Raw genomic sequence first — 50,932 nt, 5'->3', positions numbered from 1 at the left:
CGCACAGATGCACCATTTTCTTCTTGTTGTTTTTCATCGTTACTTCCTTGCAGTGAGGGAAAACCAGACTCAGGGGAGGAACCAGCGCATGGGCGTCATTACCAGTTCGGGGAAAATGACCAGCAGCGCCAGAACCCCCAGGTGAGCGAACAGGAAGGGCGTCACGCCACGCATCACACCGTCGAGCGGCACCTTGCCGACGCCGCTCATCACGCTGAGCACGTTGCCGATTGGCGGCGTGATCAGGCCGATGGAAGTGTTGAGGATGAACAGGATGCCGAAGTACACCGGGTCGATACCGGCCATCTTGATCACCGGCATGAACACCGGCGTGAGGATCAGCACGATCGGCATCAGGTCCATGGTGGTACCGACCAGCAGGACGATCACCATGATCACCACGAGCAGCAGTTGCGGACGATCGATCAGTGGCTCGAGCAGCCCACTGACCAGCATCGGCAGCTCGGCGATGGTCATCAGCCAGGACGAGACCAGCGCTGCGGCCACCAGGAACATCACCACCGCACTGGTACGCCCGGCGTCGAGGAACACCTTGAACAGGTCGCGAACCTTCAGCTCGCGGTACACGAACAGCGAGATGAACAGTGCATACACCGCCGCCACGGCAGCGGCCTCGGTCGGTGTGAAGATGCCCATCTTCAGACCACCGATGATCAGTACCGGCAGCAGCAAGGCCCAGATACCATCGAGGAAGGCCTTCCAGACTTCACTGAACGGCGCCTTCTCGCCACAAGGCAGATCGCTTTTGCGCGCCAGCCACCACCAGGTCATCCACAGCGCCAGGCCCATCATCAGCCCCGGTACGATGCCAGCCATGAACAGTTTGGTGATCGATACGCCACCGGCGACACCGAATACCACCAGGGGAATCGACGGCGGGATCACCGGCGCGATGATGCCACCTGCGGCGATCAGCCCGGCCGAACGGTTCGGGTCGTAGCCGGCCTTGCGCATCATCGGCATCAGCATCGCCGCCACGGCGGCGGTGTCCGCCACGGCCGAGCCGGACAGCGAGGCCATCACCATGGCAGCGATGATCGCCACGAATCCCAGGCCGCCACGCTTGTGGCCAACCAGCGCCATGGGCAGGGCGACGATGCGTCGCGACAGGCCGCCAGCGTTCATCAGTTCCCCCGCCAGCATGAAGAACGGGATGGCCAGCAGCGGGAAGCTGTCGGCGCCGCTGATCAGGTTCTGGGCGAGAATCTGCGCGTCGAAGGTGTCCAGCTGGATCATCAGTGCGACGCCGGCCACCAGCAGCGCGAACGCCACGGGAATGCGCATGGCCATGGCACCCAGCAGGGAGCCGAGGAATACCACGATGGTCATTTCGACACCTCGGAGATCAGTGCGTCTTCAGGGCTCAGCGGCATGACCTTGTCCGGGTCGATATGGCGGAACAGCAGCAGGTACAGGCGTTTGATCATGATTGCCGCCATGCCCAGGCTGCACACCACACCGGCGGCGTACATCAGCCCCAGCGGCAGGTTGGCCACGGGCGACAGGTTGTCCATGTTGATCACGGTCTGCTTGTAGCTACCGATCAGGAACAGGCTGACGCAGAACAGCATCATCAGCTCGGCGAGCACCGCGCAGACACGCTGGCCGAACGCGGGCAGGCGGCGATACAGCAAGTCGATGCCCAGGTGCGCGTTGTCACGCAGGGCGACCACCGCACCGATGAAGGTCAGCCACACGAACAGGTAGCGGGCGCCCTCGTCCGACAGGGCGATACCGGAGTTGAAGCCGTAGCGCAGCACCACGTTGAAGAACACCAGAATCACCATGGTGCCCATGCAGAACACCACGATGGTTTCGAACAGACGGGACATCAGCAGCGTCAGCAGGCGCATGGCAGATCCTCCCCCTGACCCTTTGCGCCGCGCACAGAGCGGCCCGCCGACGGCCACAGGGGCCGCCGATCATTGCGAAGTGAGCTAGCCATGAATGGCTCCTTGTTATTGTTGTTCTCGGAAACAGCGTTGGTACGATCAGCCCCGCTGGCGACTGCCCATGCGACAGGCGATCTCGAAGGCCTGACGGGTCGCCCCGACATTGGCCCTGCCCTGCCCGGCGATGTCGAAGGCAGTACCGTGAGCCGGCGTGGTGATCGGGATCGGCAGACCGCCCTGCACCGTCACGCCCCGGGAGAAGCCCATCAGCTTGATCGCGATCTGGCCCTGGTCGTGGTACATGGTCACCACCGCATCGAAGGCCTGGCTGTCGCCCTGCACCTTGAGAAAGATGGTGTCGCCCGGGTAAGGACCGATGGCCTCGATGCCTTGCTCGCGAGCGCGCTCCACCGCAGGGCCGATGATGTCCAGTTCTTCACGGCCGAAGCTGCCGTTGTCGCCGTTGTGCGGGTTCAGGCCGCAAACGCCGATGCGCGGTTTTGCCAGGCCATTGCGCTTGAGCGCGGTGTCGATCAGGCGGATCGCCTCGATCACCCGATCCTGACTGAGCAGCCCCGGCACCTCGGCCAGCGCCACGTGGGAAGTCACTCGTGAAGTCCACAGGTTGTCGAGCACGTTGAACTCGCAGAACGGCCCCTCGAAACCCAGGTATTCGGCGAACCAGTGCAGCTCGTCGCTGTGGCCCATGCCGGCCATGTGCAGCGAGGTCTTGTTCAGCGGACCGAACACAATGGCATCGGTGACTCCATCTGCGGTCAGGCGCAACGCCTGCTCCAGGGTATCGAGGCTATAGCGACCGCCGATCACGCTGGCCTCGCTGCGCGGGAAGTCGCCTTCGGCACCACCACGAAACGGCAGCAGCAGCGGCGTGTCGTCAGTGAACTGCAGCGCCTCGGTCGATTCGATGAGGCGATAAGGGAACGACAGCCCGGCGATATCCATGCCGCGGCGCACTTCGGCCTCGTCGGCGATCAACAGCACCTGGGCCTTGCGGCGTACCTCCGGCTCGGCCAGCAGGCGGGCGATCAGCTCCGGACCGATACCGGCGGGATCACCCAGAACCATGGCCAGACGGGGAAGGGTCGAGTTGCTCATGCGCTTGTCCTCAGGTCAGAAGATGCGTCCGGCATGCGGATGACATCGGGCACGGTGCGCCGTGCGTTACGGTAGAAAAGGGGTACCTGCTGTGCAGGCAATGGCCCGGCGGATATGGGTTGGCAGCCACCGTTGCTGAAAGAAGGAGAGAACTGCCACGACGCGGCAGCCAGAGGCAGGCTGCAGAGCATCAGCGCCTGCACGCTCGGCATGGCGCCAGCCCCTGTGCCAAGAGCGATCAGGACGATCGACGCGAAAACGATGAAGGCGAAGACGATACGCCAGTGTGCGCGGCACGGCCTGCCTGTCAGCGACTGATTCAGGGAAGCGTGCACCGGCAGGGCGACAGGTTGGACCTGAGCCATGGGGAACTACCTCTGCATTGTTGTTCTTGTAGTACCGAGCGACGAACGGTCAGCCGGGTTGAGCGAACTATCGGCCCGCTCAACGATAACCGTCTAATCAAAGCTTCTCATACGGACATAGCCTGGAGTTATCGCTCTACTGGGCCGGCGGCATAACCTGAGGCTATCGGAGTATCAGTTCTTTTGAGTAGACGCTTATCGACTCGCTTTGCAGACTCGGCGTAACCCATAACAACGACAACAATGAGGTAACCCCCATGCACATTGCCCGTACGCGTTATGTTCCCGCCCTGCTCGCGGCCTGCAGTCTGCTCTGCGCCGCCCCACTCACCGCCCTGGCAGACTGGAAGCCGCAGAAGAACGTGGAGATCATCGTCGCGGGTGGCCCCGGTGGCGGCACCGACCAGCTCGGCCGCGTGATCCAGTCGGCGATCAGCCAGCACAAGCTGCTCGACGTCAACACCGTGGTGTTCAACAAGGGTGGCGGCAACGGCGCCGAAGCCTTTCTCGAGATGAAGCTGGCCGATGGCGACGCCCACAAACTGGTGATCGGCACCAATAACGTCTACCTGCTGCCGCTGGTGGCCAAGCTGGGCTATCAGTGGACCGATCTGACCCCGGTCGCCGCCGTGGCCGAAGACGACTTCATTCTCTGGACGTATCAGGGCGCACCCTGGAAGGACGCCGCGGCATTCAAGGCGGACCTGGCCAAGAACGCGGCGAAGATGCGCATCGGCGGCAGCCAGTCCAAGGATGTCGACCAGACCCTGACCCTGCTGCTCGGCCAGCAGGCAGCCACCAAGATCACCTACATCCCCTTCAAGAGCGGCAGCGAAGCGTCCACCCAGCTGGCCGGCAAGCATATCGCTGCCAACTTCAACAACCCGGCCGAAAGCCTCAGCCAGTGGCGTGGCGGTCAGGTGGTACCACTGTGCGTGTTCAGCCAGCAGCGCATGATCTACACCCAGAAGGTCACAGAAACCCAGTCCTGGGCCGACGTTCCGACCTGCAAGGAGCAGGGCCTGGGCATCGGCCAGTACCGCTTTCCGAGAACGGTGTTCCTGCCCGGTGGCGTCAGCGACGAGCAGCGCGCCTTCTACGTCGAGCTGATGCGCAAGGTCAGCCAGACGCCGGAGTTCAAGACCTACGTCGAACGCTCCGCCCTGGCCCCGACCTTCCTTTCCGGGCAGGAACTGGTGAGCTACATCGAGAAGGATCGCGAGCGTGTCATTCCCGTGTTCAAGCAGGCCGGCTGGCTGCGCGATTAGTCCTGCCAGCAGGTCGCACGGCGGCGCTGGCCGCCGTAACGGGTATGCCCACAGCGAGGAAACACTCATGTCCAACACCACGGATACGCCGCTGGTAGCCACCCGCTGGGTGGAAATCGGCCTGGCGCTGTTCACCGCCGCCCTCGGCAGCATCGTCATGGTCGGCAGCATCGATATCGGCATCGGCTGGGGCGATAGCGGCCCCGAAGCCGGTTATTTTCCCTTCTACATCGGCCTGCTGATGACCGCAGCCAGTGTCGGCAACCTGATTCTGGCGCTGCTGCGCACGCCCGCGATGAGCGCCGCCTTCGTCAGCCGCAAGGCATTTCGCCAGGTGCTGGCGGTGTTCCTGCCGATCGTCCTGTATGTCGTCGTCATGCCCTTCAGCGGTATCTACCTGGCCTCGGCGGTTTTCATCGCCTGGTTCATGTGGAGCGATCGCCAGCGCAGCACCCCTTATGGAATACCCACCGTGGCAGCGATTTCCTGCGGCGCGGCGCTGGCCAGCTACCTGATCTTCGCCCTGTGGTTCAAGGTGCCTCTGGACAGCGGCGTGCTGGGTGACCTGGTGGCCATTGCCGGAGGGACGCCGCGATGAGCGAAATCGACTCTCTGATGCAGGGCATGGCGCTGATCCTCACCCCGCATCACATCGGCCTGATGGTGATCGGCGTGTTGCTCGGCATCCTCGTCGGCGTGCTGCCCGGTCTTGGTGCCCCCAATGGCGTGGCGCTGCTGCTGCCGCTGACCTTCACCATGGAACCGGTGTCGGCGATCATCCTGCTCTCGTGCATGTACTGGGGCGCGCTGTTCGGCGGCTCGATCACGTCGATCCTGTTCAACATCCCCGGCGAGCCCTCGTCGGTAGCGACCACGTTCGACGGTTACCCCATGGCCCGCAACGGCCAGGCCGGTGAAGCCCTGACCGCCGCCTTCACCTCGGCGCTGCTCGGTGCGCTGGTCGGCGTTCTGCTGCTGACCTTCCTGTCGACGCGCATCGCCGAATTCGCCATGGCGTTCAGCTCACCGGAGTTCTTCGCGGTGTACCTGCTGGCGTTCTGCACCTTCATCGGCATGAGCAAGAACCCGCCTCTGAAAACCGTGGTGGCGATGATGATCGGCTTCGCCATGGCCGCCGTTGGCATGGACACCGTATCCGGCGAACTGCGCCTGACCTACGACCAGCCCTGGCTACTCTCCGGCCTGAGCTTCGAGGTGGCGGTGATCGGCCTGTTCGGTATCGGCGAGATTCTCTGCACGGTCGAGGAAGGCCTGGTGTTTCGTGGCGAGCGTGCGCGCATCACGCCGATGACCATCCTGCGCACCTGGGCCAAGCTGCCACGCTACTGGCTGACCTGGCTACGCAGCGCTCTGGTCGGCTGCTGGATGGGCGTCACCCCCGGCGGGCCGACCGCCGCTTCGTTCATGAGTTACAGCCTGGCACGACGCTTCTCGAAGAACCGCGACAACTTCGGCAAGGGTGAGATGGAGGGCGTGATCGCCCCGGAAACCGCCGACCACAGCGCTGGCACCAGCGCCCTGCTGCCCATGCTGACCCTCGGCATTCCTGGCTCGGCCACCGCTGCGGTGATGCTCGGTGGGCTGATGATCTGGGGCCTGCACCCGGGGCCGACACTGTTCGTCGAACAGCACGACTTCGTCTGGGGCCTGATCGCCAGCATGTACCTGGGCAACGTGGTCAGTCTGATCGTGGTGCTGGCGACGGTGCCGCTGTTCGCGTCGATCCTGCGCATACCGTTCTCGATCATCGCGCCGATCATCATCATGATCTGCTCGATCGGTGCCTACTCGGTGCACAACTCGATGTTCGATGTCGGCCTGATGCTGATTTTCGGCGCCCTGGGTTATGTGTTCAAGAAGCTCGGCTACCCCATCGCGCCATTGATCCTCGCCGCGGTACTGGGCGACAAGGCCGAGGATGCCTTCCGCCAATCGATGCTGTTCTCCGACGGGCAATTGTCGATCTTCTGGTCCAACCCGCTGGTCGGCAGCCTGACCAGCGCCGCTCTGGTGATGCTGTTCTGGCCGCTGCTGGCCCGTGGCCTCAAGGCGATGTTCGGCTTGCGCCGGTCCGGGCAGGCTCGCCATGTCTCGTGATCGCCAGCAGGCCGGCTCGTTCCTGGCAACCGCAACGGGGCGCTCCTTGATGACTGGCGAGCGCCGCGATTTCTTGTCACCCTTGCCCATCGCCCCTGTCACGAGCCGCGCCATGTCCCGCATTCCAGACGCCAGCATCATCCACAGCCGCCTGCGCCTGCGGCAGTTGCGCCTGATGCTGGCCCTGCAGGAGTTCGGCTCGTTGCGCCGGGCCGCCGAAGAAATCGGCATGACCCAACCCGCGGCGACCAAGATGCTTCACGAGGCCGAGAGCCTGCTCGGCGTCGAGCTGTTCGAGCGACTGCCGCGGGGCATGCGCGCCACCGCCTTTGGCGAAACGGCGATTTACTACGCCAAGATGATCTTCGCCGAGCTCTCGGGCATGCGTGAGGAGTTCGTCGCGCTGGAGTCGGGCAACCTCGGCCGGGTCACCATCGGCGCCATTCCTGCACTGGCCTCGGGGCTGCTGACGCGCACCATCGCCACCCTCAAGCAAAGCCATCCAAGGTTGTCCATGAGCATCCAGGTCGACACCAGCGACGTGCTGGTGCAGGCCCTGCAACAGGATCAGCTCGACGTGGTGCTCGGCAGGATTCCCGATGGCGCGCGTACCGATGATCTGCTGTTCGACAGCCTTGGCGAGGAAACCCTGTGCGTGGTCGCAGGGGCCCAGCACCCCATGGCCGGCGCCACGCAACTGACCTGGGAAGAGTTGCAGGACCTGACCTGGGTGCTGCAACAGCACCCGAGCCCGATGCGCACCATCATCAACCAGGCGTTCCACAATGCACGGGTCGACATCCCCAGCAGCATCGTCGAAACCACCTCGATCATGACCCTGCTGTCGCTGCTGCAGCAAACCGACATGATCGGTGTGACCCCGGTCTCGGTGGTCAACGACTATCCAGGCAAGCACCTGCTCAAGGTGCTACCGATCACCTTCGTGCCCCGCCTGCCACCCTACGGCCTGATCACCCGCCGCCACCGCATCCAGTCTTCGGCGATGCAGGCGTTCATCGATGCGGTGAAGGAAGAACACGCCGCGGACTAGAACGTCCCCTTAGGGGAGCGGCCCACCGAGGCTACGCGGACCGAACCCTCCAAGCTACAACGCAGGCCGTACTTCCAGGCGATACAGCGAGGTGCTGGCGACGATGAACAGGTAGCGACCATTCACACCACCGAACGTCAGGTTGCCGACCTTCTCGGGAACGGGAATGTGCGCCAGCCGGGTTCCATCCGGATGGTAGACCTGCACCCCGTCGGCACTGCTGATGAACAGCCAACCGCGGGCATCGACACGAAAGCCGTCCGGCAGCCCAGGCTCGATCACCGCGAAGACTCTGGGGTTTGCCAGCACCCGCCCGCCCAGCACATCGAAGGCGATGACCTGATGATTGCCATCCGCACGCAGTGCCGCCGAGGTATCGGAAACGTAGAGCACCCGCTCATCCGGTGAGAATGCCAGGCCGTTGGGCTCTTCCAGCAGATCGCTGGCGATCTCCAGCGCACCGATGACCGGGTCGAAACGAAATACATGGTTGTGCCGCTGCTCGGGCTCGGCCCTGTACCCTTCTCGATCGGAGAGAATGCCGTACGGTGGATCGGTGAACCACAACGAACCGTCCCCCTTGACCACGATATCGTTGGGCGAATTCAGACGTCGCCCCTGATAGTGGCTGACCACCAGTTCGTCGTCGGCCAGTGGCTGCGAACGCCCCTCGCTGAGGCGAGTACGCAGAATCGCCCTGAGTCCGTGGGAACAGTGCAACAGCGAGCCATCCAGATCCAGCGTATGGCCATTGCAGAACTCGGCACCCGTTCGCCACACGCTGAGCCCCTGCTCCTCGTTCCAGCGCAGCATGCGGTCATTGGGTATGTCGCTCCACAGCAGAGCGGCCTGGTCCTCGATCCATACCGGCCCCTCGCCCCAGGTTGCACCACTGGCCAGTCGCTGCACGACAGCGCCCTGGGGAAACAGCTCGGCCGCTCGTGCGTCGAAAATTTCAGGTGTTGCCTGCAACTGTTGGTCACTCATGTTTCGAATCTCCTGAAAAAGATCGATCCCGCCAGGCTCAGACCCACGGCCACAGCAGCAGGATGAGTATCAGCGCAACGAAACCACCCACGGTGGTAAGCGGTGTCCAGGTGCGCAAGCCATCGGCCACGCTCAGCCCGAGCATGCGCGTGACGATCCAGAACCCCGGATCGTTGACGTGGGAGAGCGCCATGCCGCCGGCCCCCATGGCCAGGCCGAGAAGTGCCAGCTGGCTGGCGCTCAGGGATGCCTCCGCGACCAGCGGCGCGATGATGCCAGCGGTGGTCATCAGGGCTACCGTCGTGGGCCCCTGGGCGGCACGCAGCAACAGGGTGACGGAAAAGGCCATCAGCAGCAGCGGCAGGCCGGTGGATTGCAGCGCCTCGGCCAAAGCCCCGCCGATGCCCGTGGACACCAGAACCCTGGCGAAGGCGCCACCGGCACCGGTTACCAGAATCACCATGGCGACGCCGGGAATCGCCGAACCGAGCACTTCGCTTACCGTCGCCAGTGGCATGCCTCTGCGAATGCCCAGCAGATAGGCGCAGGCCAGCACACCCACCATCAGCGCGACGTAAGGAATACCCAGGAACATCAACAGGGAGCGCCCCATCGCGCTTTCCGGCATGAGCATCGAGGCCAGGGTACCGAGCATGATCAGTGCGATGGGCAGCGCGATCAGGCTGGCGACCAGCCCCGCCCGTGGCAGTGCCGGGCTTTCGTTGCTGACGGTACTCGTGGCATTCGTCAGGCTGGCGGCAACATCGTCGCTGATGGCCAGATGACGACGGGTCAGCACCTTGCTGGCGAGGAAGATCGCGACGCTGGTCAGCCCCGCAATCGGCAGGCCAAGCATCAGCATCCTGCCGATATCGATGCCCAGCTCCCCCGCCACCGCGACCATGCCAGGGTGTGGTGGCAGCAACGCATGCACCACCAGCAGCACCGCGCACATGGGCAGGGCCAGCGACACCAGGCGCAAGCCGCGCGAGCGTGCCAGGCCGTAGGCCAGCGGCATCAACATGATCACACCGACCTCGAAGAACACCGGAATCCCCACCCCGAAGGCCGTGAACATCATGGCTATCGGTACGCGTCGCTGGCCGAAGCGCCGCACCATGTAACCGGCGAGCGCTTCAGCACCACCGGACAGTTCGACCATGCGCCCGATCATCGCCCCCAGAGCAATGATCACCGCAATGTGCCCCAGGGTTTTCCCCAGCCCTCCTTCGATGGCTTCGGTCAGTTGCTCGACAGGCACGCCTGCAGCCAGGGCCAGGCCGGTAGCCACCAATAGCAGGGCCACGAACGGCGGCATGCGGACCACCAGAATCAATAGAAGAAGAATGCTCAGGGCACCCGCGCCCAGCATCAGCAGCGTCAACATTTCCATATAGGTAATCTCCTTGTTATAGGTCTGGCAGCGCCAGTCAGTCTCCAGGCAAGCGACGTACCCCCCAGCCGATAGGCCGGCGGCGATTGCCCGGGTGGGTAGGGGCAGGCCCCCAGATGGCCTGGTAGGTATCGATGCAGCGGCCTGCCCGCTGCAGCAACAGGCCGACCATGAACAACGCGGCCCACCAGGCGGCGATGGACAGTGCCATCCAGCGCGGCGCATCGACCATGGTGATGCCTATCAGGGTGGCGATCAGCGCCAGCAGCAACGCCAACCAGCCAATGCTCTTGTGCAGCCGTTCGAAACGCACCCGGTGCGAAGTCATCTGGTAGTGATCGCCCTGCCATTGCTCACAGGTCGGCCCGCCCTTGGAGCCGCGCAAGAACCCGCTGACCAGTTGGACGCACGCGCACAGCATCACCAGCCAGCCACACAGCGCATGCCACTGCGCCAACGCCGTCTGCCGGGTTGCCATACCCAGTACCAGCAGCACACCCAGCAACCCGGCCAGGCTGCCACCCACCTGCAGCCACAGATGCATCCGCCACCAGCGCTTGTTATCCAGCACCGCAGGCCAGCCCTGACCCGGCATGACCTTGAAATAGCGTGCCGCGAGCACGCCGAGGGGGAGCATCACGCTCCAGCTCACCACCATCACACGTCCATGCCAGGCGGCCCGCACATCGATTCGGTGCTCATCGCTGCCAGACAGCGGCAGGCGCAGCCAGTCCCAATGCTCGGCCACTGCCCATCCGGCCAGAGAGCAGAGAAACAGCGCCAAGCCCAGCCCGGCGATCCACCGCACGCCGCTCACGAGACGCCGCCACAAAGCGGTGTCAGACCGCGTACGGGAAACACGACGGGGCCTTTGATCGACGGGCGATCGACGCGTGCGCAGATGGGGTGGTAGAGCGTAGGTGCGGACAGTGGCTGGCACTGCGGGGCTGGGGCGTACGGCGAATCTACTGCAGGGGATGCACACAGGGTCCATGGCGGACCGGCGCTGCGCGGACAATCCGCGGCTTCAATTCGGACAAGGCGAGCGGCTGCCATGATCCTTCCTCTTTCTTGTTTTTATCAACGTTCAAGCGCGCTGATTCCATTCGCGTACCCCGATAGTCGGACAGAGGCGTGCTCATCGTCTAATAGAGGTTTCTTATCCGGATATTCATCACGGCTATAGCAGGGATCAAAAACACCACGCACCAGAACGCGTACACGGCAGCATGATTGTTAGCGCAACCAGGTTGCATGGGGTTGATGCGCGCAGATAATGAGCTGGAGCGGATCGCCGTCCGCGACGGGGACGCAGTTTCCATTGATGGATTGCAAGCTCCTGCGTCGGATCCTCGGCCTGGGCGCTCAGCGCCAGCCTGGGCTGGACATCGGGCGCAGAGCCCCCCTACAGGCATTCCCGCGCAACAGATATGATCAGAACTTACTCAGTATTTTGAGCAGAGAGTCTCCCTCTCGCCAAAGATTGGCGCTCCATCCTGAAGCCTGTGCAGCCGTGACGTTCGCAGGGGTGTCGTCGATCAGCAGCAACTTCTCAACCGAAAATCCAGACAGCAAGGCTGCCTGCTCGAAGAAAGCTCGATCGGGTTTGCGGTGACCTAATGCAGCGGAGTAGTAAATACCGTCAACGTCATGACCCAGGCCGAGCGTGTCGGATAGGTATGCCGCGCGAACATGCTCCTGATTGGTCGCCAGATAGACCTTTACCCCGCCAGCGCGCAGTTGGCGAAGCTCGGCCAGCAGGTCACCGTTCAGACGCGCATCGTTTTCGAACCAGTAGGCAATAAAGTCATCGCAGGACAGAGCTGGCGCTACCTTTGCCAAAGCAGTTTTCAAATGATCGACCAAGGCGCAACGACCTAGGACGATATCGTTCCAGTAAGGAGTGAAGAACTCTCGCTGAAGATCCACAGGTGAAACACCCAGGTCCTCTTCAAGGGAGAATGCCCAAGGTTTACCGTCAGCGGGACGACCGCAAATCAGAACGCCATCCACATCGACCATCAGAGCACTGAACACGCTGGCAACTCTCCTGATAACCCAAAACTGGTTTGCTGGTTCCTACGCCCCAGCGTGGGAAGCCTAGGCCGGGCCGCTCTGCGCCAGTCAGGGCTATACATCGGACGCAGAGCGTCCCGCAGCCATTCCCACACAGCGCCTGAGCAACGACCTGAAGGGTGGAATGCAGGATGGGCGTAGGGTGGGCTTCAGCCCACCAAAACCAACGGCGAACGCGTCAAGCCCGCTTGTTCAGGCCCCGCGCCAGCCGATCGCCCGCGAACTGGATCAGGCTGACCAGCACCACCAGAGCGACGATCACGGTCAACATCACCTGGCTGTCGAAGCGCTGATAACCGTAGCGGTAAGCCAGGTCGCCGAGGCCACCAGCACCGATGGCGCCCGCCATGGCCGAGGAGTTGATCATGGTCACCAGGGTGATGGTGAAGCCGCCGACGATGCCCGGTAGCGCCTCGGGCAACAGCACGTGCCAGACGATGTGCCAGCGGCGGCAGCCCATGGCCTGGGCCGCTTCGATCAGGCCATGATCGACCTCACGCAGACTGACCTCGGCGATCCGCGCGAAGAACGGGGTAGCCGCGATGGTCAGCGGTACCACGGCGGCCCATACGCCGTAACTGGTACCTACCACCCAGCGGGTGAACGGGATCAGTGCGACCATCAGGATCAGGAAGGGAATCGAGCGGAACAGGTTGACGAAACTGCCCAGCAACTGATTCAGCCGCGGTGCCTCGAAGATCCCGCCCTTGCTGCTGGTGACCAGAAATACCGCCAGCGGAATACCCGCGAGCAAGGCCAGCAGCGACGACACGCCGACCATCAGCAGGGTGTCGAGAAACGCCTGCCAGAGACGATCAAGCAGCAGCGACATACCCCAGTACCTCCACGTGATCCGCCAACTGGCGGGCATTGTTCAAGAGCGCTTCATGGCTGTGCGGTGAAGCACTCACTGCCAGTAGCAGGTAGCCCAGGGCATGGCCCTGGATGCGTTCGATTCCACCATCGAGCAATGCCAGACGCCCACCGAGCGCCCCGGCCACTGCGCCCAGATCCGGCTCGGGGTTGCTGCCGGAAAACTGCAGGCGCAGCACCAGGGCATCCTCCGGGTTTTGCTGGTGGGCGCGCAGGCGCGCCTGGACATCCGCCGGCAGGCCATGGCGCAACGGCGCCAGCAAGGTGCGGGTGACCGCATGCCGTGGCGAGCCGAACACGCGCCAGACCTCGCCCTGCTCGACCACTTCGCCCTGTTCGAGCACCACCACGCGGTCGCAGATATCGCGGATCACCGCCATCTCGTGAGTGATCAGCACGATGGTCAGCCCCAGGCGCTCGTTGATCTCGCGCAACAGGCCGAGGATCGCCTGGGTGGTTTCCGGATCGAGGGCCGACGTCGCCTCGTCGCAGAGCAGGATCTGCGGATCGTGCACCAGCGCGCGAGCGATCCCCACGCGCTGCTTCTGGCCGCCGGACAACTGCGCCGGGTAGACGCCATGCTTGTCCTGCAGGCCGACCAGCTCCAGCAACTCGCGCACCTTGCGTTGGCGCTGCTCGCGCGGCACGCCGGCGACCCGCAACGGCAGTTCGACGTTCTGCCACACGGTCTTGGCCGACATCAGGTTGAAATGCTGGAAGATCATGCCGATGCGTCGGCGCAGCTGCACCAGGTGATCTTCATCGAGCAGGCCGATGTCTTCGCCATCGATCAGCACCTGGCCGCTGCTCGGCGTTTCCAGGCGATTGATGGTGCGGATCAACGAAGACTTGCCGGCGCCGCTGCGGCCGATGATGCCGAACACCTCGGCGCGGTTGATGGCCAGGTCGATATCACGCAGCGCCTGGACCGTGCCCTCGCTGCTCGCGTAAACCTTGTTGAGGCCGACGAAGCGCAGTTGCGCTTCGCTGTCCTGGCGGGCCTGAGCGACCTGCTGCAGGTGGGGATCGAAACCACTCATGCTCAGCTTTTCCAGCCTGGCTGGTAGAGCTTGCCGTGGGCCTTGTCGAGGGCCGCACGGACCTCCGGCGAGTGCTGGTAGATATCGACGAACTTGCGCAGACGCTCATCGTTCTTGCTGGCTGGCTGGATGACGAACTGGATGATGTACTCGGGGTTGTCCACGCCATCGAACAACAGTGCCGATTCGGGATCGTGGGTGCCGGCCAGGCGGATGTATTGCGGATAGCCCTGGGCCAGATCGACCTCATCGAGCGCACGCACCAGTTGCACGGCTTCCAGCTCGATGATGCGGATGTCCTTCGGGTTGCTGGTCACGTCTTCGAGGGTGGCCCGGTAGCCAACGCCGGGTTTGAGGGTAATCAGCCCGGCCTTCTGCAGCAGTTGCAGACCACGCCCGCCATTTACCGGGTCGTTGGCGATCGCCACCTTGGCGCCCTTGGGCAGGCTGGCGAAGTCGCTGTACCGCTTCGAGTACAGGCCGACGTTGTTGATCACGCCCGGCGCGTAGGGCACCAGATCGTAGCCGCCATCCTTGTTGGCATTCTCGAGGAACGGCACGTGCTGAAAGTAGTTCACGTCGATATCGCCAGCGGCAAGGCTGACGTTGGGCGCGATCCAGTCGCTGAACTCGATCAGCTCCACTTCGAGCCCCTGCTTCTTGGCTTCGGCGACCGCCACCTCCAGAGCCGGGGCGAAGGCAGCGGTGGTGCCGAGCTTCAGTGGCTGCGCTGCTGCGGCCAGACCGGAAACGCTCAGCAGGGTACCCAGCGCGAGGGTTTTCAATAATGTAGACATGGCTTTCATCCTTGGTCGATCAGTGAGAGTGGTTGGCCGCATTGGCGATTGGCGGTGCAGCGTCAGCCCGTCGCCAGGCGGCGCCGCTGTGGTTTTCCGGCAGGCGTGGGCCCTGGCCGAACAGCTTGTGGCGCAGGCTGCCATCGGCGTAGGCGGTCTTGTACAGGCCGCGGTTCTGCAGTTCGGGCACCACCAGTTCGATGAAGTCGGCGTAGCTTTCCGGCGAAACGATGCGGGTCAGGTTGAAGCCGTCCAGGCCGGTCTCCTCGAACCAGGCCTGCAGTTGATCGGCCACCTGCGAGGGCGAGCCGACCAGCACCGGGTAGCGGCCACCGAGGGCGTGCTGCTCCAGCAGCCGGCGCTTGGTCCAGCCACTGTCCGGTGCGGTAAAGGCCTTGACCACCGACTCGATGGCATTGGTCTTCTGGTAACGAATCGGTTCGTCCAGGCCGTACTCGGCGAAGTCGATGCCGGTGGAACTGGAAAAATGCGCCAGCCCCGCCTCAGCACTGGCGTAGCGCAGGTATTCGGCATGCTTGTCGCGAGCATCGGCCTCGGTAGCGGCGACGATCACGCTGATGCCCATGAACACCTTGATCGCCTCGGCCGGGCGACCGGCGCTCAATGCGCTGGCGCGCACCTTGTCGACCTGCTCGCGCACCGCGGTCTTGTTGTGCCCACCGATGAATACGCACTCGGCATGCTGACCGGCGAAGCGCAGCCCGCGCGCCGATGAACCGGCCTGGAACAGCACCGGGGTGCGTTGCGGCGACGGCTGGCTGAGGTGGTAACCCTCGACCTGATAGAACTCGCCCTGGTGCACCACCTTGTGCACCTTCCCGGGCTGGGCATAGACACGCCGAGCGCGGTCGACCACCAGTGCATCGTCCTGCCAACTGCCCTCGAGCAGTTTGTAGAGCACCTCGAGGTACTCGTCGGCCTGATCATAGCGGCGGTCATGCTCGACCTGCTGGCCCAGGCCCATGGCCTTGGCGGCGCTTTCCAGATAGCCGGTGACGATGTTCCAACCCACCCTGCCGCCACTCAGGTGATCGAGGGTGGAAAGACGCCGGGCGAACGGGTACGGCGCTTCATAGGTCAGGTTGGCGGTCACCCCGAAGCCCAGGTGCCGGGTAACCCCGGCCATGGCCGAGACCAGCAGCAGCGGATCATTGACCGGTAGCTGGATGGCCTCTTGCAAGGTCAGATCGACGCCCTGCCCGTACACGTCGTAGACACCGAGGATATCGGCGATGAACAGACCGTCGAACAGCCCGCGCTCGAGCAGCCTGGCCAGATCGGTCCAGTACTGCAGCGTATTGAAGGCCGTGGAATTGTCCCGCGGGTGCGTCCACAAACCGTGATGGATATGCCCCACGCTGTTCATGTTGAAGGCGTTGAGGAGAATCTGCCGGGCCATCAGATGGTTCCCCGGCGCGGCGGCAGCGCGTCGTTGAGGTAGTAGTTGCCCACCGCGTGGTACTTCCAGCGCACCGGATCGTGCAGGGTGTGGGTCCGCGCATTGCGCCAGTGGCGATCCAGATTGTGCTCGGCCAGGGTGCCGCGGCTGCCGGCCAGTTCGAGCAGTTTGCTGGACAGCGCCAGCGAAGCCTCGGTACCGATGGCCCGCGCCTCGGCCACGGCGATGGAGGCTGCCGCCACACTGGCCGCATCGGGCGCAGCCTGGGCGCGGTCGAGGTGTTCGCCGGCGCGTTCGAGCAGCGCTTCGGCGGCATGCAGATGAATGGCCAGCCGGCCTATCGCCTTGAGGGTCAGCGGATCATCGCTGGCCTTGTCCACGCCCGAGTCGATCCACGGCCGGGAACTGTTGCGCACGAAGCTCAGGGTGTCCTCGTAGGCTGCACGGGCGATACCGATATCGATGGCGGCATGCAGCAACTGGGCGAAGGGGCCGACCGTGGTCGGGCGCTCGAACGAAGCCTGGAACGGCACCACATCGGCGGCAGCTACCGGCACCTGCTGCAACAGCACCGAGCCACTGCCCGTGGTGCGCTGACCGAAGCCGCTCCAGTCATCGATGATTTCCAGCCCTGGGGCATGGCGAGGCACGAACGCCAGGTGGCCGATGCCCTGCTCGTCTACCGCCAGGGTGGGGATGCGCTGGGCATACAGGGCACCGGTGGCGTAGAACTTGCGCCCGTCGATGCGGAAGTTCTCGCCATCGGCGATCAGCCGCGTGGTGCGATCCTGCGAGGTTTTGGTGCCCAGCTCCGCGAGCGCGTTGCCGAAGCGCACGCCCTGCAGTACTTCGCCATACAGGCGGCGCTGCTGCTCGACGTTGCCGTTGATGCGCAGCACTTCCAGGGCATAGAAATGGTTCTGGGGGATCTGCCCGAGCGAGCCATCGGCCTGGGCTATTCGCGCGATCACCCTGGCCAGGGTGACACTGGAAACTCCGGCGCCACCAAATGCCTTCGGCACGCTGATCGCCCATAAACCGGAGCGGCTGAACAGTTCCAGTTCGGCGTGCGGCAGCAGGCGTTCACGGTCTCGCTGGGCGGAGCCGGCGCGAAATACCTCGGCCAGGGCATTGGCGATCTCCAGCGCTTCGGCGTCACTGCCGATCAGTGCCGGCGCGGGATTCAAGGATGCGTTCATGGCTCAGATCCAGGAGTGACGGGCGGGGTGACGCCCGTTGAGGTGGTAGGCACCAACGGCGTGGTACTTCCAGCGCACCGGGTCGTGCAGGGTGTGGGTACGGGCGTTGCGCCAGTGCCGGTCGAGGCCGAACTCGGCCAGGGTGGCGCGGCTGCCGGCCAGCTCCAGCAGCTTTTCGCTGGCCAGCAGACTGATCTCGGTGGTCAGCACCTTGGCTTCGGCGACCGCAATCGACGCGCGCGCGGCCGCATCGGCATCGATGACGTCGGCACTGACATCGTCGAGCACCCCGGCCGCCTTGCGCAGCAGCGCCTCGGCAGCATGCAGATCCACATGCAAACGGCCGATGTCGGCGATCACGTAGGGGTCGTCGCTGGCCCGCTCGACATTGGCATCGACCCAGGGCCGGGATTTCTCGCGGACGAAGGCAATCGCGTCGCGCAGCGCGCCAGCAGCGATACCGGCATCGATGGCGGCCTGGATGAGCTGGGAGGCGGCGCCCTGAATGCTGGGGCGTTCGCCGAACTGCCAAAGCGGGATCAGGTTCTCGGCATCCACCTCGACCCGGTCCAGCAGCACCGTGCCACTGGCCGTGGTGCGCTGACCGAAGCCGGACCAGTCATCGACGATGCGCAACCCCTGACGCCCACGCTGGATAAGCGCGAGCACCGGCCGCCCCTGCTCATCCAGTGCCTTGACGGCGACCCAGTGGGCGAAAATGGCGCCGGTGGAGTAGAACTTCTCGCCAGTGAGCAGGTAACGCTGACCGTCGTGTTCTACCCGGGCACGCAGATCCAGCGTGTGCTTGCTGCTGCGCTCAGGCCCGGCGTTGCCGATGCGCCAGCCCTGCAGCACGCTGCCGAACAGCCGCTGGCGCTGCGCCGGGGTGCCCAGCAACTGCAGCAGGGCGAGCATGCCGAACTGATTCTGGGGAATCTGCCCGAGGGCCGGGTCCACCGCGGAAATCACCCGAAAGACCTCGGCGATGGTGCGATAGGACACCTGCGGGCCGCCGAACTCCCGGGGCACGGCGATGCTGCCCAGGCCACTGGCGGTGAACTGCTCGATCAGGGTCCAGGGCAACTGACGCTCGCGGTCACGCTCGATGGCCTGATCGCGCGCCGCCTCGGCCAGTTCGTGCGCCGCCTGCAGCGCCTCTTCGTCGTTGCGCAGAATGCGCGCTGGGGCAAGGCGCGGCGCCAGGTCCAGGGCGTCGCCTGATGTATTCTGCAGCGCGGGCGAACCGCTTTCGGCAGCCGTCGGATGAACCATACACACCTCGATTTGCAAGACGTCGCGCCTTACCAAACGAGGGCCACGACGCGGAGTCGATATACCCTAATTGAATGGATGCAAAATAATTAAATAGCTTATTCGAATAAGCTTAGGCAGACGCGTCGTACTCCGCCCCTCCCGTGACCGGAGCATGCAGATTCGCCGCCGAGGCGATCTCGCCACCTGCGCGGGACTGCCTCGTGCACCAGCAGGTAGCTGTCAAATGAACTTTTCGCGACGAAACGCCAACTTTTACAAGATTTTGCCGACAGGGCGGTGATCCGGCACACTAGCGCCCCCGAGCACAGGCTCGTCGCCACAGCCAGATCTCGTATGACCCGCTCCCCGCTTCGCCGTCTCGCATTCGGTACCCTGCGCCGCCTCCTGTACCTGTGGGTGCGCTCGGAAACCATCAACCAGTCGGCGTTCACCCTCAAGCTCGACCGCAGCAAGCCGGTGTTCTACGTGCTGCAGCAGCCTTCGGTGAGCGATCTGGCGGTACTCGATCGAGAATGCACCAAGGCTGGTTTGCCGCGGCCGGTGCTGCCGGTGGCAGTCGGCGAGCTGATGGAACCGGCGGCGTTCTTCTACCTGACCCCGGAACCCGACTGGCTCGGCCGTCAGGACAAGCGCGGCATTTCGCCGACCTTGCAGCGAATGGTCACGGCCCTTGGCGAAAACAGCGCGGAAGAAGCGCAGATCATTCCGGTCAGCGTGTTCTGGGGCCAGTCGCCGGATCACGAAACCAGCGCCTGGAAGCTGCTGTTCGCCGACAGTTGGGCGGTCACCGGCCGCCTGCGCCGTCTGGTCAGCATTCTGATCCTCGGCCGCACCACCCGCGTGCAGTTTTCCACCCCCATCCAGTTGCGCGAGCTGATCGCGCAGAACAAGGGCCAGGAGCGCACCCTGCGCATGGTTCACCGCATCCTGCGGGTGCACTTTCGCAACCAGAAGGCCGCGGTCATCGGCCCGGACGTGTCGCACCGGCGCAATCTGGTCAAGGGCCTGGTACATGGCCCGCAAGTTCGCCAGGCGATCGCCGAAGAGGCCGAGCGCGAGAACATTCCGGTGCACAAGGCCGAGGCCCTCGCCCTGCGTTACGGCAACGAGATCGCGTCGGATTACACCTACACGGCGATCCGTTTTCTCGAGCTGATCCTGTCCTGGTTCTGGAACAAGATCTACGACGGCATCAAGGTCAACCATATCGAAGGCGTGCAGGACATCGCCCAGGGTCACGAGGTGATCTACGTGCCCTGCCACCGCAGCCATATCGACTACCTGCTGCTGTCCTACCTGCTGTTCCGCAACGGCCTGACGCCGCCGCACATCGCTGCCGGCATCAACCTCAACATGCCGGTCATCGGTGGCCTGCTGCGCCGCGGCGGTGCGTTCTTCATGCGCCGTACCTTCAAGGGCAACCCGCTCTATACGGCCGTGTTCAACGAGTACCTGCACACCCTGATCAGCAAGGGTTATCCGGTGGAGTACTTCGTCGAGGGTGGTCGTTCGCGCACCGGCCGCATGCTGCGGCCGAAAACCGGCATGCTCGCCATCACCCTGCGCAGTTATCTGCAGAGCCATCGCCTGCCGGTGGTGTTCGTGCCCGTGTACATCGGCTACGAGCGGGTGCTGGAAGGCCGCACCTATCTGGGCGAGCTGCGTGGTGCGAGCAAGAAGAAGGAATCGATCTTCGATATCTTCAAGGTCATCGGCGCGCTCAAGCAGCGCTTCGGCCATGTCTGGGTCAACTTCGGCGAGCCGATCAAGCTCGACAGCTTTCTCGACGGGCAACAGCCGGACTGGCGCGACCAGAACCTGGGGCCGGACTATCGCCCGGCCTGGCTCAACGAGACCACCAACCGCCTCGGCGAGCGGGTGGCTCAGCGCCTCAACGAAGCGGCAGCGATCAACCCCGTCAACCTGGTGGCCCTGGCGCTGCTCTCCACCAGCAAGCTGGCCCTCGATGAGCGCGCCCTGACCCGCATCCTCGACCTGTATCAGAGCCTGCTGCGCCGCGTGCCCTACTCGCCGCATACCACCGTGCCGGAAGGCGACGGCCTGGCCCTGATCGAATACGTGCGCGGCATGGAATTGCTTTCCGAGCAGAAGGATGCCCTGGGGCGCATTCTCTATCTGGATGAGCAGAACGCCATCCTGATGACCTACTACCGCAACAACGTGCTGCACATCTTCGCCCTGCCCGGCCTGTTGGCGAGCTTCTTCCAGAGCAGCGGGCGGATGAGCCGCGAACAGATCCTGCGCTTCGTTCACGCGCTGTATCCCTACCTGCAGGCCGAGCTGTACATCCGCTGGTCCGCGGATGAACTCGAAGGCGTGGTCGATCAGTGGCTGGTGGCCTTCGTCGAACAGGGTCTGCTCAAGGTCGAGAACGACCTGTACGTGCGCCCGGCGCCGAGCTCGCGGCACTTCGTGCTGCTGACCCTGCTGTCCCGCGCCATCGCCCAGACGCTGCAGCGCTTCTACATGGCCAGCGCCCTGCTGCTCAATGCCGGGCAGAACAGCATCAGCGCCGAGGAGCTGGAGGACCTGTGCACGGTCATGGCCCAGCGCCTGTCGATCCTGCACGGCCTGAACGCCCCGGAATTCTTCGACAAGAGCCTGTTCCGCCACTTCATCCAGACCCTGCTCGACCAGGGCGTGCTGCGCAAGGACGAAGCCGGCAAACTCAGCCACCACCCGGAGTTCGCCGAGTTGGCAGAAGGCGCCGCCAAGCGCGTGCTGCCCGCGGAAATTCGCCTGTCGATCCGTCAGGTAACCATGGATCGCAGCGAGGAGTTGCTCGACGGACTCTAGGGGCGGACCGTCATGTCGATCTGACACGACGATAGGCCTCGTCCGTTATTGAGCTTTACTGCAACAGTCCCTAAGATGCGTCGTTGGGGCCATTTAGGGCAGGGATTTTCGTGCGTTATTACACAATTCTGGGATCACTGGCGATCATGGTTTCGGGTTGCGCCATGCAGCCTTCGGCCACATCGACCAATAACGAAGAAAAGCCGGCACAACCGGCACCAGTCGCTCAGCAGGCCACTACCGCGCCCGCCGCAGCGCAGCCAGCAGCACAGGCTGCAACCGTCGCCGCACCAGGCAGCCAGCCCGTGCCGGCCAAACCGACGGCTGCCGCTGCGAGCGCCCAGGAGCCTCAGGAATACGAAATCCAGCCCGGTCAGTGCTGGGTTCATGCCCAGGTCAGACCGCGCCCGGTGCAGAGCACCCAGGAGATCGTGGTCAAGGACTCGGTCAACAAGATCACCGTCACCCCTGCCGAGCTCGACAAGGGCTTCAAGCAGGTGGTCACCCGTGAAGGCACCAAGACCTACCGCATCGAGCCGCCGACCTACCGCGTGGTATCCGAGCAGGTGAAGATCCGCCCTGAGGTCAAGCGCTACATCGTCGTCCCGGCGGTCTACGAAAATGCCCAGGAAACCATCACTCTCGAAGAAGCCAAGACCGTGCTCGACCAGTGTCGCGCAGCCGGCACTCGCTACTCGAGCGGCACCGGCGCCATGTCGTTCTGCGCACGCCAGGTACCGGCCAAGCAGGAAGTGGTCAAGGTCAAGAAACTGGTGTCCCCGGAAACCGTACGCGTCGAGACCGACCCGGCTCAATACAAGAGCGTGACCCGCTGGATCGTCGACAAGCCCGCCCAGGCCATCGAAGTGACGCTGGACCCGGAGTACACCAAGGTCGCCTCCACCGAAGTGGTGCGCCCGGTGGAAGCCAACCAGATCATCGTGCCGGAAGAGAAGCGCCAGTTGCAGGTCACCCGCTTCGAAGGCAATGCCCGCATCGTGTCGCGCCAGACCGTCTGCGATGGCGATATCAATGAAAACCTGGTGACCCGCCTGCAGCAGAGCCTGGTCAAGCGCGGTTTCAACCCGGGCACCGTCGATGGCAAGCTCGGCAAGCGCACCCTCGATGCGCTGACCGAATACCAGACCGCCAATGGCCAGGCCGTCGGCGCGCTGACCCTGGAAAGCCTGACCGCCCTCGAAGTCCAGTAACGATGCACCCGGCACGCCCTCAGGGCGTGCCGCCTCCCCTTCGCGCCCTCCTCAACCTTCGCCGAGAACATCGACAGCCTGCTAAGCTCGCTGCATATCTCACCGCTCGAAGGTTACCGCCATGCTCCGCATCCCTGTTCTCGTCGCCGGCCTGCTGCTGTCCGCCAACGTGTTCGCCCTGTCGCTTTCCGACCTCAGCCAGCAGGACGCCAGCGGCGGCCTGAAAGACGCCCTCACCCAGGGCGCCAAGGTGGCCGTGCAGCAGCTCGGCAAACCGGGTGGTTTCAGTGGCAACCCCGAGGTGCGTATCGAGCTGCCGGGCAAGCTCGGCAAGGCCGCCAAGACCATGAAGATGATGGGCATGGGCGCTCAGGTCGAGCAGCTTGAAACCAGCATGAACAAGGCCGCCGAAGCCGCCGTGCCACAGGCCCAGGCGCTGCTGGTCGACGCGGTCAAGAAGATGACCGTGCAGGACGCCAAGAGCATTCTCTCCGGCCCGCAGGACTCGGCGACTCAATACCTGAACAAGAGCAGCCGCGAGCAGATCCGCGCCAAGTTTCTGCCCATCGTCAAGCAGGCCACCGACCAGGTCGGCCTGGCCAAACAGTACAACAGCTTCGCCAGCCAGGCCGCTACCTTCGGCGTGCTCGACGCCAAGAGCGCGAATATCGAAAGCTATGTGACCGAACAGGCACTCGACGGCCTGTTCGACATGATCGCCAAGCAGGAAGCCGGTATCCGCGAGAACCCCGCAGCCGCCGCCACCAGCCTGGCGAAGAAGGTCTTCGGCGCGCTCTGAAACCTCGGTAACAGGCCTGACCGCGCACCCGGCGCAGTCAGGCACTTGCCGTCAGGTGTCGCTTGCGATTTGCAGCTTTTCACCGGGCTTGACCCTGAACCATCCGGCGTAGAGCGCAGGCAGGAACAACAGGGTCAGCGCCGTGGCCACGATCAAACCGCCCATGATCGCCACCGCCATCGGCCCGAAGAACACGCTGCGCGACAGGGGAATCATCGCCAGTACCGCCGCCAGGGCGGTCAGCACGATGGGCCGGAAGCGCCGTACCGTGGCTTCGACGATGGCATCCCAGGTATCCAGCCCCGCCGCTCTGTCCTGCTCGATCTGGTCGACCAGAATCACCGAGTTGCGCATGATCATGCCTGACAGCGCAATGGTGCCGAGCATGGCCACGAAGCCGAACGGTTGGCCGAACAGCAGCAGGAACAGGGTCACGCCGATCAGCCCGAGAGGCGCGGTGAGAAACACCATGATCGACCGCGAGAAACTCTTGAGCTGCAGCATCAGCAGTGTCAGTACCACCACCACGAACAGCGGCACGCCGGCATTCACCGAAGCCTGGCCTCTGGAGGAGTCCTCCACCGTGCCTCCCACTTCCAGCAGGTAGCCATCCGGGAGGTGCGCACGCACGTCGTCCAGCGTCGGCAGAATCTGCTGGGTCAGCGTCGCGGGCTGCTGCGGACCGTATATATCGGCACGCACGGTCACGGTCGGCAGGCGATTGCGGTGCCAGATCACCCCCTCCTCGAAGCCGTATTCGAGGGTGGCGATCTGCGACAGCGCGACACTCTTGCCACTCTGGGTCGGCACCGCCAGGCTCGGAAGCAACTCCAGCGCCTGACGCTCCACTGGCGTGCCGCGCAGAAGAATCTCGATCAGTTCGTTGTCCTCGCGGTAATCGCTGACCGATGAGCCATTCAACGCGCTGCGCAGGAACTTCGACACGTCGGCAGTGCTGACGCCCAGCGCCCGGGCGCGGTCCTGATCGATATTCAGGTACACCACCTTGCTCGGCTCTTCCCAGTCCAGATGCACGTTGACCACATAAGGGTTGTCACGCACCTTGTCGGCGACTTGCCGGGCCAGCCCGCGGACTTCGTCGATATGCTCGCCGGAAACCCGGAACTGCACGGGGTAGCCCACCGGCGGCCCGTTCTCCAGACGCGAGATGCGCGTGCGCAGGCTTGGGAACTCATCGTTCAACACGCCGATCAGCCAGCTGCGCACGGCCTCGCGATCCTCGATGGTTTTCGCCAGCACGACGATCTGCGCGAAGCTGGTCGCCGGCAGTTGCTGATCCAGCGGCAGGTAGAAACGCGGTGAGCCGGTCCCCACGTAAGCCACGTAGTTATCCACACCGGGATGCCCGGCCAGGCGCTCCTCGAGACGCCGCACCTCGGCCTCGGTGGCGATCAACGAAGCGCCTTCGGCCAGTTTGAAGTCGACCATCAGCTCCAGTCGCCCCGATGCCGGGAAGAACTGCTGCGGCACGAAGCGGAACAGCAGGATCGAGCCGACGAACAGCGCCAGGGTCAGCACGATCACCGTCTTGCGCCGTCGCACGCACCAGTCGACCACGCGCCGGACGCGCTTGTAGAACGCCGTGTCATAGGGATCGTGCCCTGCACCGCTGCCACCGCGTTTCTGAGCCGCCTGCTTGGCCAGATCCGGCAGGAAACGAGCGCCCAGATAAGGCACGAACATCACCGCAGCGACCCAGGACATCAACAACGCGATGGTCACCACCTGAAAGATCGAGCGGGTGTACTCGCCAGTGCCCGACTGCGCCGTGGCGATCGGCAGAAAGCCTGCGGCGGTGATCAGGGTGCCGGTGAGCATCGGAAACGCCGTACTCGTCCAGGCGAAGCTGGCCGCCTTGAGACGGTCGTAGCCCTGCTCCATCTTGATCGCCATGATTTCCACGGCAATGATCGCGTCGTCCACCAGCAGACCCAGCGCCAGCACCAGTGCTCCCAGGGAAATCTTGTGCAGGCCGATGTTCAGGTAGTACATGGCGGCGAAGGTCATCGCCAGCACCAGGGGAATCGACAGTGCCACCACCAGCCCGGTACGCATGCCCAGGGAGAAGAAGCTAACCAGCAGCACGATGATCAGCGCCTCGGTGAGCACCTTGACGAACTCACCGACGCCGGTCTTCACCGCTGCCGGCTGGTCCGACACCTTGCGCAGCTGCATGCCCGCCGGCAGGTTGTTCTGCAACCGCGTGAACTCAACCTCCAGCGCCTTGCCGAGGACCAGAATGTCGCCACCGGGCTTCATCGACACCGCCAGGCCGATGGCATCTTCACCCATGAAACGCATGCGTGGCGCGGGTGGATCGTTGAAGCCACGGTTGATCTCGGCGACGTCGCCAATGCGGAAGGTGCGATCGGCCACGCGAATGGGGAAATCGCGGATCTGCTCGACCGTCTCGAAACTGCCGCTGACCCGCAACTGCACGCGGTCGGAGCCGGTCTCGAAGAAGCCCGCCACGGCCATCGCGTTCTGCTGTTCGAGGGCCTGCTGCACGGCAGCGAGCGGCAGGCCAAGAGTGGCCAGCTTGGTGTTGGACAGTTCGATCCAGATCTTTTCGTCCTGCAGGCCGACCAGCTCGACCTTGCCGACGTCCTTGACCCGCTGCAGTTGCAGTTGCACGCGGTCGGCATAATCCTTGAGCACCGCGTAATCGAAACCGCTGCCGGTCAGCGCGTAGATGTTGCCGAAGGTGGTGCCGAACTCGTCGTTGAAGAACGGCCCCTGGATACCGCCTGGCAGGGTGTGGCGAATATCGGCGATCTTCTTGCGTAGCTGGTACCAGAGCTCGGGAATCTCGTTGGAATGCATGGAATCGCGAGCCAGGAAGGTGACCTGAGATTCGCCAGGCCGTGAGAAGGACACGATGCGATCGTACTCGCCGGTCTCCATCAGCTTCTTCTCGATGCGTTCGGTAACCTGCCGCGCCACCTGCTCGGCGGTGGCGCCGGGCCAGTTGGTTTTCACCACCATGGCCTTGAAGGTGAATGGCGGGTCCTCGCTCTGCCCGAGCTTGGAATACGACAGGGCGCCAACGATGCCCAGCAGCAACATCAGGTACAGGACGATCTGCCGGTGATGCAGCGCCCAGGCGGAAAGGTTGAAGGACATCGACGCTTACTCCTTCGCTGCCAGATCAACCGCTCGGTTGTCTCGGTCCACCGGACGTATCCGCTGCCCGTCCAGCAGCACCTGCACGCCGGCTACCACCACCCAGTCGCTGGCCTTCAGACCGTCCAGCACCGGCACCAGTTTTTCACCATAGGGACCAACTCGCACCGCAGTACGCCTGAGCGTCGAGGTTTGCGGATCGACCACCCAGACGTAGGGCTGATCCTTCTCGGCGGTCAATGCCGACAACGGCACCGCCAGCGGTACATCGCCGTTGCGGGCGATGAACACCCGGGCGCTCTGGCCAAGTTCAACCTGCGCGTCGCGCTGCTGCAGGGCGATGCGCGCAGCATAGGTACGCGAGCGCGGATCGGCCGCCGGCGAGAGTTCACGGATGCGCCCGGCCAGGCGTTCGCCAGGCTGCGACCAGAGTTCCACGGCGACCTCCTGACCGATGCTCAGGCTGCCGATCACCTGCTCAGGCAGATCGATCAGCACCTCGCGCTCACCATCGGCAGCCAGCACGAACACCGTCTGGCCGGCCGACACCACCTGACCGACCTCGGCGCTGCGTTGCAGGATCACGCCACTCTGCGGCGTCTTGAGCACTGCATAACCGGCCTGGTTATCGGCGACGTTGAGTTCGGCACGTACCTGGCGCAGGCGAGCCTCGGCGGCGCGGAAGGTGTTTTCGGCATTGTCGGACTGCGACTTGCTGATCATCCCGCGCTGCTGGAGGGTGCGGTAGCGATCACGCTCGGCACGGGCCAGTTGCAGATTGGACTCCGCCGACTGCAGTTGGGCACGGGAGGCGTCCAGTTGCAGGCGCACGTCCTGGGGGTCGAGCTCGGCCAGCGCGGCATCCTTGTCGACCCGCTGCCCTACCTCGACCAGGCGCCTGGTCACCTTGCCGCCGATGCGGAACGCCAGTTCCGGCTCCAGCCGCGCTCTTATCTCGCCGGGATAGGAATCCACCAGCTCCGTCGCCAGTTGCGGCTGCGCCACCATGGCGGGACGAATGCCCGGCTGCGGAGCCTCCGCATTGCTGCAGGCGACCAGGGACAGAACAAGACAGACAGGCACAACGCGAGACAGAGCATGGCGGAACATGATGAGCGTCCTTCCGGGGAACTTTTTAATATTTGTACTGCCGAGTATATTAAAAATAGCGTACTCACCAGTCCAGAATTAAAATCGCCCTATGTCGAATACTTCGTTGCCTACCAGCGGCCCCGGCCGCCCCAAAGATCCCGCCAAGCGCGAAGCCATCCTCGAAGCCGCGAAATGCCTGTTCCTGCGTTACGGCTATGCCGGCAGCAGCATGGACGCCATTGCCGCCCACGCCGGTGTTTCCAAGCTCACCGTGTACAGCCACTTCACCGACAAGGAGACGCTGTTCTGCGCGGCGGTGAAGGCCAAGTGCGAGGAGCAGCTGCCCGAGCTGCTGTTCGAGCTGCCCGAACATGCCGATCTCGAGACGGTCCTGCTCAATATCGCCAGCGGCTTCAACCGCCTGATCAACAGTGCCGAGTCGGTCGAACTGCATCGACTGATGACCAGCCTCGGCAGCAAGGACCCGCTGCTGGCGAAAGTCTTTTATGAGGCGGGCCCACAACCGCTGCTGGCGGAAATGGAGCGCTTGCTGAGCAAGGCGAACCAGAATGGCCAGCTATCCATCGAGTCACCCAAGGTAGCCGCGGACCAGTTCTTTTCTCTGTTCAAGGGCTGCGCCAACTTTCGCCTGCTGATCGGTTGTGGTGCCCCTCCAAGTGCGGCCGAGCTGGAACAGCATGCTCAGGAAGCAGTACGGATGTTCCTGCGCGCGTACCGGGCCTGATCGCACCTCGATCTGCGCCTGGCTGCTACCGTCTAGATAACGTTGAGCGTTTGCGAGCGGCAGCCGGTGTTTATATCGAAGGAGGTGCGTATGGATCGATTCACCGGTGGCTGCCTGTGCGGCCAGGTACGCTTGGAGGCTCGTGGCCGTCCGTACCGGGTCGGCCTCTGCCATTGCCTCGACTGCCGCAAGCATCACGGCGCACTGTTCTACGCGGCCGCAATATTTCCTGAAGAGGCCGTGACCATCAGCGGCGAAACCGCGGATTATGCCGGGCGCTTCTTCTGCCCCCGCTGTGGCTCATCGGTATTCGCCCGGAGCGCCGACGAAATCGACGTGCACCTGGGCGCACTCGATGCCCCGGACCAATTGCTGCCGAGCTACGAAAGCTGGACGACCCGGCGCGAATCCTGGCTCCCTCCCTTCCCTTTCAAGAGCCACTACCAGCACGACCGCGAGGCCTCGGGCCGCATGGAGGACCAGCTGACTGGGGAAAACTAGCCGTTCAGCACATCGGAGCCTGGCCACTCAAGCGCCGAGGTACCTCTTCTCGGTCTCTTCGAGCAGGTAGGCGACCGCCTCGTCGGCGAACACGCTGACAGCGTGCGGGATTTGTCGCTTGCTGGGGTAAACGATGAACATGTCGTTGCCCTGCTGCCTGCGGTCAGGCAGTACCTCGACGAGTTCTCCCAGCTTCAGGCTCGTGTAGAGGATGGGCCGAGGCAGGAAACATATGCCCAGCCCGGCAACGGCGGCCTTCAACTGAGCCTGTGCCGTGTTCGCGCAAAAGCGCCCGCTCACCTGGATCGGGATGTCCCCCTGTGGCCCGGGAAAGTGCCATGCCGTTTGCCCCGAACGGTTGGATGGATGGATGCAGGAATGTTGCGCCAACGCATGAATATCATCGGGTATGCCGTGTTTCTGCAGGTACCCGGGGCTGGCAGCAAGCATGCGGCTGTCCGTGAGGATTTTTCGTGCGACGAAACTGGAGTCCGGCAATGCTCCAGCCCTGAATGCCAGATCGATACCCTCAGCGATCAGGTCGACCCGATTGTCGCTGAGCAGAAAATCCAGCTGGACCCGCGGGTATCGCTCGAGAAAACGGGCGATGAACGCCATCTGGAACAGGTCGAAAAAATCTGCCGTGACGGCAACCCGTATCTGCCCTGCCGGTTCCTGACTGCCATCGGTGAAGCGTCGACTGACCTCCAGCAAATCAGCAACCTGCGCGACGCTTTGCTCGAAGAGCGAACGACCTGCATCGGTGAGCGCCAGCTTGCGTGTGGAGCGGTGCAACAGACGCACTCCCAGGGTTTCTTCCAGCTGTTTGACACGCCGGCTCAGGGTGTTGGATGGAACCCCCATACGCCGCGCTGCCCCCGCGAAGCTTCCCGCCTCGACGACCTGAATGAATAGGGCGACATCGTTCAGATCGAACACGGGATTACTCCATAAATGGCTTGGTTAAAATCAATTGTAGGCTCTAATCATACCAATCAAGAACCCATATGATCCTTCCACGCCATCAGTCGTCGCCCCCCATACAGGCAGCGGGGCCATGCATTCAGAGGATCACCATGAACAGTTCAGCGCTTTCCCACAGCACAGCGACACGCCAGATAAGCCATCGCACTCGAGGCCATGGACCGATCGTGCGCCTGATGAGCCCCTCCGACCTTGGCCATGTCATCAAGCCCTTCGTTTTTCTCGACTTGTTCGAGGCGGACAGCTCGTTCGTCGGCCAGATGCCGATGCACCCCCACTCGGGAATCGCCACCGTCACCGTAATCACCGAAGGAAATCTGCACTTCGACGACCCTGATGCCGGCAAGGGGGAAATTGCCTACGGTGGCGTCGAATGGATGCGTGCGGGTGGCGGCGTCTGGCATGGCAAAGAAATGAGTGCCGGCACATCCAAACGCGTTCAGGGCTTCCAGCTGTGGGTGGCACTGCCCCCTCACCTGGAAAACGCAGCCGTCGACAGCCAATACCTGGAAGCTGCCGCCATGCCCCAGGCAGGGCCGGCACGGGTAATTCTTGGCAGCTACGAAGGCGTGCGCAGCCCTGTTCGCGCACCTGAAAACATCACTTACCTGCTGGTGACCATCGCCAAGGGCGAAACCTGGGAATACAGGCCACAGGCGCAGCACGAGTCCCTGTGGCTGAGCGTCAGCCGTGGCAGGCTGACCTCGCCCGAGCGGGTCGACGCAGGCGAGATGGTGGTATTCGAGGCGGGTAACGAGGCCATACGGCTGACGGCCGGCGAGGAAGATGCCGTGTTCGTGATCGGCTCCGCCGCACCGCATCCCTACCCACTGCAACTCGGCCATTACTCGGTGCATACCAATGCAGACGCGCTAGTTGCCGGAGAAACCAGGATCGCCGAACTTGGCCGCCAATTGCGTGAACAGAAAAAGGCTCAGGGGCCGTCAGGCCCGATGCCCATTTTCAGATAACGACAAGCTAACCGGGCGGTCGACCATCAGGTCAACCACCCGGTACCGCAGCATGATTGCCATGGCGACATCGGTCGCCAACCGGGCTCCGCAGCCGACGGTCATTTTTGCAGGAAAGCCGCCAGGCTGTTATGGCCGCCGATGATCAACTCGTTGATCACACCTTCGAAATGGGCGGTGGTACCCGCTTCGCGCACATCGAAGGTCGCCTTCCACTCGACCACGCATCGGGAACCGTCATCTGCGCCGAGCACCCTTACCTGTGCGCGATAATTATCGAGAGGCAGAGGCGACTCTTCGAACTGGTAGGAAAGACTCATGTCGGTTTCATCCATCGACAGCAGTCGCTCACGCAATATCGCCCCGTCCGTGAGAACGAGCCGGCGGATCGCACCGACGGCGCGCTCCGACCTGCCATCCTCCATTTCGCTTCGGGCGATCGCCGGATGCCAGGTGGCGATACCACCGAACTGCCTCAGCACCTGCCAGGTTTGCTGCGCACTGCCGTTCAGAACGGCGCTGTATTCAACGGATGCCATGCATCGCTCTCCCAAACCGCTCCGCGGTCCATGCCATCACGACGCCCGTACCGGAATTAGCTGACTGACAGCCACGGGAATGGCGGTGGGCCCCTGCGTGAGTTCGATGATCTGCCGCGTCAGCTCGGGCTTGTCGATCAGTGCCGCGAGAAACTCGGCCACATCGTCGCGCGCAATCTCGCCATAGGGGATGGCCAGACCGGCATGAACGTTACCGCTACCCGGCTCGTCGAGCAGCGTGCCTGGCCTGACGACGACCCAATCCAGTTCGGAAGACGCCAGGTGCACGTCGGCGCTTTTCTTTACCTTCATGTAGTTCTCGAAACCTTCGGAGGTTTCTTCGCCGCGCATCGCTTCCGGGAACGCAGACACCAACAGAAAGCGCCGCACGCCTGCCAACCGGGCTGCAGCCACGCTGGTTTCCAGCCCCTTGCCATCGATCGCGTTGGTTAACGCCATACCGGCGCCACCAGCGCCAGCGGTGAACACCACGACGTCGCTGCCCGTCATCATCGCGGCCAGAGACGAGGCTTGCAGTTCGGTGAGGTTTGCATGAACCGCCGTTGCGCCAAGCGCCTCGAGTTCCTGCGCCTGCTCGGCCTTGCGATGCAGCGCGACGACATCATGACCGACAGTACCGAGGATCTTTACCAGACGCTTGCCCACCTTACCGGCCGCACCGACGATAAATACTCTGGACATGGGATTCTCCTGAAATGAGAGGGAGCGCCGCTGCTTCAGCGGCGCGGATACCAGTAGCGGATCAACCTTCGAACTGGTGGTAGACCTTGGCGATGACCTTCCAGTTGCCGTCGACCTTGAGCAGCGTCAGGTAGTCGTTGTAGTCGGCACCGATAGCGTCCTTCTCCATGTCGACCCGCACGACAGCCGTCGTTGGAGTGATTGCCAGCACGTCCAGGCGGGTGGTGATGTCCGGTGCATCGCCATTGGTTTCGACGAACCGATACAGATTGCTGATCGGGCCGCCGAGCAGTTGACCGTTGGTGAAGCCGTACATCACCGCATCCGGGTGGAACGCCTGCTCGATGGTCGCCACGCTCCCGGCGCGCAGGCCTTCGACGTATTTGCTGGCCGTCTCGATGACGGCGTTGTAATCGCGAGTGGCGACTGCCTTGATGTTGTTGCTCATGAATGAGTGCTCCTGTGGTTGAGTGTGCTGTTCGATGGGTGAATCGCGGGGTTGCCGGGGCGATCACCAATCCTGGCGGGTTGGCGAGATGATCAAATCGTTCACGGTGACGTTGGCCGGCTGATCGAGTGCGTAAAGCACCGCACGGCTGATGTCTTCGGGCGCGATGGCGATTTCATTGAGCGCCCTGGCAGCCTTGCGGCCTTCAGGGTCGTTGACCTTGTCTGCCCAGCCGGTGTTGATAACGCCCGGGCTGATGGTGCTGGCACGGATGCCGTGGTGGACGCCCAGCTCCTTGCGCATCGATTCCGTCATGGCCTGCACGAAAAACTTCGTGGCGCTGTAAACACCGGCAGCGGCGCCCACCTGGTGCCCGGCAACCGAATCCATGTTGAGAATCTGGCCGGACTTGCGCTCGATCATCAGAGGCAGCACCGCGGCAATGGTGTTGAGATAGCCCTTGATGTTCACGTCGATCATGGCGTTCCAATCCTCGACAGCGACGTCGAGCCAATTGGAGAACAGCATCAAGCCGGCGTTGTTGACCAAGATATCCACCGAGCCGTAGGTCTCTACGGCAAATTGCGCGAGGCGCTTGGTGTCTTCGAGACTCGTCACATCGGTCACGCAACTCACCGCGGCATGGCCCGAGGCACGAAGCTCGCTGACCAGGGCTGTCAGCCCCTCGTCGTCCAGGGCAGCGGCGACGACATTGGCGCCCCGCGCCGCGAGTGCCCTGGCCGTCGCTGCGCCGATGCCGGATGAGGCGCCGGTGACGATCGCTGTTTTATTGCTGAGATGATTCATATCCACCTTTACCGTTCAACGGTGATGCTGGCTGAGAGAGAAAGCGATGACGGGCCAAGCGAGGGCTCGGCTCAGTAGTTGCCGAGGGGCCAATCGGTGTAGCCCTTGGCGCCGCCGCCGTAATAGGACTCACGCGGCGCGATGGTCAGCTCGGCGCCGACGCGCAAGCGCTGCACCAGGTCGGGGTTCGAGATGAACAGACGACCAAAGGCCACTGCATCGATCTTCCCCTGGCCGCGGCGCTCGATGGCCATGTCCAGGTCGTAGTTGTTGTTGCCGATGAAGGGGCCATCGAACAGGCCGCTCAAGGCATCCATGTCCACGCCCGGCGGAACCTCGCGGGAGGTGGCCGTCGCGCCTTCGACGACGTGCAGATAGGCCAGACTCAGGTGGTTGAGTTGCTCGATGAGATAGCCATGCAGCGCCATGACGTTGCTGTCGGGCGGCGTATTGCCGGCATCAGGAGTCACCGGCGACAAGCGGATGCCGACCCGATCACTGCCCCAGATCTCGATGACGGCACGAGTGACTTCCAGGGTGAGGCGCGCGCGGTTCTCGATCGAGCCACCGTATCGGTCGGTACGCTGGTTGGTGGAATCCCGCAGAAACTGGTCGAGCAGGTAGCTGTTGGCGGAGTGGACCTCGACGCCATCGAAGCCTGCCCGCTTGGCGTTTGCAGCGGCGAGCCTGTACTGATCGATGATTCCGGAAATTTCATCGGTCTCCAGCGCCCGCGGCATCGATACGGGGACAAAGCCTGCCGTCGTATAGGTGTTGCCTTCGGCCCCGATCGCCGACGGTGCTACCGGCGCCTGCCCACCGGGCTGCAGCTCGACACTGGAAAAGCGCCCGACGTGCCAGAGCTGGCTGACGATCTTGCCTCCTGCCGCATGCACCGCATCCGTGACCTTGCGCCAGCCCGCCACCTGCTCATCGCTCCAGATGCCGGGTGTGGCGGCATAACCTCGGCCCTGGGCAGAGATGTTGGTGGCCTCGGCCACGATCAATCCAGCGGTGGCACGCTGCGCGTAGTAGGTGGCATGCAGTTCGCCGGGTACACCGTCCTCGTCGTAGCGGCTGCGCGTTACCGGCGCCATGACGATACGGTTCGCCAGTTCGATGGAGCCCATTCGGGTGGGCGAGAAAAGATCGGTAAGTGCGCTGTTGTCAGTCATCTGAATCATCCAAAAGTAGACCGGTCGTCTAGTTACCGGGTAAAAAAAAGCGCATGCTAACGAAGCAGGCGCTTGGTCATGCTCATGGCGGTGTCGAAAGACTCGGTGGACTTGTTCACCTTCACCAGGAGACTGGCCCCCAGCCAGAGTTGATAGAGCGATTCAGCGAAGTCTCTGCTATTTCCATCCGCATCGACGCTGCCATCGGCGACGCCCATATCGACACAGGCGGTGATGCGCTGAATGATCTTCGCCGTCCCTCTTTCGAGAACGCCACGCATGTCTTCGGACAGGTCACAGACCTCTGCGCCCAGTTTCACGACCAGGCACTTGCCCTCGGGAAGCTCGGTGCCCTGAGTCTCCGTCCAGTAGTTGAAGTAGGCCAGTAGACGCTCGGCGCCGCTACCCGGCCGCGCCATGAGCGCATCGACACGCCCCAGGTATTCGGAGAAGTACTCCTCCAGCAACGCCTGGCCGAACTCTTCCTTCGACTTGAAGTAGTAGTAGAACGACCCCTTGGGCACGCCAGCGGTACTCAATACCTCTGCCAGGCCCACGGCGGTATAGCCTTTATGGGTCATCAGCGACTTGGCCACATCGATGATGTGCTGTCGCATGTCTTGAGCTGGTTTTTTCATATGCCGCGCATGATAGAAAAAAATAGACCGGTCGTCTACAAGTCGCTACACGCGAAACCCTGGGTGAAGGCATTCGCTGCAGGCACCCTGCTCACAGCCGGAAATGCTGATGAATGGCCTGGGCAAGCAGCTCGATCGCCTCGTTGTCGCGCGCCCTGGATGAGCGCAGGAACACCACCTGGTGCTCAGTGGCCTGGGGCAGTTCCTCGACGATGCGCATGGCGCTGCTCATTTTCGCGCGATCCATCAGGGTAATTGCCAGCCCCGACTCGACGCAGGCCCTGATGGCCTGGCTGGACGGGCTTTCCAGCACCACCCGCCAGGTGTGACCGGCCACTTTCAGCGACTCCAGCATCAGGCTGCGGTACGGGCAGTCGGCGGCGTGAATGGCCAGTGGGATGATGCCTTTTCCGGGCTGCGGATGGGACGCCGCCGCGACCCATACCGGCGTGGTGGCGACCAGCGCCTGGGCCCTGGGCTCGCGCTGCTGCAGCGGCAGGTTAAGCACCGCAGCATGCAGCTTGCCGGCCTGCACCTGGTCACGCAGCGTGTAGCTGGAGGCGGTCTTCACCTCCAGCACCACGTTGGGCCAGGCCGCCGCGAAGACCGGCAGGATGTCGCGGATCACATGGGCGGCGTACTCGTCGGGTATTCCCAGTCGAATGCGCCCGACCAGCCGCGGGCCGTGCAGCTCGGCGAGCACCCGGTCGTGGGTGCTGAGCAGTTCGCTGGTCGAGCGCAACAGCCGTTTGCCCAGCACGGTCAACGCCACCGACTGATTGTCGCGGTCGAACAACCGCCCCCCGGCGACCGCTTCCAGGCGCTGGATATGCACGCTGATCGCCGCCGGACTCTTGTGCAGTTGCTCGGCGGCGGCCTTGAAGCGGCCGCTGCGCGCCACCGTGTGGAAGGTGCGGATCAGTTCGATGTCGAGTATGGCGCTCATAATTCAAAAAATCCGAACGATTGATTCAATACATTTTGATTTATTAGATTATCCCGCTTTCGTAGCCTGGACCTACACCCTTCGTCCGGTCATCTGCCATGTCCTCTGCACCCACCGCTCGCCTCTGGCCCGTCGCCATTCCGCTGCTGGTACTCGAAGCGGCGCTGGTGGTGATCTGGAGCTCGGGCTTTATCGGCGCCCGCTTCTCCCTCGATCATGCACCCGCCATGCTGGTAGTGTTCTGGCGCAGCCTGCTGTTCGCGCTGCTGCTGGCGCCCTGGGCGTTACCGCGTCTGCGCCACGCCTCGCCTGCCACCCTGCTGCGCCACGCCGGCATCGGTTTGCTGGCGATGGGCGGTTACCTGGCCGGTGTGGTTCAGGGCATCGCCCTGGGCGTGCCTGCCGGGCTCGCCGCTCTATTGGCCGACCTGCTGCCCATGGGGGTCGCCCTGCTCAGCGTGCTGGTGTTCCGACAACATCTGGGTTGGCGCACCCGGCTCGGCCTGATCATCGGTCTGACGGGCGTGGTGCTGGTCACCTCGGATGCGCTGGCTTGGGGCGATGCGCAGTTGTGGGTCTATGGTTTGCCACTGCTGGGCATGCTCTCGCTGGCGATCGCCACTCTGTGGCAGAAACGCACCAAGGCCACATCGTCGCTCGACCTGCTCGGCAACCTGTGGCTGCAGTGCTGCATCTGTTGCGTGCCGTTTGCGCTGCTGGCCGCAATGGACGGCAGCCTGATGCCGCTGCCCTCCACTGGTTTCGCCCTGAGCGTGCTGTGGACGAGCATTTCCACCACCGGCGGCTACGGCTTGTACTGGCTGTGCCTGAAGCGCTCGACGCCAACCCGGGTGGCCAGCGTGCTGTACCTGAGCCCGGCAGTGACCCTGGTGTGGGCCTGGGCGATGTTCGGTGAGCCGCTGTCCTGGCTGATGGGCCTGGGCACGGTGATTTCTGGAGTGGGTATCTGGCTGGTGGTGCGTAGCGAACCGGGACAACGCGATGACGGGCCTGCCGCGGCGGACCCGTCATCTGCGTCGCTCAAAGCAGCTTGTCGAGGGTGATCGGCAACTGGCGGATACGCTTGCCGGTGGCGTGATAGACCGCATTGGCCACTGCCGCAGCGACGCCGACGATACCGATTTCACCAACGCCCTTGGAGCCCAGCGGGTTGACGATCGGGTCGTCCTCGTCGACGAAGATCACCTCGATATCACCAATGTCCGCATGCACCGGCAGGTGATAATCGGCCAGGTTGTGGTTCATGCAGCGACCCAGCTCGTGATCGATCATCGCCTCCTCGTGCAGGGCCATGCCGATACCCCAGACCACACCACCGAGAATCTGGCTGCGCGCGGTCTTGGCATTGATCACCCGGCCAGCGGCAATCGCGCTGACCACCCGGGTAACCCGCACGGTGCCCAAGGCCTCATCCACCTGCACCTCGACGAACACCGCCGAGTGGGTGGCGCTGGCATAGCGCTCGCGCAGTTTGCCGGGCTGTGCCTGCACCTCAGCTTCGAGGCTGCCGTGGCGAGCCAGCAGCGTGTCGAGATCTACCGACCGCTCGGTATCCTCGCCCTGCTGCACGCGACCGCCGGCGAAACGCAATGCGCTGGCATCGCTGAAGGGCGCCCCGGGCAGTTGCCGGGCAGCATCGCAGAGCTGTTCAGCCAGCGCCAGACAGGCTTCGCGCACCGCACTGCCGACCGAAGATACGGTGAAGGAGCCGCCCTGCAACGGCGCCTTGGGCAGGCTCGAGTCGCCAAGTCGGAACTCGACACGGGCGGGATCCATACCGAGGGTGTCGGCGGCGATCTGAGTCATGACCGTGGCAGTGCCAGGGCCGATGTCGCAGGTCGCGCTGGCGACGATCAGACGACCATCGGCGGTCAGCGTGGCGCGGGCACTGGCCGGCATCTGCATAGCCTCCCACACCCCGGTGGCCATGCCGTAGCCGATCAGTTGATCACCCACGCGCATGCTGCGCGGTTGCGGGCTGCGCTTGCTCCAGCCGAAAGCGTCGGCGCCCTGTTGGTAGCAGGCTCGCAGCTCCTTGCTGGAGTATGGCTTGCCTTCGTTCTGGTTGGTTTCCGCGTAGTTGGTCAGGCGCAGTTGCACGGGGTCGACGCCAGCCGCCCAGGCCAGTTCGTCCATGGCCGATTCCAGGGCGAACAGCCCTGTCGCGGCGCCAGGCGCGCGCATGTCCAGCGGGGTGTAAACGTCCAGTGGCGCCAAACGATAGGCCAGGCGCAGATGGTCGCAGTGGTAGAGCATGCCCGACCACTCGGCGACGTGTTCGGTGAAGTCTTCGAAGCGCGAGGTCTGGCCGATCACTTCGTGCACCAGCCCCTGCAGCCTGCCGTCGGCGGCTGCGCCCAGTTGCAGCCGCTGCACGGTACGGGGGCGATAGCCGAAGGTGAACATCTGCTGGCGGGTGAGCGTGACACGTACCGATTGCTGCAAGGTCAAGGCCGCCATGGCCGCCAGTGGCAACTGATACTGCGGGCGCAGCCCCGAACCGAACGCGCCGCCAACGAAGGACGACAGAATACGCACCCGCGCAGGGTCGAGCTTGAGCACGCTGGCCAGGTACTGCTGACTGTTCTGCGGCCCCTGGGTCTTGTCGTGCACCAGCAAGCTACCGTCGGCCTGGAAGATCACCGTCGAGGCATGGGGCTCCATGGGGTGGTGATACTCGTTGGGTAGCTCGTATTCGAGCTCCAGGCGCAGCGGTGCACCCGCGATGATCGCATCGGCGTCGCCACGACGCTCCGGCAGTTCGGCCGGCGCTGCATGGGCACTGTCGAGCACCTGCAGAAGGTCCGTGGCATGAGGCTGCTGCTGGTACTCGATGCGCACCAGCGAAGCGGCATGGCGAGCGAGCTCCAGACTGTCGGCGACCACCAGTGCCACGGGCTGGCCGCTGTAGCGCACGCGCGCGTTGAACAGCGGACGAAAGGGCGAGCCGTCGGCCGCGTCGTCGTCTTCATAGCTCTCATCGTCCTGCGCCATTGGCGGACGACTTTCATGGCTGAGCACCCGTTTGACCCCAGGCAGAGCCTCGGCTGCCGAGGCATCGATGCGGGTGATGCGGCCGCGTGCGATCACGCTGCAGATCACGCTGCCGTGCAGCAGATCATCGGCGGGATATTCAGCCGCATAACGGGCCTGGCCACTGACCTTCAGCGGGCCGTCGACACGGTCGAGGGGTTTGCCGAGCGTAGGCGCGTTCATGGGCGGTCTCCTTCTGCGGCGGTGGTCAGGGCGCGAACGATGGCGCGGCGCGCCAGCTCCACCTTGAAGCCGTTGTGGATCAGCGGCTGAGCATCGCGGAGAAGCAACTCCGCGGCCGCCTCGAAGTGCTCGTTGCTGGCGGTCAGGCCGACCAGGCTGTCCTCCACCTCGATGCGCCGCCAGGGTTTGTGCGCAACCCCGCCCAGGGCCAGGCGCGCCTGGCGGATCTGCCCATCGGCATCGAACTTCAGCGCCGCCGCCACCGATACCAGGGCGAAGGCGAACGAGGCCCGATCACGCAACTTGAGGTAGGCGTGATGGGAGGCGAAACCCTCGGCCGGCAACTCGATGGCCAGGATCAGCTCACCCGCCTCCAGCACGGTATCCTGCTGTGGGGTATCGCCCGGCAGGCGATGGAACTCGGCGAAGGGCACGCGGCGCTCGCCGCCGGGGCCGATGATTACCACCTGAGCGTCGAGCGCGGCGAGCGCCACGCAGAAGTCCGAGGGGTGTACCGCCACGCAGTGCTCACTGGCACCGAATAGCGCGTGGTAGCGGTTGAGGCCCACGCGCGCCGGGCAACCACTGCCGGGCTCGCGCTTGTTGCACGGCACCTGGCTGTCGTAGAAGTAATGGCAGCGGGTACGCTGCAGCAGGTTGCCGCCGGCACTGGCCATGTTGCGCAACTGCGGCGAGGCACCGGACAACAGCGCCTGGCTGAGCAGCGGATAGCGACCCTCCACCTCCGGGTGCCAGGCCAGATCGGCATTGCTGACCAGCGCTCCGATGCGCAGGCCACCATCGGCAGTGGGCTCCACGTCGCGCAGGGGCAAGGCATTGATGTCGATCAGCCGCTTGGGCCGCACCAGGTTTTCCTTCATCAGGTCGACGATGTTGGTGCCACCGGCGATGAACAGGCTGTCCGGCCCGGCCAGGCGCACGGCTTCGTCGATGCCCTGGGGTTTGCTGTAGGCGAAAGGCGTCATGGGCGCACCGCCTTTTCACAGGCCGGCAAGGCTTCTTCGATGGCCGCGACGATGTTGCTGTAGGCACCGCAGCGGCACAGGTTGCCGCTCATCCGCTCGCGAATGTCAGCGGCATCGTCGATGCGCCCTTCAGCCGCCAGACCGACCGCCGAACAGATCTGTCCGGGCGTGCAGTAGCCGCACTGGAAGGCATCGTGTTTGACGAAAGCGCGCTGCATCGGATGCAGCTCGCCGTTCTGCGCCAGCCCTTCGATGGTCGTCAGCTCGTGGCCGTCGAGCATCACCGCCAGGGTCAGACAGGCGTTGACCCTGCGGCCGTCGAGCAGCACCGTGCAGGCACCGCACTGACCGTGATCACAGCCCTTCTTGGTGCCGATCAGGTCGAGTTCTTCACGCAGCAGATCGAGGGCGGTGATCCACGGATACACCTCGATGTTGAGGGGGCTGCCGTTCAACGACAGGGAAATCGCACGGCGTTGTGAGCCGTCAGTGATGGTCTCGCTCATGGGGCTACCTCGGTTCGCTCGGATGTCTGGTGCATCCGTTCAGAATCTGAGGTAGGTGCCAGTAAAAACGTTCAGGTTGGATCGAGACCGCAGAGCGGTTCGCTCAAGAACCTGTTCACGATCTTTCTAGGCGACAGTAGAGAGACTGCTACAAGGCGTTAGCGGTCATCGGCGCAGTATCTGTGGGAGCGGGCGGGGACGCCCAGTCCATGCCCGCGATTTTTCGCGCGCGTGGCGCGCTCCCACAATGGATCGGCGAACGGCTGCTTTCGCCCCACTTTGCAGCTAAAGCGCTGAAGTCGAGCCGAAAGATCGTGAACAGGTTCTAAGGCGTGAGTTTCTTCAGCGGGTAAATGTCGTAACGGCTGGACTTACCCTCCAGTGCATAACCTGGTTTCGCCCCCTCGATGATCGGCGCCTTGCGTGGGCGTTTGACCACCACGCGGTGGCTGGCGAGTTCGAGGGCCGCTTCCAGCAACGCCGGAGCATCCGGATCGTCTCCAACGAAAGGCCTGAACAGGCGCATCTCCTTCTTCACCAGTGCGCTCTTGTCGCGATGGGGAAACATCGGGTCTAGGTAGATCACCTGAGGCGCTTGCTCTTGCCAGTCGGCCATGATGGAAATGGCGTTGCCCTGCAGCAGACGCATGCGCGCGACGATGGCCGCCACCTCGGCATCGGCGGCAGCCCGCAGCAGGCCGTCCTCGAGCAGCGCGCCGATCAGCGGCTGGCGCTCGATCAGGCTGACGGTGCAACCGAGGCTGGCGAGCACGAAGGCATCGCGTCCGAGACCAGCGGTGGCATCCAGCATCCGGGGCCGGATGCCCGGCTGGATGCCCACGGCCTTGGCGATCATCTGCCCGGCACCACCCCCGAACTGACGCCGGTGCGCGACCGCGCCCTCGACGAAATCCACCCGCACCGGCCCCGGCGCCTGAGGGCCAAGTTCGACCAGTTGCAAGCCGGCTTCGCCCAGCTGCAGCGCGAACTCGGCCTCCCCCTCCACCGGCAACCCGAGGCGCTGCGCCCACTGTTGCGCTGCTTCATGCAGGTGCGGGGCGAGGGCCTCCATGCGGATACGCGCGGCGGGCTGTCTTTCACTCATTGCGGATCGTCCATCGATAACGGTAAAGGGCTCAATGTGGGCCTTGATCGGCCGATAGCCTGTCTATGCGATAGTTTGCCAGAGCCAGCCGCCCGATGTTCGATGTCATCTCCCGTATTCCCGGTGATCCCCGGGTCGCGTCTCAGAAAGCCGGTACACCCTCGAGTGCCAGCTCGGCGCTGTACGACCAGATTCTGCGCAGCGTGCTGTGGTCGATGGAAAGCCCTGCCAATAGCACGCTCCCGCTCCCCGCTCCGGCAGCGGCGGATGAGGCCCCGGTACAAGGCATTCGCACCCTCGAAGATGTGATGATGCAGCGCCAGTTCGTCTGTTCGGTGCACGACACCGAAAGTGCCCTCACCCTCGATCAGCTGGCCCTGCAACCGCAGTCCCTGACAACGCTTGATGAAAGCGAACGGAGCAAGACCAACGCGTTGCTCGCGGAATCACTGAATCCCTGGGAACTGCTGCTCGGCCGTCTGACGCTGCAACAACGCCTGGCCGTCTGAGCGCTCAGCGGCACATCCGAAACATGCCCATATCCAGATGGAAGTGGTCGCGGTGAGCCGCGTTGTAGTCGGGGCCCAGGGTGGTGTTGAAGCTCGCGCAGGCAGCCTTCTGTACCTGGCGCAGAAACAGCGATTTGTCATCGCTGCCGGGCCAATCACGCAGCACGCTGATGCGGCTGCCATTGGCCAGGCGGAAGCCGACGATATCCAGGGCATTGGCCGAAGCGTGCTGGCTGCGCCGCTGACTGCCGGCGATGGTGCGGCAGGCGAAGCTGCCGACATGGTCGATCTGGGTGACGCGCTGGCCGAACACCTCCTGCGCCGCCGGCTGCAAACCGTGCCGCTCGAACAGGGCGAATGCCGCCGCCACCGGGCAGGTGGCGATGAAACTGCTGCTCAAGCGTACATCGCTGCCCTGCACGCGCACCGTGTTGGTCAGCGGGCAGTCGGCCGCAGGTGTGCTGTCGGCCAACGCCACATAGCGCAGCGACGAGGTATCCAGCACCGTGCGGCACAGCGCCGGATCGCCCTGCAGGCGTCCAAGCTTGTAGCCGGTCAGCCAGTTCGGCGCATCGCGCAGGTCCAGCGGTGCCCAGGGGTTCCAGCGTGGCGGCACGTCGATCCACTGCCGGTACAGCGCCAGCGGCCCGCCCACCATGACGAGCAACAGCAACGCGATCAGAAAATTGCGCATGCTCAGCCGCGAAACAGATCATTGATTCGGTCGAACGACACCGCTTGCTGGGCACCACGCAGATCGCCGCCGTCGGCAAGCCCCGTGGCGGCTTGCAGAAAGGCGCCATAAGCCACCCGCGCCAGGTTGGAGCCGAGGCTCACGCGCTTGACGCCGAGCTCGGCCAATTCGTCCAGCGACAGGTTCAGGCTTGGCGAGCCGACCAGCACGTTGACCGGTCTTGGCGCGACCGCCTGCACCACCGCGCTGATCTCCTCGCGACTTGTCAGACCCGGCGCATAGAGCACGTCGGCTCCCGCCTCGGCGTAGGCCACCAGACGGCGGATGGTGTCGTCCAGATCCGCGCGGCCGTGCAGGTAGTTCTCTGCACGCGCGGTCAGGGTGAAGGCAAAGCCCAGGCTACGAGCAGCGGCGACCGCGGCATGGATGCGCTCCACTGCCAGCTCGAACGCATAGATGGGGGCATCGGCGCGCCCGGTGGCGTCCTCGATGGAGCCACCGACCAGGCCGACCGCTGCCGCCAGACGCAGGGTCTCGGCACAGTCCTGGGGGCTGTCGCCGTAACCGTTTTCCAGATCCGCGGCCACCGGCAGGGCCGTGGCGGCGACGATATCCCGGGCATTGGCCAGGGCTTCGTCACGGGATATCGCGCCTTCCGCGTCACGCCGGCCCAAAGAAAACGCCAACCCGGCGCTGGTGGTGGCCAGCGCCTGGAAGCCGAGGCTGGCGAGCATCTTCGCCGAGCCGGCATCCCAGGGGTTGGGCAGCACCAGCAGACCATCCTGTCGATGCAACTGACTGAAGCGTTCGCCGAGGCGCTGTTGTGCGGACATGCTGGAACTCCCTGAAATCTGGCCGATGTGCTCGGGTCAGCTCGCAGGGTATCGGAGTTTTCCAGCCGTGGAGAAATTCACTATTTTGCCAACGGAACGAGAGTGGGTTTTTTCAACCTTGCGGTCGCATGCCCTGAGACAGGCCCAACACCAACCAGAGCAGATTCTGACTGGCCTGCGCCTGGGCCGCCGAGGTGCGTTTGAGATCGGGGTTGGCACAATAGCTGCGCCCATGGCTGCTCACCACGCCATGGCCAGGTTCGTACCAGGAAGCAGCCGCTGCCACCGATACACTGAGCGCCGCCACAAGGAACAAACCTCGCGCTATTTCTAATCTCATGAGTGCAACCTCTTGATGGCGCTGCAAACGCCGTCTGCTAACACTAGATCACGATAAGCAGTTGCAACTTTTCTCAAGACGAACGGTATACCGCCATGGCGGTCGCCAGAAACTACAGATAAAAAAACCCCGCGGCAAGCGCGGGGTTTCTCGTTACTGCAGGTGCCGGGTGGCTTACATCATGCCGCCCATGCCACCCATGCCGCCCATGTCAGGCATGGCCGGAGCGCCTTTGTCGTCAGGCACTTCAGCGATCATCGCCTCGGTGGTGATCATCAGGCTGCCGATGGACGCAGCAGCTTGCAGCGCGGAACGGGTGACCTTGGCCGGATCGAGAATGCCCATCTCGATCATGTCGCCGTAGACGCCAGTTGCAGCGTTGTAGCCGTAGTTGCCCGAACCCTGCTTGACCTTGTCGACCACGACGCTCGGCTCGTCACCAGCGTTGGCAACGATCTGACGCAGCGGCGCTTCGACAGCGCGACGCAGCAGAGCGATACCGACGTTCTGGTCTTCGTTGTCGCCCTTGAGCTCGGAGATCGACTGCAGCGCGCGCACCAGGGCAACGCCACCGCCAGGCACCACACCTTCTTCGACGGCTGCGCGGGTAGCGTGCAGGGCGTCTTCAACGCGGGCTTTCTTCTCTTTCATCTCGACTTCGGTACCGGCACCGACCTTGATCACGGCAACACCGCCAGCCAGTTTGGCCAGACGCTCTTGCAGTTTCTCTTTGTCGTAGTCGGACGAAGTGTCTTCGACCTGCTTGCGAATCTGCGCAACGCGCGATTCGATGTCGGCTTGCTGGCCAGCGCCGTCGATGACGGTGGTGTTTTCCTTGTTCAGGACAACGCGCTTGGCTTGACCCAGGTGCTCCAGGGTGGCGCTTTCCAGGCTCAGACCGACTTCTTCGGAGATCACGGTACCGCCAGTCAGGATGGCGATGTCTTGCAGCATGGCCTTGCGGCGATCACCGAAGCCCGGCGCCTTGACGGCAGCGACCTTGACGATGCCGCGCATGTTGTTGACGACCAGGGTAGCCAGCGCTTCGCCTTCGACGTCTTCAGCAACGATCAGCAGCGGACGACCAGCTTTGGCGACAGCTTCCAGCACCGGCAGCATTTCGCGGATGTTGGAGATCTTCTTGTCGACCAGCAGGATCAGCGGGCTGTCCAGCTCGGCAACCATGGTGTCCGGCTTGTTGATGAAGTACGGGGACAGGTAGCCACGGTCGAACTGCATGCCTTCGACGACGGACAGTTCGTTTTCCAGGCCAGAGCCTTCTTCAACGGTGATCACGCCTTCTTTACCGACTTTTTCCATGGCTTCGGCAATGATGTCGCCGATGGAGTTGTCGGAGTTGGCCGAAATGGTACCGACCTGAGCGATTGCCTTGGTGTCAGCGCAAGGCTTGGACAGGTTCTTCAGCTCTTTGACGATGGCGATGGTGGCTTTGTCGATACCACGCTTGAGGTCCATCGGGTTCATGCCGGCAGCGACGGCTTTCAGGCCTTCGTTGACGATAGCCTGAGCCAGAACGGTAGCGGTGGTGGTGCCGTCACCGGCAGCGTCGTTGGCCTTGGACGCAACGTCCTTGACCAGCTGAGCGCCCATGTTCTCGAAGCGATCTTTCAGCTCGATTTCTTTGGCGACGGAAACGCCGTCCTTGGTGATGGTCGGAGCGCCGAAGCTCTTTTCCAGAACCACGTTGCGGCCTTTCGGGCCCAGAGTCGCTTTGACGGCATCAGCCAGGACGTTCACACCGGCGAGCATTTTCTTGCGGGCGGAGTCGCCGAACTTAACTTCTTTAGCAGCCATGGAAATTGATCCTCAATTCTTGACGGTTAAACGGAGATTCGCGGGAAATCAGGCTTCGACAACAGCGAGGATTTCGTTCTCGCTCATCACCAGCAGGTCTTCGCCGTCGACTTTGACAGTGTTGCTACCCGAGTAAGGGCCGAAAACCACTTTGTCACCGACCTTGACGGCCAGTGCACGGACTTCACCGCTATCCAGAACGCGGCCAGTGCCAACAGCAACGATTTCGCCCTGATTCGGCTTCTCAGCGGCCGAGCCCGGCAGCACGATACCGCCAGCGGTTTTGGTTTCTTCTTCGCTGCGACGGATCACGACGCGGTCATGCAAAGGACGAAGCTTCATTGTCGATCTCTCCCAATAGTTGTTGACTTCAACCGGTGTTCTCACCGGCAGGATCATGGCGCTGCGCACTACACGTAACGCCGAAATATGTTTCAGCGCAGATACGCTGAAAAACCTTGCGGTGACCGCTACATAAGGTCGAACAAGAGCAATTCAAGGGTGCGGGGTGAATTTTTTTCCCGCCAGGGGAACGAAAATCGTCCGTGCGAAAACGGCGAGCCCCGAACTGGCGTGGCCAGATCGGGGCTCGCTTGCAGCGAAACCGGGCTCGGTCAGTCGCGGCGTTCGTACTCGCCTTCGAGCACGTTCGGACGATGGCCACCGGAGCCCGGCTGGCCATTGCGCGCAGCCAGGTCGTCGGCGAAGGCGCGCTGACGCTCGGCCTGCTCGGCGGCCCGGCGACGCACGCGTTCGACCAGCTTGCGACGGGTGAACGGCAGCAGACACAGCAGGCCGATGACATCGGTGATGAAGCCCGGCAGCAGCAGCAGACCGCCACCAACCGCCATCATCAAGCCCTGCAGAACCTCCTGGTCGGGCATTTCACCACGGGCCAGCCTTTCGCGGGCACGCCAGGCAGTCGTGATGCCGGCAATACGCAGCATCAGGCCACCGAAGATCGACGTCGCGATCACCAGGGCAATGGTCGGCAGCACGCCAATGGCACTGCCCACCGAAATAAGCACTGCCAGTTCCAGAATCGGGAACAGCAGGAACAACAACATGAAAATGCGCATCGCGGTTTCCTTGACGGAAGAACGACTTCCAGTAGGAGGTAAGTATGGGGTGTTGCGCTTAATTCAAGCTGAAGTCTCGAATTGCTCTGGCCACGTGTCGGCCCGCGCCAGGCGCACCAAGGCTTCGCGCACCTCCCCGGCAGTGTTACAGGATATTGGAAAGGCCAGCCAGTAGAGGCTGTGGCCTATACGCAGGTGAAATCCCTCACTGTCGATACCCACCATCCGCGCAGGTTCCGTAGCGGGCAGCCCGCTCAGGGCGACGTAATGCGCGATGGCGTCGGCATGGTCGCTGTTCATGTGTTCGAGCATGCGCAGCTCGGTGTCACCGGCGAAGTGGTTATCCAGCGCCACCTGATCGAGCCAGTGAATCGCGCCGAAACCGCCGATGTAACGCCAGCGTACGGGCTGCAAGCGCCAGAAATCGAAGTCGTGGGCACTGTGATAACCGCGTGATTCGGGAAAGTACCGGTAATAGCGCTCGGCGGCCGCTTCGATATCGGCAGCCTCATGGAGCGTCTTCGCTTCGGCCAGCAGGGTCAGACGCCCCACCGCCTGAACGTCTTCGGCACCGCGCTCCCCGACCAACAGCGAGCACTTCGCGTCCGCCTTGAGGTTATGGGTGTGCTGGGCAATGCGGCTGATCAGGATCAGCGGCCAACCCTGAGCATCCAGGCAGTAGGGCACCACCGAGCCGAAAGGAAAGCCGGGCATCGCTCTGGAGTGAGTGGACAACGCGCCACGGTACTCCCCGAGCAGCAACTCCCGGGCCTGGCGATTGGCTTGCACACTCATATCAAGACTCCCGACGGACGCAGACAAGCGCTTAGGATAATCGCTACAGTGCGGTAACGGCATCCCGCCAAACTGATTCGAAGGGGATTGGCATGCAACTCGAAGACAAGGTCATCATCATCACCGGCGGCGGTCAGGGCCTTGGCCGGGCCATGGCCGAGTACCTCGCCGAGAAACGGGTGCGTCTGGCCCTGGTCGATCTCAACCAGGAGAAACTCGATGACACCGCAGCGGCCTGCCGGGCGCTGGGCGTTCAGGCCCGCACCTATCTGTGCAACGTGGCCAGTGAAGAGCAGGTCACCCAGACCATCGCCCAGATCGCCGAAGACTTCGGCTCGATCAATGGCCTGGTCAACAACGCCGGGATTCTGCGCGACGGCCTGACCATCAAGGTCAAGGACGGCGAAATGAGCAAGATGAGCCTGGCACAGTGGCAGTCGGTGATCGACGTGAACCTGACCGGCGTGTTCCTGTGCACGCGGGAAGTGGCGGCGAAGATGATCGAACTGCAGAACGAAGGCGCGATCATCAATATTTCTTCGGTTTCCCGGGCCGGCAACGTCGGTCAGGCCAACTACTCGGCCGCCAAGGCCGGCGTCGCCGCCGACACCGTGGTCTGGGCCCGCGAGCTGGCCCGTTATGGCATCCGCGTGGCGGGGGTGGCGCCGGGTTTCATCGAAACCGACATGGTCGCCAGCATGAAACCCGAAGCACTGGAGCGCATGACGGCGGTCATTCCGCTCAAGCGCCTGGGCAAGCCACGGGAAATTGCCCATTCGGTGGCCTACCTGCTGGAAAACGACTACTTCACCGGGCGCATTCTCGAGCTCGATGGTGGCGTTCGCCTGTAATAGCCATGGCCCACGAAAAAGCCCTGCATAATGCAGGGCTTTTTTTGCATGCGGCACTTGGGGCGGATTACCAACCTACCCCGAAACCAACGGTGTAGCGGGTCTCGTCCTTGTCGCCTTCCGAACCGCTGACCTGATCCTTCGAGGCCTTCATGTTCAGGGATGCCCAGTCGGTGACCTTGTAACGCAGGCCCACTTCGGCATCCAGGGAGTAGTCGGCGGCGCTGGCCAGCGGCTTGCCCAGCTCACCGGTGCTGAACAGCTCGAAGGTCTTGCCGATCAGGTAACGGTTGTAATCCCAGCGCATGCTGATGGCGTAGAAATTGTCTTTCTCGCCATTGGAGTATTCGTAGTCGGAACGGTTGAGCAGCCCGGCAACGGAGAGCGCGCCCAGCTCGTTGTCCCAGAACTGGTAACCCGGACCGGTACCGATGGTGCGCTGACGCTCCAGATCTTCGATCTTGTCGCGCTTGTACTCCAGACGCCCCTGCCAGAACCATTGCTCGTCGAGGAAGCGGTCCAGGGCGTACTCGGTGCCCCAGTTGTCGGTGCTGACCACGTCGTTGCGAAGCTCGCGGTTGTAGTCCAGCGTGGCGTTGTGGCGCCATTTGCCATGCCGCGCCTGGGTCTTCACATCGATGTCGTAGTCATCGGTGTCGCTCTCGGCGCGCTTGTAATCCATGGCCACGTCGACGTTGCCCTTCCACATGAAGTCTTCGACGAAGGGCTTGGGCTTCATGATCTGCTTGATGCTCGCCAGCTCGACGGTCTTCGGCGCATCGCCGTTGGCGAGGGTGACCTTGCCAGCGTCGGAGGCCTGCAGCGACTTGGCCCGCTCGCCAGTGATGTCGTTCTCCTTGACCAGCAACTCCTGTTCGCTGTCGAGTGTCGCGATCTTTTTCCAGTCCAGAGGAATGGAACCACCGTAATCGGTTTCCAGAAGCAGCTTGCCGCCATCGAGAACCTTGATGGTTCCGGTCAGACGGTCACCGTTCTTCATCCAGACGGTATCGGCCATCAGCGGCATCGCCGCCGTACTGAGGCTCAGGCACAACAGAGTTCGAGTAAACATAAGCGGATGCTGGTGCTCCGGTTCGCGATAAATCGGGCATTATCCGCATACCCGTTATATGAGCAAGAAATGACCGACGGAATTCACGCGAGTTCACGATGGGGCGCAGAAAATGCCGCGCCAGGCGGTCACGCCCCCAGGAGCCAGCCATGGCCAAACGACAAGCGGATTACAGCATGCCACTGGCCGATGCGGATCAGCAGGCTCGCCGCGATGCCCTGTACCTGGCACTCGCTCAGGTACCCACCGGCAAGGTGGTCACTTATGGTCAATTGGCGGACCTCGCCGGGCTGGGTCGCGCCGCCCGTTGGGTGGGCCGTACGCTGAGCCAGCTGCCTGACGGCACCGTCCTGCCCTGGCACCGGGTAGTCGCCGCAGGGGGCCGTCTGAGCCTGACGGACGACACGCCAAGCGGTGTTGAACAACGCGCCCGATTGCGCGTCGAAGGGGTGCTATCCCACAATGGTCGGGTGGATATCCGACGTCATGGCTGGCGCCCTCTGGAGCACGAGGCCTGACACCTCGATGCGACCACGGCATGGCTGGCTTGCACTGACCCGACCCTAGCCCCTAGAGTGCGCCATTTGTTCATGTCTTCTCCCTCCAGGCCGACCCCGTTCAATGCATCGTAAAAGCTGGCGCGACGCGATCGCCGCCTATTCCAGTCCTTCGACACTGGTTCTCCTGCTGCTCGGGTTCG

Annotated in this window: 50 protein-coding genes and 1 pseudogene (1 of these 51 running past the window's edge); 15 read left to right on the top strand and 36 right to left on the bottom strand. The window is 63.4% G+C overall.

Annotation, left to right across the window (positions count from 1 at the left end; all coding sequences use genetic code 11):
• Positions 1 to 69: 69 nt before the first annotated feature.
• From FHR27_RS26595 to FHR27_RS26580, 4 genes are all read right to left on the bottom strand, one after another.
• Positions 70 to 1,350 (bottom strand): TRAP transporter large permease subunit, encoded by a 1,281-nt coding sequence (locus FHR27_RS26595; RefSeq protein WP_042554658.1) that lies wholly within the window; start codon positions 1,348 to 1,350, stop codon positions 70 to 72.
• The gene (locus FHR27_RS26590) at positions 1,347 to 1,874 is read right to left on the bottom strand and encodes a TRAP transporter small permease (protein WP_042554657.1); all 528 of its coding nucleotides are present in this window, start codon (positions 1,872 to 1,874) and stop codon (positions 1,347 to 1,349) included. Before FHR27_RS26590 ends, FHR27_RS26595 begins: the two co-directional genes overlap by 4 nt.
• A gap of 138 nt (positions 1,875 to 2,012) precedes the next feature.
• Positions 2,013 to 3,029, bottom strand: coding sequence for a 4-hydroxythreonine-4-phosphate dehydrogenase PdxA (locus FHR27_RS26585; RefSeq protein ID WP_179539996.1), 1,017 nt, complete (start codon positions 3,027 to 3,029; stop codon positions 2,013 to 2,015).
• Complete coding sequence (locus FHR27_RS26580; RefSeq protein ID WP_179539995.1) at positions 3,026 to 3,394, bottom strand: hypothetical protein; 369 nt, start codon at positions 3,392 to 3,394, stop codon at positions 3,026 to 3,028. The genes FHR27_RS26585 and FHR27_RS26580 overlap by 4 nt, the downstream gene beginning before the upstream one ends.
• 257 nt (positions 3,395 to 3,651) lie before the next feature.
• Here FHR27_RS26580 and FHR27_RS26575 point away from each other — a divergent pair, with 257 nt between their 5' ends.
• The 4 genes from FHR27_RS26575 (at position 3,652) to FHR27_RS26560 (ending at position 7,831) form a co-directional block, all read left to right on the top strand.
• Positions 3,652 to 4,662 (top strand): Bug family tripartite tricarboxylate transporter substrate binding protein, encoded by a 1,011-nt coding sequence (locus tag FHR27_RS26575; protein ID WP_179539994.1) that lies wholly within the window; start codon positions 3,652 to 3,654, stop codon positions 4,660 to 4,662.
• A gap of 67 nt (positions 4,663 to 4,729) precedes the next feature.
• Positions 4,730 to 5,260, top strand: coding sequence for a tripartite tricarboxylate transporter TctB family protein (locus tag FHR27_RS26570; protein WP_042554654.1), 531 nt, complete (start codon positions 4,730 to 4,732; stop codon positions 5,258 to 5,260).
• Positions 5,257 to 6,780 carry a tripartite tricarboxylate transporter permease gene (locus FHR27_RS26565; protein WP_042554653.1) on the top strand — a complete coding sequence of 508 codons (1,524 nt, stop codon included), beginning with the start codon at positions 5,257 to 5,259 and terminating at the stop codon, positions 6,778 to 6,780. Before FHR27_RS26570 ends, FHR27_RS26565 begins: the two co-directional genes overlap by 4 nt.
• Before the next feature lie 112 nt (positions 6,781 to 6,892).
• On the top strand, positions 6,893 to 7,831 hold the full coding sequence (locus FHR27_RS26560; RefSeq protein WP_179539993.1) for a LysR family transcriptional regulator: 939 nt from the start codon (positions 6,893 to 6,895) through the stop codon (positions 7,829 to 7,831).
• Positions 7,832 to 7,885: 54 nt separating this feature from the next.
• Here the strand turns inward: FHR27_RS26560 and FHR27_RS26555 are convergent, their stop codons facing one another.
• The 10 genes and pseudogenes from FHR27_RS26555 to FHR27_RS26510 all read right to left on the bottom strand — a co-directional run bounded on the left by FHR27_RS26555 (position 7,886) and on the right by FHR27_RS26510 (position 18,888).
• Positions 7,886 to 8,818 (bottom strand): SMP-30/gluconolactonase/LRE family protein, encoded by a 933-nt coding sequence (locus FHR27_RS26555; protein WP_179539992.1) that lies wholly within the window; start codon positions 8,816 to 8,818, stop codon positions 7,886 to 7,888.
• 37 nt (positions 8,819 to 8,855) lie between these two features.
• Positions 8,856 to 10,211, bottom strand: coding sequence for a GntT/GntP/DsdX family permease (locus FHR27_RS26550; protein ID WP_179539991.1), 1,356 nt, complete (start codon positions 10,209 to 10,211; stop codon positions 8,856 to 8,858).
• Between the two features lie 37 nt (positions 10,212 to 10,248).
• On the bottom strand, positions 10,249 to 11,028 hold the full coding sequence (locus FHR27_RS26545; RefSeq protein WP_197077031.1) for a hypothetical protein: 780 nt from the start codon (positions 11,026 to 11,028) through the stop codon (positions 10,249 to 10,251).
• Positions 11,029 to 11,645: 617 nt separating this feature from the next.
• Entirely contained in the window at positions 11,646 to 12,248 is a 603-nt protein-coding gene (locus tag FHR27_RS26540) for an HAD-IA family hydrolase (RefSeq protein ID WP_197077030.1), read from the bottom strand.
• A gap of 217 nt (positions 12,249 to 12,465) precedes the next feature.
• Positions 12,466 to 13,113: a methionine ABC transporter permease gene (locus FHR27_RS26535; protein ID WP_156152730.1), complete on the bottom strand. Its 648-nt coding sequence runs from the start codon at positions 13,111 to 13,113 to the stop codon at positions 12,466 to 12,468.
• Positions 13,103 to 14,149, bottom strand: a pseudogene (locus FHR27_RS26530) (methionine ABC transporter ATP-binding protein); the annotation flags it as partial. The gene FHR27_RS26535 and the pseudogene FHR27_RS26530, both read right to left, overlap by 11 nt.
• Positions 14,150 to 14,202: 53 nt before the next feature.
• Positions 14,203 to 14,997: a MetQ/NlpA family ABC transporter substrate-binding protein gene (locus FHR27_RS26525; RefSeq protein WP_042554646.1), complete on the bottom strand. Its 795-nt coding sequence runs from the start codon at positions 14,995 to 14,997 to the stop codon at positions 14,203 to 14,205.
• Between the two features lie 19 nt (positions 14,998 to 15,016).
• Positions 15,017 to 16,417 carry an LLM class flavin-dependent oxidoreductase gene (locus FHR27_RS26520; RefSeq protein WP_042554645.1) on the bottom strand — a complete coding sequence of 467 codons (1,401 nt, stop codon included), beginning with the start codon at positions 16,415 to 16,417 and terminating at the stop codon, positions 15,017 to 15,019.
• The gene (locus FHR27_RS26515) at positions 16,417 to 17,616 is read right to left on the bottom strand and encodes an SfnB family sulfur acquisition oxidoreductase (RefSeq protein ID WP_179539989.1); all 1,200 of its coding nucleotides are present in this window, start codon (positions 17,614 to 17,616) and stop codon (positions 16,417 to 16,419) included. Before FHR27_RS26515 ends, FHR27_RS26520 begins: the two co-directional genes overlap by 1 nt.
• A gap of 3 nt (positions 17,617 to 17,619) precedes the next feature.
• Complete coding sequence (locus FHR27_RS26510) at positions 17,620 to 18,888, bottom strand: SfnB family sulfur acquisition oxidoreductase (protein ID WP_179539988.1); 1,269 nt, start codon at positions 18,886 to 18,888, stop codon at positions 17,620 to 17,622.
• Between the two features lie 336 nt (positions 18,889 to 19,224).
• Here FHR27_RS26510 and plsB point away from each other — a divergent pair, with 336 nt between their 5' ends.
• From plsB to FHR27_RS26495, 3 genes are all read left to right on the top strand, one after another.
• On the top strand, positions 19,225 to 21,708 hold the full coding sequence (plsB, locus tag FHR27_RS26505) for a glycerol-3-phosphate 1-O-acyltransferase PlsB (protein ID WP_179539987.1): 2,484 nt from the start codon (positions 19,225 to 19,227) through the stop codon (positions 21,706 to 21,708).
• A 110-nt stretch (positions 21,709 to 21,818) separates the two neighbouring features.
• Positions 21,819 to 22,919 carry a peptidoglycan-binding domain-containing protein gene (locus tag FHR27_RS27120; protein WP_156152741.1) on the top strand — a complete coding sequence of 367 codons (1,101 nt, stop codon included), beginning with the start codon at positions 21,819 to 21,821 and terminating at the stop codon, positions 22,917 to 22,919.
• A gap of 121 nt (positions 22,920 to 23,040) precedes the next feature.
• The gene (locus tag FHR27_RS26495) at positions 23,041 to 23,718 is read left to right on the top strand and encodes a DUF4197 domain-containing protein (protein ID WP_042554968.1); all 678 of its coding nucleotides are present in this window, start codon (positions 23,041 to 23,043) and stop codon (positions 23,716 to 23,718) included.
• Positions 23,719 to 23,769: 51 nt separating this feature from the next.
• On the opposite strand, the gene FHR27_RS26490 is transcribed toward FHR27_RS26495, so the two are convergent.
• Together FHR27_RS26490 and FHR27_RS26485 are read right to left on the bottom strand one after the other, a co-directional pair.
• Positions 23,770 to 26,862 (bottom strand): efflux RND transporter permease subunit, encoded by a 3,093-nt coding sequence (locus FHR27_RS26490; protein ID WP_179539986.1) that lies wholly within the window; start codon positions 26,860 to 26,862, stop codon positions 23,770 to 23,772.
• Positions 26,863 to 26,868: 6 nt separating this feature from the next.
• Entirely contained in the window at positions 26,869 to 27,972 is a 1,104-nt protein-coding gene (locus tag FHR27_RS26485; RefSeq protein WP_179539985.1) for an efflux RND transporter periplasmic adaptor subunit, read from the bottom strand.
• A 91-nt stretch (positions 27,973 to 28,063) separates the two neighbouring features.
• Between FHR27_RS26485 and FHR27_RS26480 the strand changes: the two genes are divergently transcribed.
• Positions 28,064 to 28,699 carry a TetR/AcrR family transcriptional regulator gene (locus tag FHR27_RS26480; protein WP_042554965.1) on the top strand — a complete coding sequence of 212 codons (636 nt, stop codon included), beginning with the start codon at positions 28,064 to 28,066 and terminating at the stop codon, positions 28,697 to 28,699.
• Positions 28,700 to 28,789: 90 nt separating this feature from the next.
• Entirely contained in the window at positions 28,790 to 29,200 is a 411-nt protein-coding gene (locus tag FHR27_RS26475) for a GFA family protein (protein WP_042554964.1), read from the top strand.
• Positions 29,201 to 29,227: 27 nt separating this feature from the next.
• Here FHR27_RS26475 and FHR27_RS26470 read toward each other — a convergent pair whose 3' ends face one another.
• The gene (locus FHR27_RS26470) at positions 29,228 to 30,139 is read right to left on the bottom strand and encodes a LysR family transcriptional regulator (protein WP_042554963.1); all 912 of its coding nucleotides are present in this window, start codon (positions 30,137 to 30,139) and stop codon (positions 29,228 to 29,230) included.
• Positions 30,140 to 30,360: 221 nt separating this feature from the next.
• On the opposite strand from FHR27_RS26470, the gene FHR27_RS26465 reads away from it, so the two are divergent.
• A complete protein-coding gene (locus FHR27_RS26465) occupies positions 30,361 to 31,155 on the top strand; it encodes a pirin family protein (RefSeq protein ID WP_179539984.1) in 795 nt (264 codons plus the stop codon).
• A gap of 101 nt (positions 31,156 to 31,256) precedes the next feature.
• Here the strand turns inward: FHR27_RS26465 and FHR27_RS26460 are convergent, their stop codons facing one another.
• From FHR27_RS26460 to FHR27_RS26430, 7 genes are all read right to left on the bottom strand, one after another.
• Positions 31,257 to 31,694 (bottom strand): SRPBCC family protein, encoded by a 438-nt coding sequence (locus tag FHR27_RS26460; protein ID WP_179539983.1) that lies wholly within the window; start codon positions 31,692 to 31,694, stop codon positions 31,257 to 31,259.
• 36 nt (positions 31,695 to 31,730) lie between these two features.
• On the bottom strand, positions 31,731 to 32,396 hold the full coding sequence (locus FHR27_RS26455) for an SDR family oxidoreductase (protein ID WP_179539982.1): 666 nt from the start codon (positions 32,394 to 32,396) through the stop codon (positions 31,731 to 31,733).
• A gap of 61 nt (positions 32,397 to 32,457) precedes the next feature.
• The gene (locus FHR27_RS26450; RefSeq protein WP_042554959.1) at positions 32,458 to 32,844 is read right to left on the bottom strand and encodes a nuclear transport factor 2 family protein; all 387 of its coding nucleotides are present in this window, start codon (positions 32,842 to 32,844) and stop codon (positions 32,458 to 32,460) included.
• 63 nt (positions 32,845 to 32,907) lie between these two features.
• On the bottom strand, positions 32,908 to 33,651 hold the full coding sequence (locus FHR27_RS26445) for an SDR family oxidoreductase (RefSeq protein WP_179539981.1): 744 nt from the start codon (positions 33,649 to 33,651) through the stop codon (positions 32,908 to 32,910).
• 71 nt (positions 33,652 to 33,722) lie between these two features.
• The gene (locus tag FHR27_RS26440; protein ID WP_179539980.1) at positions 33,723 to 34,826 is read right to left on the bottom strand and encodes an alkene reductase; all 1,104 of its coding nucleotides are present in this window, start codon (positions 34,824 to 34,826) and stop codon (positions 33,723 to 33,725) included.
• Between the two features lie 56 nt (positions 34,827 to 34,882).
• Positions 34,883 to 35,464, bottom strand: coding sequence for a TetR/AcrR family transcriptional regulator (locus FHR27_RS26435; protein WP_179539979.1), 582 nt, complete (start codon positions 35,462 to 35,464; stop codon positions 34,883 to 34,885).
• Positions 35,465 to 35,555: 91 nt separating this feature from the next.
• Positions 35,556 to 36,410 carry a LysR family transcriptional regulator gene (locus FHR27_RS26430; protein ID WP_179539978.1) on the bottom strand — a complete coding sequence of 285 codons (855 nt, stop codon included), beginning with the start codon at positions 36,408 to 36,410 and terminating at the stop codon, positions 35,556 to 35,558.
• A gap of 98 nt (positions 36,411 to 36,508) precedes the next feature.
• Here FHR27_RS26430 and FHR27_RS26425 point away from each other — a divergent pair, with 98 nt between their 5' ends.
• Entirely contained in the window at positions 36,509 to 37,474 is a 966-nt protein-coding gene (locus tag FHR27_RS26425; protein WP_179539977.1) for a DMT family transporter, read from the top strand.
• Here FHR27_RS26425 and FHR27_RS26420 read toward each other — a convergent pair.
• The 4 genes from FHR27_RS26420 to FHR27_RS26405 form a co-directional block, all read right to left on the bottom strand.
• Positions 37,452 to 39,647 carry a xanthine dehydrogenase family protein molybdopterin-binding subunit gene (locus FHR27_RS26420; RefSeq protein WP_179539976.1) on the bottom strand — a complete coding sequence of 732 codons (2,196 nt, stop codon included), beginning with the start codon at positions 39,645 to 39,647 and terminating at the stop codon, positions 37,452 to 37,454. The two genes, FHR27_RS26425 and FHR27_RS26420, sit on opposite strands and share 23 nt — an antisense overlap.
• Positions 39,644 to 40,633, bottom strand: coding sequence for an FAD binding domain-containing protein (locus FHR27_RS26415; RefSeq protein ID WP_179539975.1), 990 nt, complete (start codon positions 40,631 to 40,633; stop codon positions 39,644 to 39,646). The genes FHR27_RS26420 and FHR27_RS26415 overlap by 4 nt, the downstream gene beginning before the upstream one ends.
• Entirely contained in the window at positions 40,630 to 41,139 is a 510-nt protein-coding gene (locus FHR27_RS26410; RefSeq protein ID WP_042554951.1) for a (2Fe-2S)-binding protein, read from the bottom strand. Before FHR27_RS26410 ends, FHR27_RS26415 begins: the two co-directional genes overlap by 4 nt.
• A 325-nt stretch (positions 41,140 to 41,464) precedes the next feature.
• A complete protein-coding gene (locus FHR27_RS26405) occupies positions 41,465 to 42,244 on the bottom strand; it encodes a class I SAM-dependent methyltransferase (RefSeq protein WP_042554950.1) in 780 nt (259 codons plus the stop codon).
• 95 nt (positions 42,245 to 42,339) lie between these two features.
• Between FHR27_RS26405 and FHR27_RS26400 the strand changes: the two genes are divergently transcribed.
• Positions 42,340 to 42,753: a hypothetical protein gene (locus FHR27_RS26400; protein WP_179539974.1), complete on the top strand. Its 414-nt coding sequence runs from the start codon at positions 42,340 to 42,342 to the stop codon at positions 42,751 to 42,753.
• A 4-nt stretch (positions 42,754 to 42,757) separates the two neighbouring features.
• Here FHR27_RS26400 and FHR27_RS26395 read toward each other — a convergent pair whose 3' ends face one another.
• The 7 genes from FHR27_RS26395 to FHR27_RS26365 all read right to left on the bottom strand — a co-directional run bounded on the left by FHR27_RS26395 (position 42,758) and on the right by FHR27_RS26365 (position 48,309).
• Positions 42,758 to 43,447 (bottom strand): extensin-like domain-containing protein, encoded by a 690-nt coding sequence (locus FHR27_RS26395; protein ID WP_179539973.1) that lies wholly within the window; start codon positions 43,445 to 43,447, stop codon positions 42,758 to 42,760.
• 2 nt (positions 43,448 to 43,449) lie between these two features.
• A complete protein-coding gene (locus FHR27_RS26390; RefSeq protein ID WP_179539972.1) occupies positions 43,450 to 44,280 on the bottom strand; it encodes an isocitrate lyase/PEP mutase family protein in 831 nt (276 codons plus the stop codon).
• A gap of 112 nt (positions 44,281 to 44,392) precedes the next feature.
• Complete coding sequence (locus FHR27_RS26385) at positions 44,393 to 44,620, bottom strand: hypothetical protein (protein WP_042554946.1); 228 nt, start codon at positions 44,618 to 44,620, stop codon at positions 44,393 to 44,395.
• 174 nt (positions 44,621 to 44,794) lie between these two features.
• Positions 44,795 to 46,435, bottom strand: coding sequence for a chaperonin GroEL (groL, locus tag FHR27_RS26380; RefSeq protein WP_042554945.1), 1,641 nt, complete (start codon positions 46,433 to 46,435; stop codon positions 44,795 to 44,797).
• A gap of 48 nt (positions 46,436 to 46,483) precedes the next feature.
• Positions 46,484 to 46,777 carry a co-chaperone GroES gene (locus FHR27_RS26375; RefSeq protein ID WP_042554944.1) on the bottom strand — a complete coding sequence of 98 codons (294 nt, stop codon included), beginning with the start codon at positions 46,775 to 46,777 and terminating at the stop codon, positions 46,484 to 46,486.
• Between the two features lie 272 nt (positions 46,778 to 47,049).
• Entirely contained in the window at positions 47,050 to 47,514 is a 465-nt protein-coding gene (locus FHR27_RS26370) for an FxsA family protein (protein WP_042554943.1), read from the bottom strand.
• A gap of 63 nt (positions 47,515 to 47,577) precedes the next feature.
• A complete protein-coding gene (locus tag FHR27_RS26365; protein ID WP_042554942.1) occupies positions 47,578 to 48,309 on the bottom strand; it encodes a HugZ family pyridoxamine 5'-phosphate oxidase in 732 nt (243 codons plus the stop codon).
• Positions 48,310 to 48,401: 92 nt separating this feature from the next.
• Here FHR27_RS26365 and FHR27_RS26360 point away from each other — a divergent pair, with 92 nt between their 5' ends.
• Positions 48,402 to 49,160: an SDR family oxidoreductase gene (locus FHR27_RS26360; protein ID WP_179539971.1), complete on the top strand. Its 759-nt coding sequence runs from the start codon at positions 48,402 to 48,404 to the stop codon at positions 49,158 to 49,160.
• Positions 49,161 to 49,227: 67 nt separating this feature from the next.
• Here FHR27_RS26360 and FHR27_RS26355 read toward each other — a convergent pair whose 3' ends face one another.
• On the bottom strand, positions 49,228 to 50,232 hold the full coding sequence (locus FHR27_RS26355) for a DUF481 domain-containing protein (protein ID WP_179539970.1): 1,005 nt from the start codon (positions 50,230 to 50,232) through the stop codon (positions 49,228 to 49,230).
• A gap of 149 nt (positions 50,233 to 50,381) precedes the next feature.
• On the opposite strand from FHR27_RS26355, the gene FHR27_RS26350 reads away from it, so the two are divergent.
• Both FHR27_RS26350 and FHR27_RS26345 read left to right on the top strand, forming a co-directional pair.
• Complete coding sequence (locus FHR27_RS26350; protein WP_042554939.1) at positions 50,382 to 50,750, top strand: MGMT family protein; 369 nt, start codon at positions 50,382 to 50,384, stop codon at positions 50,748 to 50,750.
• 103 nt (positions 50,751 to 50,853) lie between these two features.
• A protein-coding gene (locus FHR27_RS26345) for an AmpG family muropeptide MFS transporter (protein WP_042554938.1) crosses the window boundary here: on the top strand, positions 50,854 to 50,932 show its start. Its footprint extends 1,466 nt past the window's final position; only the first 79 of its 1,545 coding nucleotides appear in the window; its start codon is at positions 50,854 to 50,856; its stop codon lies beyond the right edge, outside the window.

Source organism: Pseudomonas flavescens (assembly GCF_013408425.1).
GTDB classification, from domain to species: Bacteria; Pseudomonadota; Gammaproteobacteria; order Pseudomonadales; family Pseudomonadaceae; genus Aquipseudomonas; species Aquipseudomonas fulva_A.
The sequence above is the reverse complement of the archived record's forward strand: the minus strand, read 5'-3'. Positions and strand labels throughout refer to the sequence as shown.

Bases quoted from the DNA above. Each gene is read 5' to 3' on its own strand.
- FHR27_RS26370 (WP_042554943.1), bottom strand. From the start codon at position 47,514: ATGCGCATTTTCATGTTGTTGTTCCTGCTGTTCCCGATTCTGGAACTG.
- FHR27_RS26360 (WP_179539971.1), top strand. From the start codon at position 48,402: ATGCAACTCGAAGACAAGGTCATCATCATCACCGGCGGCGGTCAGGGC.
- FHR27_RS26460 (WP_179539983.1), bottom strand. From the start codon at position 31,694: ATGGCATCCGTTGAATACAGCGCCGTTCTGAACGGCAGTGCGCAGCAA.
- FHR27_RS26465 (WP_179539984.1), top strand. From the start codon at position 30,361: ATGAGCCCCTCCGACCTTGGCCATGTCATCAAGCCCTTCGTTTTTCTC.
- FHR27_RS26515 (WP_179539989.1), bottom strand. From the start codon at position 17,616: ATGAACGCATCCTTGAATCCCGCGCCGGCACTGATCGGCAGTGACGCC.
- FHR27_RS26420 (WP_179539976.1), bottom strand. From the start codon at position 39,647: ATGAACGCGCCTACGCTCGGCAAACCCCTCGACCGTGTCGACGGCCCG.
- FHR27_RS26400 (WP_179539974.1), top strand. From the start codon at position 42,340: ATGTTCGATGTCATCTCCCGTATTCCCGGTGATCCCCGGGTCGCGTCT.
- FHR27_RS26595 (WP_042554658.1), bottom strand. From the start codon at position 1,350: ATGACCATCGTGGTATTCCTCGGCTCCCTGCTGGGTGCCATGGCCATG.
- FHR27_RS26490 (WP_179539986.1), bottom strand. From the start codon at position 26,862: ATGTCCTTCAACCTTTCCGCCTGGGCGCTGCATCACCGGCAGATCGTC.
- FHR27_RS26485 (WP_179539985.1), bottom strand. From the start codon at position 27,972: ATGTTCCGCCATGCTCTGTCTCGCGTTGTGCCTGTCTGTCTTGTTCTG.
- FHR27_RS26425 (WP_179539977.1), top strand. From the start codon at position 36,509: ATGTCCTCTGCACCCACCGCTCGCCTCTGGCCCGTCGCCATTCCGCTG.
- FHR27_RS26495 (WP_042554968.1), top strand. From the start codon at position 23,041: ATGCTCCGCATCCCTGTTCTCGTCGCCGGCCTGCTGCTGTCCGCCAAC.
- FHR27_RS26390 (WP_179539972.1), bottom strand. From the start codon at position 44,280: ATGTCCGCACAACAGCGCCTCGGCGAACGCTTCAGTCAGTTGCATCGA.
- groL (WP_042554945.1), bottom strand. From the start codon at position 46,435: ATGGCTGCTAAAGAAGTTAAGTTCGGCGACTCCGCCCGCAAGAAAATG.
- plsB (WP_179539987.1), top strand. From the start codon at position 19,225: ATGACCCGCTCCCCGCTTCGCCGTCTCGCATTCGGTACCCTGCGCCGC.
- FHR27_RS26435 (WP_179539979.1), bottom strand. From the start codon at position 35,464: ATGAAAAAACCAGCTCAAGACATGCGACAGCACATCATCGATGTGGCC.
- FHR27_RS26575 (WP_179539994.1), top strand. From the start codon at position 3,652: ATGCACATTGCCCGTACGCGTTATGTTCCCGCCCTGCTCGCGGCCTGC.
- FHR27_RS26350 (WP_042554939.1), top strand. From the start codon at position 50,382: ATGGCCAAACGACAAGCGGATTACAGCATGCCACTGGCCGATGCGGAT.
- FHR27_RS26555 (WP_179539992.1), bottom strand. From the start codon at position 8,818: ATGAGTGACCAACAGTTGCAGGCAACACCTGAAATTTTCGACGCACGA.
- FHR27_RS26395 (WP_179539973.1), bottom strand. From the start codon at position 43,447: ATGCGCAATTTTCTGATCGCGTTGCTGTTGCTCGTCATGGTGGGCGGG.
- FHR27_RS26580 (WP_179539995.1), bottom strand. From the start codon at position 3,394: ATGGCTCAGGTCCAACCTGTCGCCCTGCCGGTGCACGCTTCCCTGAAT.
- FHR27_RS26450 (WP_042554959.1), bottom strand. From the start codon at position 32,844: ATGAGCAACAACATCAAGGCAGTCGCCACTCGCGATTACAACGCCGTC.
- FHR27_RS26385 (WP_042554946.1), bottom strand. From the start codon at position 44,620: ATGAGATTAGAAATAGCGCGAGGTTTGTTCCTTGTGGCGGCGCTCAGT.
- FHR27_RS26560 (WP_179539993.1), top strand. From the start codon at position 6,893: ATGTCCCGCATTCCAGACGCCAGCATCATCCACAGCCGCCTGCGCCTG.
- FHR27_RS26585 (WP_179539996.1), bottom strand. From the start codon at position 3,029: ATGAGCAACTCGACCCTTCCCCGTCTGGCCATGGTTCTGGGTGATCCC.
- FHR27_RS26440 (WP_179539980.1), bottom strand. From the start codon at position 34,826: ATGACTGACAACAGCGCACTTACCGATCTTTTCTCGCCCACCCGAATG.
- FHR27_RS26590 (WP_042554657.1), bottom strand. From the start codon at position 1,874: ATGCGCCTGCTGACGCTGCTGATGTCCCGTCTGTTCGAAACCATCGTG.
- FHR27_RS26375 (WP_042554944.1), bottom strand. From the start codon at position 46,777: ATGAAGCTTCGTCCTTTGCATGACCGCGTCGTGATCCGTCGCAGCGAA.
- FHR27_RS26405 (WP_042554950.1), bottom strand. From the start codon at position 42,244: ATGAGTGAAAGACAGCCCGCCGCGCGTATCCGCATGGAGGCCCTCGCC.
- FHR27_RS26570 (WP_042554654.1), top strand. From the start codon at position 4,730: ATGTCCAACACCACGGATACGCCGCTGGTAGCCACCCGCTGGGTGGAA.
- FHR27_RS26525 (WP_042554646.1), bottom strand. From the start codon at position 14,997: ATGTCTACATTATTGAAAACCCTCGCGCTGGGTACCCTGCTGAGCGTT.
- FHR27_RS26475 (WP_042554964.1), top strand. From the start codon at position 28,790: ATGGATCGATTCACCGGTGGCTGCCTGTGCGGCCAGGTACGCTTGGAG.
- FHR27_RS26455 (WP_179539982.1), bottom strand. From the start codon at position 32,396: ATGTCCAGAGTATTTATCGTCGGTGCGGCCGGTAAGGTGGGCAAGCGT.
- FHR27_RS26365 (WP_042554942.1), bottom strand. From the start codon at position 48,309: ATGAGTGTGCAAGCCAATCGCCAGGCCCGGGAGTTGCTGCTCGGGGAG.
- FHR27_RS26480 (WP_042554965.1), top strand. From the start codon at position 28,064: ATGTCGAATACTTCGTTGCCTACCAGCGGCCCCGGCCGCCCCAAAGAT.
- FHR27_RS26415 (WP_179539975.1), bottom strand. From the start codon at position 40,633: ATGACGCCTTTCGCCTACAGCAAACCCCAGGGCATCGACGAAGCCGTG.
- FHR27_RS26550 (WP_179539991.1), bottom strand. From the start codon at position 10,211: ATGGAAATGTTGACGCTGCTGATGCTGGGCGCGGGTGCCCTGAGCATT.
- FHR27_RS26565 (WP_042554653.1), top strand. From the start codon at position 5,257: ATGAGCGAAATCGACTCTCTGATGCAGGGCATGGCGCTGATCCTCACC.
- FHR27_RS26410 (WP_042554951.1), bottom strand. From the start codon at position 41,139: ATGAGCGAGACCATCACTGACGGCTCACAACGCCGTGCGATTTCCCTG.
- FHR27_RS26520 (WP_042554645.1), bottom strand. From the start codon at position 16,417: ATGGCCCGGCAGATTCTCCTCAACGCCTTCAACATGAACAGCGTGGGG.
- FHR27_RS26510 (WP_179539988.1), bottom strand. From the start codon at position 18,888: ATGGTTCATCCGACGGCTGCCGAAAGCGGTTCGCCCGCGCTGCAGAAT.
- FHR27_RS26430 (WP_179539978.1), bottom strand. From the start codon at position 36,410: ATGAGCGCCATACTCGACATCGAACTGATCCGCACCTTCCACACGGTG.
- FHR27_RS26445 (WP_179539981.1), bottom strand. From the start codon at position 33,651: ATGAATCATCTCAGCAATAAAACAGCGATCGTCACCGGCGCCTCATCC.
- FHR27_RS26355 (WP_179539970.1), bottom strand. From the start codon at position 50,232: ATGTTTACTCGAACTCTGTTGTGCCTGAGCCTCAGTACGGCGGCGATG.